We start from the raw sequence: 54,464 nt of genomic DNA, 5'->3' as shown, positions 1-54,464 counted from the left end.
TCGCATCTGCACGGCCGCTGGGCCGCCGAGTCCCGGCTGGTCCGGGCCCCGCTGACCTACGGCGAGAAGGTCATCGGCAGCCGGCGCGGCCACACCGGCCACCAGTACCTGCCCTGGGTCGCCCTGGACACCGACGCGACCGAGGAGCGCGGCGAGGTCTACGGCTGCGCCCTCGGCTGGTCCGGCTCCTGGCGCATCGCCGTCGCCCAACTCCCGGACGCGCGCGTGCAGATCACCGGCGGCGCCGGACACGACGACTCCGGTCTGCTGCGGCTGGCGGCGGGGGAGTCCTTCACCACGCCCCTGTTCGCCGGTCTGTGGAGCGACGCGGGCTTCGGCGGGGCCAGCCGTGCCTGGCACGCCTACCAGCGCGCCCATGTGATCCCGGACGCCGAGCGGGACCGGCCGGTGCTGTTCAACTCCTGGGAGGCCACCTTCTTCGACATCTCCGAGGAGCAGCAGGCCACCCTCGCCCGGCGGGCCGCGGCCATCGGTGTCGAGCTGTTCGTCGTCGACGACGGCTGGTTCGGCACCCGCACCGGCGACCACGCCGGTCTCGGCGACTGGTGGCCCAACCCGGACCGCTTCCCGAACGGCCTGAAGCCCCTCGCCGACTACGTGCACGCGCTCGACATGCAGTTCGGCATCTGGGTCGAGCCCGAGATGGTCAACCCGGACAGCGATCTGTACCGGGCGCACCCCGACTGGGTCCAGTTCCAACCAGGACGAAAGCGGACGGAGTTCCGCAATCAGCTCATGCTGAACCTGGCGCGCGAGGACGTCCAGGAGTACCTCTGGGAGCGGCTCGACGGCCTGCTGTCCAGCGCCCCCATCGACTACGTCAAGTGGGACTTCAACCGCTGCTTCACCGACGCGGGCTGGCCCGACGACCCCTATCCGCAGCGCCTGTGGGTGGACCACGTCCGCGCCCTCTACGCCCTGCTGGACCGGCTGCGGGCGGCCCACCCGGGGGTGGCCTTCGAGTCCTGCTCGGGCGGCGGCGGACGGATCGACCTCGGCATCCTCGCCCGTACCGACCAGGTGTGGACCTCCGACAACACCGACCCGCTCGACCGGCTCGACATCCAGCACGGCTTCAGCCAGATCCACCCCGCGCGCGTGATGGCCGCCTGGGTCACCGACAGCCCCAACACCCAGCTCAACGGCCGGATCAGCTCGCTGCGCTTCCGGTTCGTCAGTGCCATGGCCGGGGTGCTCGGCGTCGGCGGCGACCTCTCCGAGTGGACCGAGGAGGAGCTCGCCGAGGCCCGCCGCTGGGTCGGCCTCTACAAGGAGATCCGGCCCCTCGTCCAGCGCGGCGACCAGTACCGGCTGCGCCCTCCGGCGGGCGGGCTGAGCGCCGTCCAGTACGTCCGCGGCGACGAGACCGTCGTCCTCGCCTGGCTCCAGGCCCAGCGCTACGGCGAGCCGGTCCCGGCGCTGCGACTGCGCGGCCTCGACCCGACGGCGACGTACGAATGCCGCGAAACGGGCGAAGTCCACCGGGGTGCGGTGCTGTTGCATCACGGGCTGCGGACGGGGCTGCGCGGTGACCTCGATGCGACGGTTATCCGCCTGCGTCGCATCTGAGGGTTCTGTCCGAATTGAAGCCTTCGTTCCAACTCGCTCTGGAATAAGGGATCCTGGAGGGGTATCACGTGAGCAGGGTCATATTCGTGACCCTGCGTCGCCCGTCATGTTCACGTAATCAAAGTGCTTTTCAAGGGCGTTAGCCGGAATTCCCCGTGCGTGTTGCACGGAGCGTCACTGGGAATTCGCACAGCGGATCAAGAGAAAGGCGTTGACCGGGCAACCACTGCTTGTTCCTGTGCGTCTTGGTCGCTTACGTTCCAGACCAATCCGGACGGACGCCGAATCCTGCCGCCGCCCGGAATCCGCACACTCACCCGTGCACGGCAGGAGCGGGGGACCCACAGGCAGAACCGCCTGTTCCGGTCTCCGGAACAGGCTTGGGGTAAAGCCGCGACCCGTCGCGGCCGGGCATCTCCAGTCCGCACCCGACAGCTCACCTCGCAGGCGCCGGAGAGGAATTCGCCATGCCCGCGAAGGGTAAGCACCGCCGCCCGAAGACCCAGCGCTTCACCCGCTCCATCGCCGTCGCCGGAACCGGCGGAGCCGCACTCGCCCTCCCGCTCATGGGGGCCACCGGCGCCCACGCGGCCACCGCCGATTCGGTTTCCCGGTCGGCCGCTCAGGCCGTTTCGACCTCGGTCGCGGAAAGCGCCGTACGGGCCGCCCCGGTGTCGCGGAAGTCCGCCGCCTCCAGCACCCGGACCTACACCGTGCGGGCGGGCGACTGTCTCGCCAAGATCGCCGACGAGCAGCATGTCGGTGGCGGCTGGCAGAAGCTGTACGCGGACAACCGTGCGGCCGTGGGCGGCAATCCGTCGCTGATCCACCCCGGCCTGGAGCTGTCGATCGGCAAGAAGGCGGCGAGCACCGGATCGACGTCCGGTTCGTCCGGTTCTTCATCGTCGCAGTCGTCGCAGTCCCCGCAGTCGTCGCAGTCCTCGAAAACCTCGCAGTCCTCGTCGTCGTCCTCCTCGAACGCGGCCACCCGGTCCGCCGGGAGCGCCACCGCCACCTCCGGCGGCTACACCCTCCCGGTGTCCGGCGCGACCGTCGGAACCGGCTACCGGGTGGCCGGCAGCATGTGGTCCAGCGGCTACCACACCGGCGTCGACTTCGTCGTCCCGACCGGCACCTCCCTCAAGGCCATAGCCGCGGGCACCGTCGTCTCCGCCGGCTGGGGCGGCGCGTACGGCAACCAGGTCGTCATCAAGCTCGGCGACGGCTACTACGCCCAGTACGCCCACCTCTCGCAGCTCTCGGTCTCGGCCGGCCAGACCGTGACCGCGGGCCAGCAGATCGGCCTCTCCGGCGCCACCGGCAACGTGACCGGCCCGCACCTGCACTTCGAGATCCGCACCACGCCGAACTACGGATCCGACGTGGACCCGGTCGGCTACCTCCGCTCCCACGGCGTCGCCGTCGGCTGACCCCCGCCGACGACGACCGCCGAGCACGCCTGACACGCACGGCGAAGGCCGGACCCGATCCCCGGGTCCGGCCTTTGTTTTTGCGTGTTCATGATCACCGTATTGCGGTCTCGTGGCATCCCTTTTCGCCCCATCGACAGCCGGGTCAGGGTGGGGACACAGTGATCCCCATGAAGGGCAAGCGCTTTCTAAGAAGAACCGTCGCCGTCACCGCCGCCCAGCTGCTCGCCGGTCTTCTCTGTGCTCCCGCGGGACAGGCGGCCGACGACAGCACCCCGCGCCGGAGCGTCGAGGACCTCGACCGCGGTCTGGTCGCCGTACCGGCCGAGGACGGGCGGAGCACCTTCCTCAGCTGGCGCCTGCTGGGCACCGAGTACGCCCGCCACGGCGACGCGATCGCCTTCGACGTCTACAAGAACGGCCGGCGGCTGAACCGCGCGCCGCTCCGGAGGTCGACGACCTACCGGGACACCTCCCCGGGCACGGGGACGTACACCGTGCGCGCGGTCGTCGACGGCCGGGAGCGGCGGGCCTCGTCGCCCGCCCTGGTCCTCAACGGCGGCTACGCCGAGATCCCGCTCGCCGCCGCCGACGGCTACACCGTGCAGCACGCCTGGCCCGGCGACCTCGACGGCGACGGACGGTACGAACTCGTCGTCAGCCGTCTCGCGCAGACCCGCGACCGGTCCGATCTGCTGGAGGCGTACACCCTCACCGGTGAACGGCTGTGGCGGGTCGACCTCGGCCCCGGCTCCTACACCCAGGTCGGCGGGAACGGCGCCAACGACCCGGCGCCCGCCGCGATCAGCGGCTCCACGGCGATCGGCGGCTACCGCAACGACGACAACGTCACGGTCTACGACCTCGACGGCGACGGCCGGGCGGAGGTGCTGGTGCACACGGCGGACGGGACCACCTTCGCCGACGGCTCGCAGGTCACGGCCGCCTCGCCCGCGCACCAGTTCGTGTCGGTGATCGACGGCGCGACCGGCGCCGAGCGCACGCGGCAGCCCGTACCGGACGACTTCGCCGCCGACGGCCCCTCCGGCGGGCACTTCGGCATCGCCTACCTCGACGGCGCACACCCCAGCCTGGTCACCAAGTCGGTGACCCGCGTCGGTGCCAAGCGGGGCTCCTTCCGGGTGCTGTTCCAGACCTGGGACTACGACGGCACGGATCTGAGCCGTCGTTGGAAGTACGTCGTGGACCCGGCGAGCGGCGCGACGAGCTTCCACCAGATCCGCACGGTGGACGTCGACCAGGACGGCAGGGACGAGATCGCCGACGGCAACTACGTCGTCAACAGCGACGGCACCCTGCGCTACGTCGTCGACGGGGCCATCCACGGCGACCGCTTCGACATCGCCGACCTCGACCCCGACCGGCCCGGCCTGGAAGGCTTCGCCATCCAGCAGTCCGAACTGGGCGTCGTGTCCGACTTCCCCTGGTACTACTACGACGCCGACACCGGCGAGCGCCTGGCGACCGGTGTCCACCCGGCGAACCCCGCGAGCGACGCCGACCTCGACGTCGGCCGGGGCAACGCCGCCGACATCGACCCCGGCCACCGCGGCTACGAGTACTGGACGTCCACGGCCGACGTCACCCGGCCCGGCGCGGGAGTCTTCAACGTCCGCGACGGCAAGCTCTCCACGACCACGCCCAGCGTCAACTTCCGCATCTGGTGGGACGGTGACAAGGCGTCGGAACTGCTCGACTTCACCCGCGTGGAGAAATGGGACCCGGCGACCGGAACCAGCGCCGTCGTCTTCGGCCCGGCCGGGGTGGTCTCCGGCGCCCGCAACGCCACCCCCTTCTACGGCGACCTGATCGGCGACTGGCGCGAGGAGATCCTCGCCGAGACCTCCGACCACACCGCCCTGCGCCTCTACACCACGACCGAGCCGACCGACACGCGGATCTACACCCTCGCCCAGAACCCCGCGTACCGCCTCGGCTGGACCGTCCGCGGCTATCTCCAGTCGACGTACACCGACTACTACCTCGGCACCGAGACCCGCCGGATCCCCCGCCCCGCCCTCACCACGACCCAAGGAGCCGACCGACGTGACGACCACGCGTAGAGCATTCGGAGCACTGGCGGCGGGCGCCGCCCTGGCGGCCCTCGGTCCGACGGCGACCGCCGCTCCTGCCACCGGGGCCCGCCACCGCCGGCTGATCGCCCGCGACGACTTCCGCCACGGCCTCGGCCAGTGGGCCGTGGAACTGGAGCGGGGCGGGACCGTCACGGCCTCGCGCGGAGTCCTGGAGGTGGATGTGCCCGCCGGGGCGACCCTCTGGTTCAAGCGGCCGCTCGCAGGGCCGTACGTCCTCGAATACCTCGCCACGCCCGTCTCCGCGGGCGGCGTCAACGACCGTGTCTCCGACCTCAACAACTTCTGGAACGCCGTCGACGTCCGCTCCCCGGACGATCTCTTCGCCACCCCGCGCGGCGGCGCCCTCGCCGAGTACGACCACCTGAAGACGTACTACGTCGGCTACGGTGCCAACACCAACACCACCACCCGGCTGCGCCGTTACGTCGGCGAGGCGGGCGTACGGCCGCTGATCTACGACTACACCGAGCCGCTTCTGGTGGCGAACCAGCCGCACCACGTCCGGATCGTCTCCGACGGCTCCACCCAGCGCTGGTGGAACAACGGGCGGCTCGTCTTCGACTACACCGACCCGGAGCCGTACACCCGCGGACACTTCGCGTTCCGCACCACCTGGAGCCATTTCCGCATCGGCAACTTCCGGGCGTGGTCGCTTATTCCCTGATGGGCGACTTCTTTAGAAGTGGCTTATCTCACCGTCCGTCAACCCCTGCCTACGGTCGCGTAGGTCACATTCGAAGGGGAATCATGATCTGCCGTGGCAGACGATTCGAAGAATGACAGCAGATCAGTGATCGGGTCGTACGTGGCGGTGGGGGACAGCTTCACCGAGGGCGTCGGCGACCCCGGCCCCGACGGGGCGTTCGTCGGCTGGGCCGACCGGTTCGCGGTACTGCTCGCGGACCGGCGCCCCGAGGGCGACTTCGCGTACACCAACCTTGCGGTGCGCGGGAAACTGCTCGACCAGATCATGGAGGACCAGCTGCCGCGGGCCGTCGAGCTCGCGCCGGACCTGGTCTCCTTCTGTGCGGGCGGCAACGACATCATCCGTCCCGGCACCGACCCCGACGAGGTCGCCGAGCGCTTCGAGCGCGCGATCGCCTCGCTGACCGCCGTCGCCGGCACGGTCATGGTGACCACCGGCTTCGACACCCGGGGCGTGCCCGTGCTCAAGCACCTGCGCGGGAAGATCGCCACCTACAACGGACATGTGCGGGCCGTCGCCGACCGGTACGGGTGCCCGGTGCTCGACCTGTGGTCCCTGAAGTCCGTACAGGACCGGCGGGCCTGGGACGGCGACCGGCTGCACCTGTCCCCCGAGGGGCACACGCGCGTGGCGCTGCGGGCCGGGCAGGCGCTCGGACTTCAGGTGCCGGCCGACCCCGAGCAGGCGTGGCCGCCGCTGCCGCCGCGCGGGACGCTGGAGGTGCGGCGCGACGACGTGCACTGGGCGCGGGAGTACCTCGTGCCGTGGATCGGGCGGCGGCTGCGCGGGGAGTCGTCCGGGGACCATGTGACGGCGAAGGGCGCGTTGTCGCCGCAGGACATCCGGAACCGGATCGCTTCGGTGGCGTGACGCGCGGGGGCAGGGCGGGCAGGGTGCCGGGGGCGGCCCTCAGCGGGTGTCGTCCCCGGATGCCGGGCGGGTCGGCTCCACCGGTGTGCCCAGCTCCCGCGCCAGCGCCTCCTCCACCCACTCCTGCGCCCTCACCCGGGACACCGTGCCGCCGTACGACGTCAGCTGTACGGCCAGACCGTCCAGGAGGGCCGTCAGGCGCAGGGCCGTGGCGGCGGGGTCGGGGCAGCTGAACTCGCCCGCCGTCACCCCCTCGGCGATCACCTCGGCCAGCGCGGCCTTCCACGCGCGGTCGAGATCACGGGCGACCTCCCGCAGCGCGGGCTCGCGCAGGGACACCGCCCAGCCCTCGATCCACAGCCGCCAGCCCTTGGCCTGGCCGGTGGGCGCGTACCAGCGCACGGCGGCCCGCAGCCGGCGCAGTGCGGTCGTCCGGCGGCCGAGCAGCCCCCGCAGACGGTCCAGATCGTCCTCGGCGGCGTACGCGAAGGCGGCGGCGACCAGCTTCTCCTTGGACGAGAAGTGATAGAGGACCAGCGCGTTGCTCACACCGAGCGCCGCGGCCACGTCGGCGATCCTGACGGCCGCCACGCCCCGCGCCTCGATCTGCTCGATGGCGGCCCGCAGCAGCTCCTCGCGCCGCTCGGCCACACTCAACCGGACCCTCGCCACAGCGTCACCCTACACAGGGGCCCTGCGCGGCATCGATCCGCACAGCCCGCTCGACCTGCGCCGACGTCCTCAGCGGTGGCTGCCGAACCGCTCCGCGATCACCGGCAGCCGCTCCGCCGCGACCGCGTGCGCGGCGGCCCGCGGGGTCGTCCCGCCCGCCTCGGCCCGCGCCAGGACCAGCTCCACCAGCGCGCGCATCGACCGGCGGGTGTACGCGAACGCCTCGTCCGCGTCCGCGCCGACGTCCCCGAACAGCGTCCACCACCACCAGGCGTTCGTCCCGGAGTTGACCACCACGTCCGGCAGTACCGTCACCCCGCGCGCGTGGAGCAACGCCTCCGCCTCCGGCAGCACCGGCATGTTGGCCGCCTCGGCGATCCAGCGGGCCGTGATCCGCCCCTGCTCCGCGGCCCCGATCGCGTACGACACCGCCGCCGGCACCAGTACCTCCGCCTCGGCCGACAGCCAGGCGTCGCCCGGCAGTTCGCGGTCGCCGGGCCGCAGCACCGAGCGGTCCACCGTGCCGTGGGCGTCGCGTGCGAAGAGCAGCGCCTCCACGTCCAGCCCGTCCGGGTTGGCGATCGTGCCCTTGACGTCGGCGACGGCCACCACCGTGAGCCCCGCGCGCGCCAGGAAGCGCGCCGTGGCACCGCCCATGGTGCCGAGCCCCTGGAGCGCGACCCGCGTCCGCGCGTACGGCACCCCGGCCCGGTCCAGGGCGGTCAGCACCGACTCGGCGACCCCGCAGCCGCCGACCAGTTCGTCCAGACCGATGCCGTCCACCTCGACCGCGAAGGCGTCCGCGAGCCGCGCGCGGGCCGCCGTCTCGTCGTCGAGCAGCGGGTACACGGCCTGCACGGACGAGACCAGCCCCGCCTCGGCGGCCGCCCGGTCCACCAGGTCCTGGCTCAGCCCCAGGTCCTCGCCGGTGGTCCAGCAGCTCTCCACGTACGGCCGTACCGCCCGCAGATAGCGGACCAGCAGGCCGTACGCCTCCGGGTCCCGGGGATCGCAGTCGATACCGCCCTTGGCCCCGCCCAGCGGGACGTACCGGGCCTCGGGGTCGTAGTGCAGCGCCTCCTTCAGGCTCATCCCGCGCGCGAGGCCCGTCACCTCCTCCAGGGTGCAGCCCTCCCGCATCCGCAGACCGCCGCTGCACACCCCGCGCACCAGCCGGTCGACCACCAGATGGCCGCGGCGGCCGGTGACGTCGTCCGTCCAGGTGAGGGACAACAGGGGGGCGGCGGGCATGGGGACTCCTCGGACCGGATCGCTACTGAACAGTGGGTCAGTATCGAGAGGCTGGGCACGGGCTGTCAACGCGCTGTCGGAGCGGGCGACCATAATGGAATGCCTCAGCGACCCCACCTGGAGGTACCGTGTCCGGTTTCCGTTCCCTGAGCTCCGGGCTCCGCGCACTGCAGCCCGAGGGCTTCGGCACGGACCCGAGCGGTGAGCGCATGGCGCGCATCCGCAGATCCCCCCACTTCAAGGACGGGGTCTTCCAGAACCCCGGCGGCCCCGCGCGCACGCGTCCCTCGGGTTCGGCGCTCGACTTCGCCAAGGTGTTCTTCGACAAGGAGCAGCGGCCCCGCCGCGCCCCCTCCGGCACGGTCCCGGTGCACCCCACGACCCTCGCCGACCTCGCCAAGCCGCCCGCCACGGGCCTCAGGGTGACCTGGATGGGCCATTCCAGCGTCCTCGCGGAGATCGACGGGCACCGGGTGCTGTTCGACCCGGTCTGGGGCGAGCGCTGCTCCCCGTTCTCCTTCGCCGGCCCCAAGCGGCTGCACCCGGTGCCGCTGCCGCTGGCCGCGCTGGGCCCGGTCGACGTCGTCGTCATCTCCCACGACCACTACGACCATCTGGACCTGCCCACGATCAAGGCGCTGGCCGGCACGGACACCCTGTTCGCGGTGCCGCTCGGCGTCGGCGCCCATCTGGAGTACTGGGGCGTGTCGGCGGACCGGCTGCGCGAGCTGGACTGGCACGAGGCGACCAAGGTCGGCGGCCTCACCCTCACCGCCACCCCGGCCCGGCACTTCTGCGGCCGCGGCCTGCGCAACACCCAGCACACCCTGTGGGCCTCCTGGGTGGTCGCCGGTGAGGAGCACCGGATCTACCACAGCGGCGACACCGGCTACTTCGAGGGCTTCCAGGACATCGGCGCCGACCACGGCCCGTTCGACGCCACGATGATCCAGATCGGTGCGTACTCGGACTTCTGGCCCGACATCCACATGACGCCGGAGGAAGGCGTGCGCGCCCACCTCGACCTCCAGGGCGGCGAGCCGGGGGGTGTCCTGCTGCCGATCCACTGGGGCACCTTCAATCTCGCCACGCACGCGTGGGCGGAGCCCGGCCAGTGGACCAAGGACGCGGGCGAGGCGGCCGGCCAGCCCGTCGCGACCCCCCGGCCCGGCGAGCCCTTCGAGCCCGCGGGCGAGCTCCCCACGGACGCGTGGTGGGCGGCCGTCTCCCGCCCGATCGCCCGACCGTGGCGCACGGCCGCGCCGACCGAGTCCCCTGTCGACCCCGGTCCCCGGAAGGGGGCCGCCGAGGGCGGCGAGGCTCCCGAGACGGTTGCGGCGGGCTGACCGGGACAGCGACGGAGTGCGGCGCGAGGCCGGGGCCGGTGCGGTCGCGGACCGCGCGCCGGACCCCGGCCCTTCGTGGCGCCCGGGGCGTCAGAGGTGGGACAGGCCGGAGTGCGGCGGGTCGGGAAGGGCCCGGTTCTTGTAGGTGTTCAGCATGGTCCGGATCTGCTGGAGCGCGGTGTCGAGGCCGGACCGTTTGTTGAGGCCGTCGTCGCCGATCCGGTCGTCGCCGGTGACCCCGATGAGCATCTGCACATCGTCTCCCGGGACGCGGATGCAGAACGCCTGCTGGGTCGTGAAATGCACGGCCTCGGAGCCGTTCGCGGCCACCGGCACTCCGGTGGGGTCCGGTGTGCCGCTGCCCACCCGGGCGCGGATCCGGTCGCTCGACGTGCTGATCGAGACCACGTCCTGATAATGGAACTCCGTCGTCCTGTCGGTCACGGCCATGGCGGTGGCGATGTCCAGGACGGAGGAGTAGAAGCACAGGTGCCAGCCGGTGAGATACACCACCATGATCTCGTAGTGGGAGTAGCGGGCGACTCCCTTGCTGATGCGGAAACGCACGTCGAAGCGGGTCGGATCCGCCATCCCCTGGATGACCAGGGGCCGCGCCCCCTCTCCGTCGGGGCGCGTGCCCGCCAGGTCGTCGCGGGTGATGCCCAGCCGTGAGAACCCGGCCTCGACGATTTCGGCGGTGCCCTCCTGCAGCCAGACGTCGAGCTGCCGGTCCGTGAGCGTGGGGCGTTGGCGCAGCACTCGGCCCAGCCGATTGCCGGGGTTGTCGCGGTCGAACCGGAACCCGGCTGCCACCAGCGCCCAGATCCCGCCCATGACCAGGACCAGCGTCAGAATCCCCCGTGCCGAGAAACAGAAGGCGAAGACCAGCAGTCCGGCGCCCGACCCGGCCCTGACGAGGGCGCCCTGCCACACCCACGTCCTGCTGGCCGTGTCCGCCGGGGCGAAGTACTCGTCGACCTGTGACTGCCGGGTGGGGTGCTCCATGGTTGTCTCCTCGGACGGGGACCGGCGTGGACTTCAGCAGGGGCGCAGTTGTGCCAGGGTCGGAGACGAGCATCGGTGCAGTGCCGACCGGAGTTCGGCGAGCCGGGCCGCGTCCGGGCGGCTCGCCAGTTCCCGAAGGCGCCCGATCCCGGGCGACCCGGCGGACAGGCCCCGGCTGAGGTAGTGGTCCTCCTGAACCACCGCCCAGAGCGCGTACAGGTGCGGGCAGTCGGGGTCGGCGCCGCCGTTCCGTGCGCGGAACTCACCGGTCTTCCGGCGGAAGAACCGCTGGAGGTCCTCGACGACCTGTGCGGGGTACGCCCGGGGGCATCGGCCGCGCAGGGTCGCGAGCCCGATGTAGTACCAGAGATCCGCTCTGTCGCCCCAGGCCGGCATGGCCTCCTGGAACGCCGACAGCGCGGTGTCGTAGTCCTTGTCCTCGCGGAACAGCGCGTCGAGACCGGCCACGATCCGTGGATCGTGCCGGAACGTGTCGGCGCCGAACACCTTGGGAAGCCGTTCCCGCAGGACGGGCAGCACGCGGGCGAAGGCGGCGGCGGGCAGGACCCAGGCGGTGCCGGCGTTGTCGGCGGCCACGGTCATGGCCACCACGGTGTCCACCGCATACGGCGGACCGGGAAATGCCCTCAGCACCGGGCCGCCGCTGTACCCGTGGCGCACCAGCTGGACTCCGCGCCGGTCATGGTCGACCTGCACACAGCCCCCCGGCCCGTCGGCGCCGATCGCCGTGACGACCGCCCAGGCGCCCTGTTCGTCGACGTGTCCGAACGCCCGGAGCACATCACCCGGCCGTACCGGCGCCGACGCCACCGCGGCGGGCCGTACCGGGACCGGGTGGTCGAGCGTGACCAGCCCGAGATCGTGACCGTAGCGGCCCGGCGTCCAGCCCGGGGCGAGCTGCGTCGAGGCCCAGGCGCCCGGACTCCCGCCGACGGCGGGGAAGTCCACCCACACACGCTCCAAGGCCCGGTGCGGCTCGGGGGCGATCACGTGTGCGCACGTCAGCACGTGGACGGGAGACACCAGAAAGCCGCTGCCCAGCAGGTCGGCCCGGACGTCGGCGCGGTCATGGACGCGGGCTCGCCACCCTCCATGGTCGACGGGTGTCACCACTGCGCTATTCCGCGGTCGTCACGGACATGTCGTCCGGAGCGTCGCGGCTCCAGACCATCTCCACCGAGAAGTTGGCCTCGAGGGCGGTCTTCGCGATGACCGCACCGGCCTCTCCCGTCAGCGAGACACCGAACGAGACGGTGATCTCGTCGGGGCGCAGATCGCCCCGCAGACTCTCGAGCGTCCTCGCGACGGCCTCCCGGATCGGTCCGAGCCTGGCGGTGAACTCCTCGTCCACCTCCCGCACGCGCCTGAGCGGCCCCACCGGGACAGCCCCGCCCGCGGAGTCCACCTCTACGACCACCGGGTCCGCCCCGGCCACCGGGAACCGCACCAGCTCCGACATCTTCCGCCCCCAACGATCGTCATCGGACATGTGGTGGGAGGGGCCTCGACGGCCGACCGGCCCCTCTTCGAGCGGCCCCGACACTACGCAAGTGCCTTGCAGATCACCTGAGTTCATCGAATCGCCTGCCATGGCACGGCAACCGGCGGTATAAGACGCGCTGACGACGGCGACCAGTGCCATGCCCGCCACCCCCTTCCGGGCCGGCGGCGCCGATCACGACCACACCGGTGGAGCCTCGAAGGTTCTGTCCCCGCGAGGGACACGAACAGCGCCGTCGGCAAGGGCGTCCGGTCGGCCCGGGCGCCGCGCCGGCGCCGGACGAGGCCGCCGGGGGAGGACCCGCGATGAATCGTTGCGGCCGACCCGGAAATCAAGGCCAGAGTCGATACGGAGCGTGATGACTGACGAGGTGTCACCCGCGGCGGTGAGACCCGGAGGTGGACCCGGAGGCGGACCCGGAGGTGGGCCATGGGGGCCGGGGCGAAGTGTGAAGGCGCATGGCGGCGGGGGACGGGGGCCTGGGCTCCCAGGTCCTCACCTTCCGTTCGGGACCGGCTCTGAACAGGTCTGATCAGTTCTCTTCCGATCTGGGACGCATCTCATGGCGAGGTATCGGTCTGCTGTGCGAGGCCTCATACCAGAGTGGGACCCTCCCCGGGGGAGTTTGTCAACTGCCCGCCGCACATGATGCCTTGGCCACTACTGTGAGTGGCCGATGGCGTATGCCCGCTTGCGTACCCGCGCCAGAAAACAGGCCCACGGACCCAGTACGAGGACACCGATGTCTCACCTCCGCGCACCCGTCGCACGTGCAGACCGCCGTGAGGGCGGGCGGCACGGACGGCCGGTGGCCCGCACCGCACCCGTGCCGGCCGAGACGCACTTACGGCCCCAGTTGCTGCGGCTCGCCGTGCTGCCGCCGACCGCCGTCGCGCTCAGCGCCTGCGCGGTCGTCCTGTTCACCGTGCGCTCCACCGGCACCCGGCCCGGCCCCGTCCTGTGGGCCGTGCTGGCCGGCGCGGTGGCGGTGACCGGCGTCGGCATCCTCGTCGCGGCCGTCGCCGCCGACCGCGCCGCCCGCTCCGTCAGCGACCGTATCGCCGCCCTGCGCCGCAGCAGCGCGCGCGGCGAGGCCGACCTGCGCGCGCTCGTCGAGTCGCTGCGCCGCGGCGAGGCCCCTGAGCGGCGCAAGTCGCGCGGCGGGCCGCCCGGGGACGCCGACGACTTCGAGCTGCTCGCCGCCGACCTCGCCCGCGCGCACGCGGGCGCCGTCACGGCCGTCGTGCAGGCCTCCCAGCTGTCCAGCCAGGCCGGCAGCGAACAGAAACTGGAGGTCTTCGTCAACCTCGCGCGGCGGCTTCAGTCCCTCGTGCACCGCGAGATCTCGATCCTCGACGAGCTGGAGAACGAGATCGAGGACCCCGAGCTGCTCAAGGGCCTCTTCCACGTCGACCACCTCGCCACCCGCATCCGCCGCCACGCCGAGAATCTCGCCGTCCTCGGCGGGGCCGTCTCCCGGCGGCAGTGGAGCAACCCCGTCTCCATGACCGAAGTGCTGCGCTCCGCCATCGCCGAGGTCGAGCAGTACTCCCGGGTCAAGCTCGTCCCGCCGATCGACGGCGAGCTGCGCGGGCACGTCGTCGCCGACGTCATCCATCTCCTCGCCGAACTCGTCGAGAACGCCACGGTGTTCTCCGCCCCGCACACCCAGGTGCTGCTGCGCGCCAACCTCTGCACCTCCGGGCTCGCCGTGGAGGTCGAGGACCGCGGCCTCGGCATGCCCGCCGAGGAGCAGGCCCGGATGAACGCCCTGCTCGCCGACCCCGACCAGGTCAACGTCGGCCGCCTGCTGGCCGACGGCCGCATCGGCCTGTACGTCGTCTCCCAGCTCGCCCGCCGGCACGGCATCCGGGTCCGTCTCCAGTCCAACATCTACGGCGGTGTCCAGGCCGTTCTCGTCGTCCCGCAGGCCCTGCTGGGAGGCGCCGCCGGGGCTGTCGTACCGGCACGGGATCCTCTCGCCCCGGACACCACCCCCCGCGCCGCCGACCACCGAGCGGCCCCGGCGGGTTCCGGGGACCCCGCCGCCCCGCCCGGGACGGCCCCCGATGCCGCCCCCTCGCGGCAGCTGCCGCGCCAGGGCGCGGACACGCCACACCGCCCCGAGGGGCCGGGCGCCGGGCGCCGGCCTGCCCCGTCCGGCGGACAGGGCACGGCACCGCGCCGACCGGTTCCGCCGCAGGGGGAGGACACGGGTGGCTGGCAGCGACTCCCGGTTCCGCCACGGTCGCAGACCACGGGCGGTACCGAGCGACTTCCGGTTCCGCCGCAGGGGGAGGACACGGGTGGCTGGCAGCGACTCCCGGTTCCGCCACGGTCGCAGACCGCCGGCGGTACCGAGCGACTGCCGGTTCCGTCACAGCCGCAGAACACCGGCGCCGCCACGGGCCACCCGCTCACCCCACCGCACCCACGGAACACCTCCGACACCAAAGGCTCCCCTGTACCGAGCCGCCTCCACGGCGGCAGCGACGCGGCTGCCTCGGCGGCATCCCCGCACCCGGGGCCCGCGACCGGAGGACCCCGCCCGACCGCGTCCCAGATCCCCGGGCCTGGCGCCGGAGCGCTCGGCTCGGACGCCTCCCCGTACCCCGGGCCCGCCGCCGGAGCGACCCGCTCGGTCGGCCCCCCTCGCGCGGGGGACGACGCCGCGGCGGGCAGGCCGGCCGAGGCCGGGCGGCAGCCCGCCCCCACCGCCCAGGGCACGCCCCGCAGCACCGGCGTCGCCGGATCGGCTCCCACCCCCTTGTCCGGGGCCGCCTCCGATCACGGTCGGGATTCCGGCCCGCCGGACGGTTCCCTGCCGTTGCCCGTGCGTGGGGACCGGCACGACCGGCCCAACCCCGCCGAGGCCGTGCCCGGTATCCGGCGGGCCGACCGGCGTGTCGTGGAGGAGAACGCGGGCATCGCACCCGTCCCGCGCTCGGGTGCCGTGCGCGGCACCATGGCCAAGCCGCAACTGCCCCGGCGCCGCGCCCAGGAGCACATCGCGCCCCAGTTGCGCGGCGGCCCGGTGCCCCGTCCGGACGCCGAGCAGCCCGCCGGCCACGACCCCGGTCTGATGGCCGCCTTCCAGCGGGGCATCGGCCTCGCCGAGGCCCAGCAGAGCCTGGAGGCGGAGGTGCTGCGGTCGGCCGTACCGCTCCCCGAGTGGGAGGCACTGGAACGCAGCGCCTACCCGGCGCCCGGCCCCTTCGACCGGTCCCACCGGCCCGCCGCCGCACCTCCCACGACCGCCCCGGCACCGCCCCCCGCCGCCGCGCCCCGGATAGCCGAGGCGCCCTCCGCGCACGCCTCCGCCGCCCCCCGGGCGTACGGCGTGCGCGACGGACTGGCCGGGCCGGCGCAGGCCTCCGATCCCGGTTCCGACCACCCCGCCCCCCGGCACGACGGGAGCGCCCCCGCCGGATGAGCCGTACCCCCACCCCCAGCGCTCCCGCAGACCTTCGTACCCCAAGGAGTCGATCCACCATGGCGAGCGATGCGCCGACCGGCCAGGCAACCGATCTCGACTGGCTGATGAGCGGCCTCGTGCAGCGCGTACCGCACACCCACAGCGCCGTACTGCTGTCCTGCGACGGACTGGTGAAATCGGTCCACGGCCTCGACGCCGACAGCGCCGACCACATGGCCGCCCTGGCCTCCGGCCTGTACTCCCTCGGCCGCAGCGCGGGCGTCCGCTTCGGCGACGGCGGGGACGTACGCCAGGTCGTCGTCGAACTCGACTCGACGCTGCTGTTCGTCACCACCGCCGGCTCCGGGACCTGTCTCGCCGTGCTCGCCGGGCGGGAGGCCGACGCCGCCGTCCTCGGCTACGAGATGGCGATGCTCGTGAAGAGCGTGCGGCCGTATCTGACGACGGCGCCCCGGCAGCACGCCGTCGATGCGTCGGTGACGGGAACTTGAGCGTGGCGGCGGCCGGCGACGGGCCCTGGCTCGACGACGCGGCCGGACGGCTGGTGCGCCCGTTCACGGTCAGCAACGGGCGCACCGAGCCCACCGTCGCCCTCGACCTCATGTCCCAGGTGATGGCCACCGGGGCGAGACCCCTCGGCTATCTCGGCCCCGAGCACGCGCAGGCCCTCGACCTGTGCCGGGCCCCCGTCCCGGTCGCCGAGGTCGCCGCCCATCTGAAGCTGCCGGCGGCGGTCACCAAGGTCCTCCTGTCGGACCTCGTCGACTGCGGGGCCCTGACCACCAAGCCCCCCGAGTTCCACCGCAACCCCACCGACCGGGCCCTACTGGAGGCAGTGCTCGATGGACTACGACGACAGCTCTGAGAGCGACGAGTACGACGCGTACGACTCGCGCGAGGCCTGCGACGACGGCCGTCCCGACCCCTTTCCGACCGCGCTGAAGATCCTGGTCGCGGGCGGATTCGGGGTCGGCAAGACCACCTTCGTCGGCGCCGTGAGCGAGATCGCGCCGCTCAGCACCGAGGAGCTGCTCACCACGGTCGGTGCCGCGACCGACAACCTCGACGGCATCGAGAACAAGGTCGAGACGACCGTCGCCATGGACTTCGGCCGCATCAGCCTGGATCCGCAGCATGTGCTGTACCTGTTCGGCACGCCCGGTCAGGAGCGGTTCTGGTTCATGTGGGACGAGCTGTCCGAGGGCGCCCTCGGCGCGGTCGTCCTCGCCGACACCCGCCGCCTCGAGGAGTGCTTCGCGGCCGTCGACTTCTTCGAGGAGCGCGGTCTCGGCTTCATCGTCGCCGTCAACGAGTTCGACGGCGCCCACCGCTACGACCCCGAGGAGGTGCGCGCCGCCATCGACCTGGACCCGGACATCCCCATCGTGCGCTGCGACGCCCGGATCTCCGCCTCCGGCGTGCAGACCCTGCTCACCCTCGTCCGGCACCTCATCGCCCACGCACCGGGGGCACCCCAGCCGAGCCGCGGCGCCACCATGTGACCCCGCATCCCCTGTCATGGAGCCGCAGATGACGACCTACGCCCACCTCCCCGGCGACGCAGCCCGCCCGCTCGGAGCACGCCCATGAGCTACGACCCGCCCCGCCCGGCCGGTCGCCTGCTGCTCACCCCGGAGGACAGGGACGCCCCCGCCCGCACCCTGAGGCTGCGCCGACTCGGCCTCGGGGAGTGGCCGGAGCCCGCCCTGGACACCTTCGCCGAGCGTCTCGCCGAGCTGACCGGCGCCGCCTACGCCATGGTCAACTTCCTCCGTGCGGAAGGGCAGTTCTTCGCGGGGCTGCACACCCCGGCGGGGGGAGAGCCGGCCCGGGGCGGAAAGCCCGAGGTGGGCCGGCGCCTGCCGCGCGAGTACGGCTACTGCCCGCATGTCGTCGTCCGGCGCAGGGCGCTGGTCCTGGAGGACGTCGGCGACTACCCGCGCTTCGCGGGCAACCCGGTCGTCGACGAGTACGGCATCCGCTCCTACCTCGGCGCCCCGCTCATCGACACGACCGGCACGGTCCTCGGCACGGTGTGCGTCGCCGACCTCGCCCCCCGACGCTGGGGCACGCCCGGCCTTCAGACCATCAAGGCGACGGCCGCCGACCTCGTCGCCCGCCTGGAGGCCGGTACTCCGCCGGCGTAGGGCCTGCCCGGCGGGCTCCAAGATCAGGGCGTGAAGGAAAGCTGTTGCTCCGCTTAAGAAAAGCTCGATGGACCGGGGCGGCGGCATGCGGCAGATTGCTCCACGAACCCCCCTCCCCGGCAGCGGGGCGCCCCGGCCCGTCCGTGCGCCCCCCGGGCCTCATCACAGGAGCCGCAGCTTGAAGGCGCTGGTCAAGGAGAAGGCGGAGCCCGGGCTGTGGCTCATGGACGTCCCGGAGCCCGAGGTCGGCCCCGGTGACGTACTGATCAAGGTGCAGCGGGCCGGTATCTGCGGCACCGATCTGCACATCCGGGCCTGGGACGGCTGGGCGCGGCAGACCATCAGCACCCCGCTGGTCCTCGGCCACGAGTTCGTCGGCGAGGTCGTCGAGACCGGCCGGGACGTCACCGACATCGCGGTCGGCGACCGGGTGAGCGGCGAGGGGCACCTGGTGTGCGGCAAGTGCCGCAACTGCCTCGCCGGGCGCCGGCATCTGTGCCGGGCCACCGTCGGCCTCGGCGTCGGCCGGGACGGGGCCTTCGCGGAGTACGTCGTGCTGCCCGCGTCGAACGTCTGGGTGCACCGGGTGCCCGTGGACCTCGACGTGGCCGCGATCTTCGACCCGTTCGGCAACGCCGTGCACACCGCGCTGTCCTTCCCGCTGGTCGGCGAGGACGTGCTCATCACCGGCGCGGGCCCGATCGGCCTGATGGCCGCCGCCGTAGCCCGGCACGCCGGAGCCCGCAACGTGATGGTCACCGACGTGAGCGAGGAGCGCCTGGAGCTGGCCCGCAAGATCGGCGCGAGCCTCGCCCTCGACGTCTCCCGCTCGTCCATCGCGGACGGCCAGCGCGAGCTCGGGCTGCGCGAGGGCTTCGACATCGGCCTGGAGATGTCCGGCCGCCCCGAGGCCCTGCGCGACATGATCGCCAACATGACCCACGGCGGCCGGATCGCCATGCTCGGGCTGCCGGCGGAGGAGTTCCCGGTCGACTGGGCCCGGATCGTCACCTCGATGATCACCCTCAAGGGCATCTACGGCCGGGAGATGTTCGAGACCTGGTACGCGATGTCGGTCCTGCTGGAGGGCGGTCTGGACCTCGCCCCCGTGATCACCGGCCGGTACGGCTACCGCGACTTCGAGGCGGCGTTCGCCGACGCGGCGAGCGGCCGCGGCGGCAAGGTCATCCTGGACTGGACGACCGCGTAACTCCCTGACGGCGTAAGCACCTTAGGAGCATCCCGATGTTCGACTCCGTGCGCGACGACCTGCGCACCACCCTCGACGAGATCCGCGCCGCCGGACTGCACAAGCCCGAGCGGGTGATCGGCACCCCGCAGTCGGCGACCGTCGCCGTCACCGCGGGCGGCCGCCCCGGTGAGGTCCTGAACTTCTGCGCCAACAACTACCTCGGTCTCGCCGACCACCCCGAGGTCGTCGCCGCCGCCCACGCGGCGCTGGACCGCTGGGGCTACGGCATGGCGTCCGTGCGCTTCATCTGCGGTACGCAGGAGGTGCACAAGGAGCTGGAGGCCCGGCTGTCGGCGTTCCTCGGCCAGGAGGACACGATCCTGTACTCCTCCTGCTTCGACGCCAACGGCGGTGTCTTCGAGACGCTGCTCGGCCCCGAGGACGCGGTGATCTCCGACGCCCTCAACCACGCCTCGATCATCGACGGCATCCGGCTGTCCAAGGCCCGCCGCTTCCGGTACGCCAACCGTGATCTGGAGGACCTGGAGCGGCAGCTGAAGGAGGCGTCCGGCGCGCGCCGCCGCCTCGTCGTCACCGACGGCGTCTTCTCCATGGACGGTTATGTGGCGCCGCTGCGCGAGATCTGCGACCTCGCCGACCGCTACGACGCGATGGTCATGGTCGACGACTCCCACGCGGTCGGCTTCGTCGGCCCCGGCGGCCGGGGCACCCCCGAGCTGCACGGTGTGATGGACCGGGTCGACATCATCACCGGCACCCTGGGCAAGGCCCTCGGCGGGGCCTCCGGCGGCTATGTCGCCGCCCGCGCGGAGATCGTCGCCCTGCTGCGCCAGCGCTCCCGCCCGTACCTGTTCTCCAACACCCTCGCCCCGGTGATCGCGGCCGCCTCCCTGAAGGTCCTCGACCTGCTGGAATCGGCCGACGACCTGCGGGTCCGCCTCCGGGAGAACACCGCCCTGTTCCGCCGCCGGATGACCGAGGAGGGCTTCGACGTCCTCCCCGGCGACCACGCCATCGCCCCGGTGATGATCGGCGACGCCGCGAAGGCGGGCCGGATGGCCGAACTGCTCCTGGAGCGCGGGGTGTACGTGATCGGCTTCTCCTACCCGGTCGTCCCGCAGGACCAGGCCCGGATCCGGGTCCAGCTGTCGGCCGCGCACTCCACCGAGGACGTCGACCGCGCGGTGGACGCCTTCGTCGCGGCGCGCGCGGAACTGGAGGGCTGAGGAGCCCCGACATATTGCGATAATCGATCCCATGATCGAGGCGCGGCGGCTCCACATCCTCCGTGCGGTGGCCGACCACCGCACCGTGACGGCGGCTGCCGCCGCGCTGTACCTCACCCCCTCCGCCGTCTCCCAGCAGCTCGCCGCCCTGGAGCAGGAGACCGGCCACCGTCTGGTGGAGCGCGGCGCGAAGGGCGTACGGCTCACTCCGGCCGGCGAGATCCTGCTGACCCACACCCATGCCGTCCTCGCCCAGCTGGAGCGGGCCGAGGCGGAGCTGGCCGCGTACAGCTCCGGGGAGGCCGGCACGGTCACCGTCGCCGCCTTCGCGACCGGGATCGCCCTGGTCGTGGCGCCCGCGGTGGCCCGGCTGGCCCGCAGCGCGCCCGGGATAAGGATCCGCGTCCAGGACGCCGAGGGGGACGCCAGCCTGCCGATGGTCCTGGACCGGCAGGTCGACGTGGCCGTGGCCGTCGAGTACCGGGGCGCCCCGGCCGCCGACGACCCCCGGCTCGCGCACGTCCCGCTGTACGCCGAGCCCTTCGACGCGGTCGTCCCGGTCACCCACCGCCTCGCCGACGCCGAGGAGGTCCCCCTCGCGGAACTGGCCAAGGACCCCTGGATCGGCCCCTACCCGGGCAACCCGTGCCACGACGTGGTCGTCCTGGCCTGCGAGAGCGCCGGATTCCAGCCCCGGCTCGAACACTCCTCGGACGACTTCCGCGCGGTCGTCGCCCTCGCCTCGGCCGACGCGGGCGTGGCGCTCGTGCCGCGCTCGGCCCTGCGCGGCATGGACCTCACCGGGGTCGTCGTCCGTCCGATAGACGGCGCGGCCCCGACCCGCCGCGTCTTCGCCGCCGTACGACGCGGCGCGGAGGAGCACCCGCTGATCCTGCCGGTGCTGGACGCGCTGCGGGAGGCGGCGCGGGTGTGAGCCGCCCGTAACGCGCCTGTCTCATATCGGGGATACTTTCCCTGATATGAGACACGAGGACGTCCCGGATCCTGTAGACACCCGTCTCGCCGCCCGGCTCGCCGCACTGCGGGCCGAGCGCGGCTGGTCCCTCGCGGACCTGGCCGAGCGCAGCGGGATCAGCCGCTCCACCCTCTCCCGTGCCGAACGCGCCGAGATCAGCCCGACCGCCGCCCAGCTCAACCGCCTCTGCCATGTCCACGGCCGGACCATGTCCCGGCTGCTCGGCGAGGTGGAGGGGGAGCCCGCGCCGCTGCTGCGCGCCGCCGAGCAGCCCGTCTGGGAGGACCGGGCCTCGGGCTTCGTCCGCCGCTCGGTGTCCCCGCCGCACCCCGGCCTGCGCGGCGAACTCGTCGAGGGCCGGCTCGCCGCCGGAGCCGACATCGCCTACGACGGCCCGCCCGTGCCCGGTCTGGAACAGCACATCTGGGTCCTGTCCGGCGCCCTCGAGGTGACCGCCGACGACCTCACCCACCGCCTCGGCACCGGTGACTGTCTGCGGCTGCGCGTCTGGGGGCCGACCCGGTTCCGGTGCGCGGAAGACGCGGAGGCGCGGTACGTCCTGGCGGTGGTGCTGCCGTGACGACGGCCCGGACCGCTCCCGTGCGGCTCGACGCGCCGCGGCTCCTCGACCTCCTCGACCCCCTGGCCGGTCTGCTGGTCGACACGGTGGACGGCGGTGCCTCGATCGGCTTCCTCGCCCCGTTGGACCGGGCCGAGGCCGTCGCCTGGTGGCGGGGCAGGGCCGCCGGAGTAGCCGCGGGGCGCCTCGCGGTGTGGGCCGCGCACGACGGCGACCGGGTCGTCGGCACCGTCGGCCTGGATTTCCCCGACAAGCCCAACAGCCGCCATCGCGCCGAACTCGTCAAGCTCATGGTCCACCGCGACGCCCGCGGCAAGGGCCTGGGCCGCGCCCTCCTCACCACCGCCGAGCAGGCCGCCCTCGCGGCCGGCATCACCCTGCTCCACCTGGACACCGAGACCGACAGCCCCGCCGAGCACCTCTACGGCGCCGCGGGCTGGACCAGGGCGGGCGTGATCCCCGACTACGCCGCCGACCCGGCCGGTGTCCTGCGCCCCACCACCCTGTACTACAAGCGCCTCACCAGCGGCTGACTGTCAGTGGCAGCGGCTACGGTGCGAAGCATGCCCGACGCCGAAGACGTACGCCGTATCGCCCTCGCCCTGCCGGACACCACGGAGAAGGTCGCCTGGAACATGCCCACGTTCCGGGTCGCGGGGAAGATGTTCGCCACGCTGCCCGAGGACGAGACGTCCCTCGCCGTGCGCTGCCCCAAGGAGGAACGCGACGAGCTGGTCCTCGCCGAGCCCGCGAAGTTCTGGATCGCGGCCCACGAGGCACAGTTCGCCTGGGTGCGGGCCCGGCTCGCCGCCGTCGAGGACGAGGACGAGCTGCGCGACATCCTCGCCGACTCCTGGCGCCAGGCCGCCCCGCCCCGCCTCCTCGACGCCTACCCGGAGCTGGGCCTGCCCGGCGGCTGACCTGCCCCGCAGGGAAACGGGTGCGCGACCACCGACCCGAGTGCGGTATTGTTTCCCTGCACGTTCGGCCAGGGGAAACCCCAGGTCAGACGGGCAACGGGACGTGGCGCAGCTTGGTAGCGCACTTGACTGGGGGTCAAGGGGTCGCAGGTTCAAATCCTGTCGTCCCGACGGTGAAGTCGATCCGTCGGTCCTTTGCGAGGCTCTGTTCCCACTTCGGGAGCGGAGCCTCGTCGCATGGACGGGCACGCTCATGCGGGGACATCGGGCATACGGACACTGTGCACGATCTTGTCCTCGCCCGCGCTGACGAGGAACCGGCCGTCCGGCGAGAACGCCACGGCGTTCACCGAGCGGTTGTACTTGAGGGCGAGCAGCGACTGTCCCGTGTCGGCCCGCCACACGCAGACGGCCCCGTCCTCGCTCCCGGTGGCGATCACGCTGCTGTCGGGACTGAAGGCCACCGCCCGCAGACCGCCCTTGTGCTCCACGCGGAAGAGCGGGGTCCAGGTCCCCGTTTCGCTGACCTGGGCGGTGTGGTCCTGGCTGCAGGTGGCGACCGTCCGCCCGTCCGGCGAGAAGGCGACACCGAGGACGAAGTCCCCGTGCTCGATCCGCGCCTCCTGCCGACCCGTCTCCGTGTCCCAGACGTAGGCGTTCTTGTCCTCGGATCCCGTGAGCAGACGGCGCCCGTCCGGACTGAACGCCAGGGCCTTGACGGCCCGGGCATGGCGCAGGGACAGAACGCGGCTGCGCGAGCCGAGATCCCATACGCAGGCCGTGGCGTCCGCGCTCCCGGTGGCCAGGAGCCGCCCGCTCCCGTCGTAGGCCACCGTGTTGACGAAATGGCGGTGGGTGAACTTGACGGGGGTGGCCCCGGCCGTCATCTCCCAGACGCGGGCGAGACTGTCCGTGCTGCCGATCGCCAGGCTGTCACCGTGGGGACTGAAGGCGAGGGCGTTGACCATCGTGCTCCACCCGCCGAGCCGGCGCTCCCAGGTCGGCTGGCCGGTGATCACGTCCCAGACCCGCACGAGCTTGCGGGAGCCGGTGGCGAGCAGCCGCCCGGAAGGATGGACGGCCATGCTGACCACCCAGTGCCCGGTGTCGATCCCCGGCGTGGGCGTGAGATCGGGGGAGGTCGGCGTGAGATCCGGGGAGGGAGTCCTGGGGGAAGAGGAGACGTGCGCGGGCTCGGTGGGCCGGTCGGACCGCGGAACGGGTCGGTCGGTCTCCGGGGCGGGCCGGTCGGTCTGTGTGTCGTGCTCCTCCTCGTTGATCTGCTCGACCACGGTCCGTGGGGGTGTGGGTTTGCGCAGGGACGTGAAGTCGAAGAGGCGGGCGTCACCACTGCGCTGGTACAGCACGGGTGTGAAGCACTCGAGGCTGTCGTCCTTGTCGGCCCGCAGAGCGATACGGCCCGTGCGGACGGCCTCGTCGACCGGCCGGTTGGCCGCGAGGGCCTGGTAGAAGGCCCGGGAGAAGAGCACGGCCGCCTTGTCGGTCACCGCGAACTGCATGGCGACCACGGCCGGCACCGTGTACTCCAGCTTGGCCGCCGTGCTGGAGAACAGATCGCGCGCGTGGGAGGTTCCCGTCTCGCAGCTGTTGAGCACGACGAGGCGCGGGGAGGGGTCGGCGACGCTGATGAGCGAGCCGAGCGCCTCCGCGTGCAGCGGGGACTCCCGGCCCTGCTCGTCGGAGAAGACGAGCATCCCCTGGCGTCGTTGATCGTCGAACTTTCCATGGCCGATGAAGTGGAAGATGTGACAGCCGGCGAACAGGGCGTTGAAGAGATCCTGCTTGGTTCCGCCGGCCACCCAGTCGAGCCACACCCTTCCCTCGTCGATGAGCGGCTTGAGCGCGGTGGTCAGCCCTTCCCGTTCGGTCTCGGCCTCCAGCGGAGAGAGCGAACCGGGCAGGGACACCATTCCGAGGATGCGCAACGGTGGTTCCACCCGCAGGGGCGCCACCGGCTCCAACATCTCCACGTGGCGGATGACCGGGTGATGCAGGCACAGATAGCCGCCCAGCTTCTCGTCGTACAGAAGCTCCCAGGGGAGGGCCGCGAGTTCCGGTGAGCGGACCCGGAGGACCATGCGCAGCCGCCGGCCGTGCTCCTGCGCCTTCTGCCGGCTGGACAGGTAGAGCGCCTTGATCCCACTCTGGAAGATGGAGTCGAACAACGTACCGCCGACTTCCATGGCGGGCCGCTCCATTCCGGTCCCGACACTCCGCGAGCGGGCGGCGGACCCCAGGACGGCGGCTTCCAGTGAGGGCAGCCGGTCCAGCAGCTCTTGCGCGTCGATGGCGGCGACCAGGGTGTCCTCGCCGGACGGCGACGTCACGTCGATGCGGTAGCCGTCGGGCGCTTCGCTCATTTCCAGGACGAAGTCGAAATCGGCCGCCATGGCGCGCCTCTCTCCCCAGGCCGGGCAGGGTCATTGACCGTAGTCGGTATGCGAGGGAGTCGCGGGGGTGGCGCCATCGTCGCCCACCGGCAGTGAGGTGTTGACGATCCAGTTCATGAACTCGGAGAAATTCTGGGAATCCGTCTGGGACCAGACGACGATGTTGAAACGCCGGTCCGTGTACACGTCCACGACAGTGTTCCCGTCCATGAAGCAGGCTATGTCGCCGGTGGTGACGGACCGGTCTTCAGTGGAATACGAAAGACTGCTCCCCTGCTTGAAGTCGGCTATGGTGGTGCATTCGCCTCCCGGCTGGTGCGCAGGATCGGTCTGGTTCCACCACCAGTTCTGCATGGCGTCCACGTCGTCGAACATGTAGTACCAGACCTGATCGGGGACGCTGCCAGGCGTGCTGCAGTCCAGCTCCACCGCATCCTTGGGGGTCTCTGAGGCCTCCGTGCAGTCCAGCCGTGACTTGACGTCGGGTGGGAGGTGTTCCTTGAGCGCGGCGAGTGTGGGACCGTGATGCTTCTCCTCGGTCGTCACCCCCCACATCCCGCCGACCAACAGCAGAACACCCAGAATGGCGATCACGATACGCGGCGCCCGTTTCATCTTCGGGATCGTCATGAGGCGTCGGGAGATGCCGCTGCCGATCAGAGCGGCGGCCAGCAGGAGAACCCCGATGACGATGAGAACGATCTCGACGGCGAGAGGCATCGTTCAGCTCCTTCCAGAATTGGAAGAATCGTCAACTACCCAGCGGTATTCAGGATTTCGTGTTAATTCGTAGTTTATGGCGATTGTAGAGTTCCTGCTAGAGGACGGCAGCGCCGTCCGCGTCCGCGTTTCCGAGGAGCAGACACAAAGCTCCATGCTCACCCGGGGAGTGTCGCCGTCCACCGTGATCGAGAAAGCCGAGGACACGTTCGAGTCCGTCACGCAGGCCGTGCGGGCGGTCGCCCATGGGGTGGTCGCGCAGGTGAAGGACTTCCCGCAGCCGCCGGACGCCGTTGCCGTGCAATTCGGCGTCGAGTTGAACGCACAGGCCGGGGCGATCGTCACGGCGGTCGGCGCGTCGGCCCAGTTGACCGTCAGCCTCACCTGGAACAAGCCCTGAGCGGGCGGCTTCTGAGGCGCCGTCCTGTGAACCTCCCGTACAGGCTGTGGATTCGCCCAACCCCCGTCGTTCCGCGCGAGCGCGCTGCCAGGATGAGGCCTCATGATCCCGGGGTGCTGGTCGCGCGTGCTGAGGGCCGTCGTGTTCGCGGCCGTCTGCGTGCTGCTCGCCGCCCTGGGGCACGTGATGATGTCCGGGGCCGTCCTGTCCTGGTGGGCGCCGGGCGTCGGGTTCGCCGTCACGGGTGCCGCGGGCTGGTGTCTGGCCGGGCGTGAGCGGGGCGTGCCGGCGGTGACGGCGGTGGCGCTCGCCGCGCAGGCCGGGCTGCACCTCGCCTTCACCCTCGAGCCGGCCGCCACCGCCACCACCGGCACCATGGGCGGGATGGAGCACATGGGGCCGGCGGTGGCCGTCGGCGGGTCTTCTTCCTCCGGTATGGCCACCGCCCATGGGCTCGCCGCGCTGCTGTGCGGGCTCTGGCTGGCGTACGGGGAGCGGGCCGGGTTCCGGGTGCTGCGGGCGGTGGCCGGGTGGCTGACGGCCCCGCTGCGGTGGCCGGGCGGACGGCCCGTACCGCCGCCGCCCCCGCGCGCCGGGGTGCGCGGCCGTTCGGAGCGGGCGCCACGGCCCTTCCTTCTCGTCGACGCGCTCACTTCCCGGGGGCCGCCCGCACGGACCGCCGTCCGCTGAGGACGGCCGGAACCGCACGGCACTTTCCCCTCCACCCGAGAAGGACCCACGGCGATGCCCCCTGCTCCGACGACCCCGTACGACACGAAGACCGACAAGAAGACCGACAAGAAGACCGACAAGAAGACCGGCAAGAGCACCGGCATGAAGACCGGCGAACACGAGGGCTCCCGCGACCACACCAAGTCCGCCCGGCACAGCACCCGCCGCCGCGCCCACAAGGACACCCCCGCCGACGAGACCACCACCGCCCTCGCCCTGGCCGCCCGGCACGGGGACGCCGGGGCCGTGGAGCAGCTGGTGCGGGCCCTGCACCGGGACGTCCTGCGCTTCGTCGCCCATCTGTGCGCCGACCCGCAGGCGGTGGACGATCTGGCGCAGGACACCTTCCTGCGGGCGCTGGGCAGCCTGCACCGGTTCGAGGGGCGGTGCTCGGCGCGGGTGTGGCTGCTGTCGATCGCCCGCCGGGCCGTGATGGACAGCTACCGGTACGCCGCGACCCGCCCGCGCCTCGCGGACCTGCCGGACTGGCGGCCCGCCGTCGAGCTGGCCCAGCCGCGCGGGCTGCCCGGCTTCGACGACGGGATCGTCCTGCGCGAGCTGCTTCAGGCGCTGCCCGCCGACCGGCGGGAGGCGTTCGTGCTGACACAGCTGCTGGGGCTGCCGTACGAGGAGGCGGCCCGGGTGAGCGACTGTCCGGTGGGGACGGTCCGTTCGCGGGTGGCCCGCGCCCGCGCCGCCCTCGCCGAGCAGGTCGGCCACTGAGGGGTCAGCGCAGCCGGCCGAGCTGCCGCAGCTCCTCCACCTTCAGCAGCCGCGCCAGCACCGTATGGACCAGGCCGAGGGTGACGGTCCCCGCCGTGAGCGCCAGCGCGGTGGGGACCGTACCGCCGCCCAGCCACTCCCCGAACGCCCGGTCCGCCGCCCAGCCGCAGGCCGCCGCCAGGGCCGAGGCGAGCATCAGGCGGGTGTACGTCCGGCGCAGGGCTCCGTCGTCGAGCCGGCCGCCGACCCGCCGGCGCACCAGCCGTGCGGTGAGGGCCAGTCCGGCCAGATAGGACACGGTGTAGGCACCGGCCATGCCGGTCACCGCCCAGCGGACCGGCAGCAGCAGATGGCAGGCGGTGGCCAGGGCGATGTTCACCGCCGCGATCCACACCGCCATGAAGAACGGCGTCCGGGTGTCCCCGAAGGCGTGGAAGGCGCGCAGCAGCAGGTACTGCGCCGAGAACGGGATCAGGCCGAGGCCGAACGCCTGGAGCATGTGCCCGAGCGGCTGGGCGGAGGCCGCGTCGGCCGCCCCGTGCGCGAACAGCAGCGTCGCGATCCGCGGGCCGAGCGCCAGGAACAGGAAGGCCGCGGGCACGACGACGACCCCGCTCACCCGCAGCCCCCGGGACAGATCGCCGCGCAGGTCCGCGATCCGGCCCTCCGCCACCGCCCGGCTCATCCTCGGCAGCAGCGCGGTCACCAGCGACACCGTGACGACCGACTGCGGCAGCATCCAGATGGTCTGCGCGTAGGTGTACGCCGTGTAGCCCGCGCCGGCGTCCGGCAGCGCCTGGTCGGCCGCGTTCGCGTAGTTGGTGACGACGGTCAGGGCGACGAGGTTCGTCAGGACGAACAGCAGCGTCCACTTGGCAGCGTGCACACCGGAACCGAGCCCCGAGCCGCGCCAGTCGAAGCGCGGCCGGAACCGGAACCCGGCCGCCCGCGCGAACGGCACCAGCGCCAGCGCCTGCACGGCGATCCCCGCCGTCGTCCCGACACCGAGGAGGCGCACCTGCGTGTCGGTGATGTCCTCCACCCGCCCGGCCCCGGTCATCAGCCCGAGGTAGGCGCCGAACACCCCCAGCAGCACGACGTTGTTGAGGACCGGCGTCCACATCATCGCGCCGAACTTCTCGCGGGCGTTGAGGACTTGGCCGTACATGTTGAACAGCCCGTAGAAGAAGATCTGTGGGAGCAGGAACCGGGCGAAGACCACGGTGAGTTCGTACGCGTCGTGGTTGTCCGGGGTGTCGCGCAGGTACACGCTGACGATCTCCGGCGCCGCCCACACCGCCAGCGCGGTCCCGACGGCCAGCACCGACACCACCAGGGTCACCAGCCGCTGCTCGTACGCCCGGCCGCCGTCCGTGTGCGTGGAACGGGCCCGCACCAGCTGCGGCACCAGCACCGAGTTCAGCGCGCCGCCGATCAGCAGCGTGTACAGGCTGGTGGGCACGGTGTTCGCCGTGTTGTACGTCGTCGCCAGCAGGCCGGTGCCGAGCGCGGCGCCCTGGAGCACCTGCCGGATCAGCCCGGTCGCCCGGGACACCACGGTGCCCAGCGCCATCAGCGCCGACGACCGCGCCGCCCCGCCGGAACGTTTCGCTGCCCGTTCTTGTGTCGTCGCCCCCATCGGGCCAACGTACGCCATCAAGATCCGCGAGCCCAATCCGCGCCCGGGAAAGGGCAGTTGCTAGCGCCGGCTGCGTACCCGGGCGTCCCGCGGCGGCTCGATGAACTGCAGTTCCAGGGTGACCGGGGGTGCCGCGAGGCCGGGGCCGCCGTCCCGCGCCCACCGCAGCAGTTCGTCCGTGGAGTCGTCGTCCGAGGCGAACCCGACCCAGGTGGGCCGCCCGCCCGCCCGGCGTCCGGCGGCGGAGGGCTGGACGACGACCACGTTGGCCTGGTCGCAGGGGCCGAGGCAGTCCGTCGTACGGACCTCCAGGGCGCCGCCCGAACCGGCGGCGGCCGCCCGCAGCCGCTCCAGCTGTCCGGCGTGGTCGTGGCCGGGGTGTTTGCGGGCGTCGCCGCAGCAGCAGCCCCTGCACACCACGAGTGTGCAGGGGCGGCGCGGACCGGGCAGCGGGGCCACGGCGCTCAGGACGCCGAGAGACCGACGTGGGCCAGGGCCTGCCGCAGCAGGAACCCGTGCCCGCCCGGCATCTCGCTCTGCACCGCCGGGGAGGCCGCCTCCTGCGGGTCGAACCAGACCAGGTCCAGGGCGTCCTGGCGGGGCGAGCAGTCACCGGTCACCGGCACGATGTAGGCCAGCGACACCGCGTGCTGACGGGGGTCGTGGTACGGGGTGAGGCCCTGCGTCGGGAAGTACTCCGCGACGGTGAACGGCTGGAGGGAGGCGGGCAGCCGGGGCAGTGCCACCGGCCCGAGATCCTTCTCCAGGTGCCGCAACAGGGCGTCGCGGACCCGCTCGTGGTGCAGGACCCGGCCGGAGACCAGGGTCCGGCTGACGTTTCCGTCGGGTCCGATGCGCAGCAGCAGTCCGATGCTGACGACTTCGCCGCTGTCGTCGACGCGCACGGGCACCGCCTCGACATACAGGATCGGCATCCGGGCGCGGGCCATCTCGAGCTCGTCTGCGCTCAGCCAGCCGGGCGTGGTATCGGTCAAGTCTGACATTGCTTGATCATACTTTCAGTGTCCGTCGGGAAGCCGGTAGACCCGGCGGGCGTTGTCCGCTCCGGCCCAGCGCGCCACTCGCAGCGCGTCGGGCAGGCTCAGTTCGTCGGCGTCCACCCGGTCCTGGAGGAGATCTCCGAGGCCGCGGCGGAACGCCAGCGCTCCGAGGGCATAGAACTCCGACACACCGTAGGCGTCCGAGCTGTACAGCAGTTTGCGGAACGGTGTGATCTCCAACGCTTCCTCCAGCACCGTCCGTGCCCGCACCGGGCCGACGTGGTGCAGGGTGAGCCCCACGTCGAGGTACACCTGCTCGAACACGGCCGCCAGGTAGGCGGCCTGCCGCTGGTAGGGCCAGCAGTGCAGGAGCAGCACGGGAATCGTTCCCGCGATCAGGTGCAGCCAGTCCGTGAGATGCGCCGGATCCGCCCGGTGCAGCCGGATGTCGTGGTCGCCGAAGCCCGTGTGCAGTTGCAGCGGGAGGCCGAGGTCGACGGCGGTCCACAGCAGGTGCCGTATCAGGACCGGTTGGTCGAGCCGCCCGCCGCGTGCCAGCCACTGCCGGGCCGCCCGGGTGACGTCGGCGTCCGAGGGGCGGGCCGGGTCCAGGTCGAAGCCGGTGCGGTAGGCGGCCACCGACTTCACCCCGACCACCCCCGGCCGGCGCACCGCGTCCAGTGCCGCCGCCCGGAACGCGTCGGCGTACCCGCCCGCGTCGACGCCCCGCTCGGCCACGGACTCCGCCACCGACTCCAGCCGTACGATCTCCAGCGCGGTGCCGCCGCCCGCCCGGGCCAGAGCGGCGGGCGGGGTGAGCGGCAGCGGGGCGAAACCGGTGTCGACGCAGAACACCCCGGTGCGGGCGGCCGTCAGGAAGCGGCGGTTCACCTCCTCGGGGCCGAGGGCGGCGCGCCGGGCCAGATAGGTGTCGGCGGGGGCGTGCCGGTCGAGGTCGAGCAGGGGTGCGCAGTGGCGGCGCACGGCGACCCCGGCGGGGGTGTCGAAGGAGGAGACGCCGGGCCAGGACTCGCCGTCGGTGAGCAGCGACTCGAAGCCCGGCCGGTCCAGGGGGCCGGTGGTCACGCCATGGCAGTGGTGGTCCACCAGCTCCAGCGCGGCCAGCTCCTCGTGGACCGGTCCGGTGCCCATCTCAGTACACCCACCGGTAGGCGGCGGCCACCTGTGCGTCGTCCAGCCCGTACGTCGCGTCGATCTCGCCCTGCCGTACGGCGGTCACCGCGTCGGCGAGGACCGGCCCCAGTGCGGCCCGCAGCACCGCGTCCGCACGGAACTCCTCGACGGCCCGGGCGAGCGAGGTGGGCAGCCGCCGTACGCCCTTCGCCGCGGCCTCCTCGGCGGCGAGGCGGGCCGGGTCGCCGGTGATCTCCTCCGGGAGCGCGGCCCGCGCGGCGAGCCCGTCCAGTCCGGCGGCGATCAGACAGCCCAGCAGCAGATACGGGTTGGCGGCCAGGTCGACGGGTTTGACCTCCAGGTTCGCCTGCTCCCCCCGCCGGCCCGTCGTGCCCCGCACGAGCCGGAGGGCCGACTCGCGGGTCTCCAGGCCCCAGGCGGTGAACACCCCCGCCCACTGGGAGGGCCGGAGCCGCAGATAGCTGGCCGGGCTGGGCGCGGTCACCGCGGTCAGGGCGGGCAGCCGGGCGAGGACACCCGCGGCGAAGGACTCCGCCTCGGCGGTCAGACCGTGCCGCCGCTCGCCGCCGGAGTGGAGGTTGCGGCCGTCGCGCCAGGCGGACAGATGGACGTGCCCGCCGTTGCCGACGCCCTCCGCGGCGACGGCGGGGGAGAAGGAGACCCGCAGCCCGTGGCGGCGGGCCACCGCGCGGATCGTCTGCCGCACGAGGACGCTGCGGTCGGCCGCCGCCACCGGGTCCAGCGCCCCCACCGAGATCTCGAACTGGCCCGGCGCGTACTCCGGATGGATCTGGTCGACGGTCACGCCCTGCGCCTCGCACGCCGCCAGCAGATCGGCGGTGTACTCGCTCAGCTCGACCATCCGGGTCGCGCCGTACGCCGGTCCCGTGGTCGCCGGGACGAACTCCCCGGCGGGCGCGGAGTCCAGCCCGACCGTCCACTCGATCTCGATGGCGGCCCGGAAGGCCAGATCGTGGTCGCGGGCGGCGTCGGCGACGATCCGGCGCAGGAAGGTGCGCGAGCAGCCCGGATGCCGCTCGCCGTCCTGGGTGAGGCGGTCGACCGGCGCCCACGCCCACCCCGGCTGCCCGGCCAGCGCCACCAGCCGGTCCAGGTCCGGGTACAGCCGCAGATCGCCGTCGGGGGAGCCGAGGACGTCCGTGGTGACGATGTGGTCGTTCGCCAGGAAGGTGTCGAACACCGGGGACATCCCGACGCCCCAGGCCACCGCCGACGCCAGCCCCGTCGCCGGGACCGTCTTCACCCGGCCGACGCCCGCGGTGTCGACGTACGACAGGACGATCCCGTGCACGCCCGCGCCGGACAGTTCCCCGCTCAGCGCCGAAGCCCGCTCGAGGTCTCCGGGACGCCCGCCGGGGACGGGGTCGGCAAGGGTGGTCATACGTCCTCCACGGGCTCGTCCGTCAGGGAGTTCAGGGTTTCACGGCCACCGCGCCGTACTGCGGCACCGTCGCCGCCGAGTCGTCGTCGGCCCGCCAGCGCGCGCACGACACCAGGCCCGGCTCCACCAGCTCCAGACCCTCGAAGAACGCGGTTATCTCCGCGCCGGAGCGGGCGGTGATCGGCGGGGTGGCGTTCTCGTTCCAGAACTTCATCGCCGGGATCTGGCCCTCGCCGCCCACCTCCGCGTCGTGCGTGGGGTGGGTCAGCACCAGGTAGCTGCCCGCGGGGACCTGGGCCATGACCTTGCGGACGATGTCCCGGGCCGCCTCGTAGTCCAGCACGAAGTTCAGGATGCCCAGCATCATCACCGCGACCGGCCGGTCGAAGTCGAGGGTGCCGGAGGCCCGTTGGAGGATCGCGGACGGGTCGTGGACATCGGCGTCGATGTAGTCCGTGCGGCCCTCGGAGGTGCCCGTCAGCAGGGTGCGGGCGTGCGCCAGCACGATCGGGTCGTTGTCCACGTACACGATCTTGGAGTCCGGCGCGATCCGCTGCGCTATGTCGTGCGTGTTGTCGGCCGTCGGCAGCCCGGTGCCGATGTCCAGGAACTGCCGCACCCCGCGCTCCTCGGCGAGGAACCGCACCGCCCGGCCCAGGAACCAGCGGTCCGCGCGGGCGATGTCCCGGATCAGCGGGAACATGCCGGCGACGTGCGCGCCGACCCGCTGGTCGACCTCGTAGTTGTCCTTGCCGCCGATCCAGTAGTTCCACACCCGCGCGTTGTGCGCCACGCTGGTGTCCAGCCGTGCACCGCCCACGTCACCGCTCCTTCATGCGACCGACCGTCCGGCTGTCCATTGTGCCGCCCCATGATCATCGCTGTCCCGGGATTCGCGGGGTCCCCCGGTAGGGTGACAATCCGGTCACCCCCGTCGCGGCACCCGCGCCCGCAGCACAGGAAGCAGGACATGCCCTACTCGCACGCTCCCCGGCCGACCGCCCCCGAGCTCCCGGACGGTCCCGTCGACATCCGGCTCGTCGTCACCGACATGGACGGCACCCTGCTCGACGACGACAAGCGGATCCCGGAGGGGCTGTGGGACACCCTGGCGCGGCTGCGTGAGCGCGGGGTGCTGTTCAGCCCGGCGAGCGGACGCCAGTACGCCACCCTGGCGGCGGAGTTCGCCGAGGTCGCCGACGGGATGGTGTTCATAGCCGAGAACGGCACCTATGTGGTGCGCGACGGGCGGGAGCTCAGCTCCGATCCGCTGGAACCGGCCGTGACCGCGAAGATCGTGCACACGGTACGGGGACTCGCGGCCGACGGGGTCGACCTGGGCGCCGTCGTCTGCGGGAAGCGGTCCGCGTACGTCGAGCGGGCCGACGAGGCCTTCCTGGCCGAGGTGCGCCGGTACTACGTGCGCTGCGAGCTCGTCGAGGACCTCACCGCCGTCGACGACGACGTCATCAAGGTCGCCCTGTTCGACTTCGGCGCCGTCGAGGAGACCACCGCCCCCGGGCTCGCCCCGTTCGCGGACACCCACCAGGTCGTCGTCTCCGGCGAGCACTGGGTCGACGTCATGAACCGCACCGCCAGCAAGGGCGCCGCCCTGCGCCGGCTCCAGCGCGAGCTGGGCATCACCCCCGCGCAGACCATGGTGTTCGGCGACTACCTCAACGACCTGGAGATGCTGGACGCCGCCGACTGGTCCTTCGCCATGGCCAACGCCCACCCCCGGGTCGTCGAGCGCGCCCGCCACCTCGCGCCCTCCAACAACGACAACGGGGTCCTGCGCACGATCGCACGCCTCCTGCACCTCTGAGGCGCCGCGCGGCTCAGGAGCGCGGCCGGGCGGGGCGTGCGCGGTGCCCAGGCCGGTGAGGGCGGTGGCGGCCGTGTCGAGCGCGCGGTCGCCGCCGGCGACATGCACGATCAGGCGGCTCCAGCCTCGCCGTCCGGGGACGCCCCGTGCCTCGGCCGAACGGCCGGTGTCCCAGGGACGGTTCCTCGACCGTTCGGCCGGCCACCCCGTACCCTCCGTCCATGACCGATCCGGCCGTCGTCGCCCGTCTCACCCGGGACATCACCGCGGGTCTGCAGCAGGGGGACCTGGAGGACTTCTACCGGGACCTGCACCGTCACCCCGAACTCGCCTTCACCGAGCACCGCACCGCGGCGCGGCTCGCCGCCCGGCTGCGGGCCGCCGGGTACGAGGTGACCGAGGGCGTCGCCCGCACCGGGGTGGTCGGGGTACTGGCCCAGGGCGAGGGGCCGGTGGTGTGGCTGCGAGGCGACATGGACGCGCTGCCGGTGCGGGAGGCGACCGGGCTGCCGTACGCCTCGACCGCCGACGGGGTGATGCACGCCTGCGGCCACGACCTCCACATCACCTGGCTGGCCGCCGCCGCCGAGGCCCTCGCCGCCGCCCGGGACCTCTGGTCCGGCACGCTCGTCGTGGTCGGGCAGCCCGCCGAGGAGGCGGAGGGCGGGGCGGCCGCGATGGTCGCGGACGGCGTCCACGAGCGGTTCCCGCGCCCCGACGTGCTGTTCGGGCAGCACGCGGCGCCCGGCCTGGCCGGCTTCTACCCGCACACCCCCGGACTGACCCTGTCGGCCTCGGACGACCTCGACGTCGTGGTGCACGGAGTGGGCGGACACGGTTCACGGCCCGAGTCGACGGTCGACCCGGTGGTCACGGCCGCGCACGTCGTCACCCGGTTGCAGACGGTCGTCTCCCGGGAGATCGCGGCGGGCGAGTCGGCGGTGCTGACGGTGGGCTCCTTCCACGCCGGGACGAAACCCAACATCATCCCGGCCGAGGCGCGGCTCTCGCTGAACGTACGGACCCGGGACGACCGGGTGCGCGAGCGCGTCCTCACCGCGATCCGCCGGATCGTCGAGGGGGAGTGCGCCGCCGCGGGCTGCCCGGTGCCGCCCGAGCTCACCGTCCTGCCCGGCTATCCGAACACCGTCAACGACCCCGCCCTGGACGGCGAGATCGCCGCCGTCCACCGCCGGCTCTTCGGCGAGCACACGGTGTTCGACTTCGGCGGGACGATGGGCAGCGAGGACTTCTCGCTCCTCGCGCCCCAGGGCGTGCCGTACGACTACTGGTACGTCACCTCGACCCCGGCCGCCGTCTGGGAGGCGGCACCGGGCGAGGAGTTGAGGGAGAAGTTCGCCAACGTGCCGGGGAATCACAGCCCGTTGTTCGCCCCCGATCCGTCGGTGCTGGTGCCGGGGGTGCGGACGCTGGTGTCGGCGGCGCTGTCCCGGCTGGCGGTGGCCGGGGGCTGAACGCGGGCTTCAGCGGGTGGGCTCTGTCTGCCGTGGCCGGTCAGGGACCCCGTCGAGGACCCCGTCCAGGAAGCCGGTCAGGTCGGCGAAGACCTCCGTCCGGTTCGTCTCGTGGAACACCTCGTGGCGGGCGCCCGGGTAGATCCGCTCGGTCAGAGCGCCCCCGGCGAGGCGCTCGACGCCGGTGCGGCTGCCGGGCAGCGGGACCAGCCGGTCGGCGTCGCCGTGCAGCCACAGCAGCGGGAGCGCGCCGACCGGTCCGTCCCCGGCGACGGTCTCCAGGGTCCGTACGAAGGCCTCCAGCGTCGGCCGTTTCATCGGCCCGTGCCAGACCAGGGGATCCGCCGCGTACGCCGTCCCGACCGCCGGGTCGCGGGAGAGGGCGGCGGGGCTGACGGGGACGTCGGGGATCTCCGTGTGCGCCAGCAGCCGACCGGGCAGCTCCCAGTCGCCGATGACCGGCCCGGACAGGACGAGCGCGGTGAGACCGGTGCCGTGGCGCTGGGCGTAGCGGGCGGCGACGAGGCCGCCCATGGAGTGCCCGATCAGGACCAGCGGCAGGTCCGGGTGGGTGGCCCGGGCGAGTTCCGCGACGGCCCGCGCATCGGTGACCACGTCCTCGAAGTCCTCGATCCGCACCCGTTCGCCGTCCGACCTGCCGTGCCCCATGTGGTCGGGCGCGAACACGGCGGCGCCGTGCGCGGTCAGGACGCCGGCGAGTTCCTCGTAGCGGCCGGCGTGCTCGCCGTAGCCGTGCACGACCAGGGCGAGGTAGCGGGCCGCCGGGTTCGGCCAGCGGTGCACCGTGATCGTGCCGCGTGTGCCCGCGAGGACGTGCTCGGCCATGGCTCCTCCAACTGGGTCGGGTGACGCCTCGGAGGGATCCTCTCAGGGCCGCGCCCGGTGGCCTGGCCATCTGGCGAGACGGTTCTTACGCCGCCGAATGCGTGCGCATAGCATCGGTCTCCGCATGAACACGATGAATCTGTGGCACATCACCGGCTGGGAGTTCGCCGCCCTCGCCCTCGCGGCGCTGCTGGTCGGCTTCTCCAAGACGGCGGTCAGCGGCGCCAACACGGTCAGCCTGGCGATCTTCGCGGCGGTCCTGCCGGCCCGTGCGTCGACCGGTGTCCTGCTGCCGCTGCTGATCGCGGGGGACGTCCTGGCCGTCCTCACCTACCGGCGGCACGCGCACTGGCCCACCCTGTGGCGGCTGTTCCCGGCGGTCGCGGCCGGGGTGGTCCTCGGCACGGTCTTCCTGATGTGGGCCGACGACGGAGCGGTGCGCACCTCGATCGGCGCCATCCTGCTGCTGATGGCGGCCGTCACCGTGTGGCGCCGCCGTACGGCCGAGGCGCCCGTCGCCCCGGACGCGGTGGTCACCCGCGCGGGCCGCGTCAAGGCCCGCTCCTACGGCGTCCTCGGCGGCTTCACCACGATGGTCGCCAACGCGGGCGGCCCGGTGATGTCGATGTACCTGCTCTCGGCGGGCTTCCGCAAACTCGGCTTCCTCGGCACCTCCGCCTTCTTCTTCCTCATCGTCAACCTCTCGAAGGTGCCCTTCAGCGCCGGCCTCGGCCTGATCGACGGCTCCTCGCTGCTGCTGGACGCGGCGCTCGCCGTGTTCGTCGTCCCCGGCGCCCTGCTCGGCAAATGGGCCGTCCACCGCATCAACCAGCGGCTGTTCGAGCAGCTCGTCATCGCGGCGACCGTCGTGGGCGGCCTGCAACTGCTTCTGCGCTAGGTCTGCGCCAGGTCCTCGCAGCTCTACGAGTCGTGGTTCGGCATGATCGACCCGCCGCGCGACCACAGCGTCCACGACATGTCATGGGTGGGCCCGGCGGCCTCCCTTCATCAGCCCGTCGTCGCCGGCCCAGATGCAACGCGCCGTCCCGGTCGTCTCCCCAAACGGCAGATGGCCGTCGCGCTGAACCTCCGGAGGTGGAACAGGCTCGATCCCGCCGGCAGGCCGCGGCCCCATCCCATCGACGACGCGCTGGTGACTCTGTACGGCGTGGCGATGTACGGCTGACCGAGACGGTGGGCGAGGGGTTGGTGGCACCGTTCAGCGGCCCGGCCCGAGGATCATGCACGTGGTGGTCGCGTGGGCGATCAGCCGCCCCTGGTCGTCGACGACCCTGCCCTCGGCGGTGGCGGTACGGCGGCCCGCGTGGATGACGGTGCCCTCGGCGGTCAGCGTCTGGCCGTCCGTGCGGGCGGGCCGTATGTAGTTCACCTTGAGCTCCAGCGTGGTGTAGCCGGTGCCGGCGGGCAGGGTGGTGTGGACCGCGCAGGCCAGGGCCGAGTCCAGCATGGTCGCGGCGATGCCGCCGTGCACGGTGCCGAGCGGGTTGGCGAAGTCGGGGCGGGTGTCGAGCGAGAGCACGATCCGCCCGTGCTCCACCTCGTCGAAGCGCATCCCGAGCAGCCGCCCGATGGACGGTGTGTCGCCGAGCCGTCCGTCCCGTACGAGACGCAGGAGTTCGAGGCCGGACAGGGCGGAGAGGTCGGTGGTGCTCACGCGGGATCCTTTCGAGGGGCTTGCTGGTGTCGCCGTACCGGAGGTGCTCAGTCGCCGAGCGGGTTCTCCCGCTCGCCGAGGGGCGTCAGCACCTGCGCTTGCAGACGGGACGTGATGGTGCGCAGGGTGTCGCCCGCCTTCCCGGCCCGGGTGGCGGCGAGTTCGGCGGCCGTGGTCCGTACGGCGTTCTCGTCGACCGCGTGGTCCACGATATCGGCGCTCAGCGCCTCACCGGCCGCCGTGGCGGCCGGTGGTGACCATGGCCTCGTGCGCGGTCGCGGGGTGAGCCGGGCCCGGGCGGGGGCGGACATGCCCGGCGCGAAGGGGATGCCGAGGCCGGCCTCGGGCAGACAGCACGAGCCGCGGTCGGCGCGCATCAGGGCGCGACGACCGCGGCTTCCGGTTCCGCGCGGCGTCGGAGCGCCTCGTCGCCGAGGTCCTCGGCCAGCAGCCGCTTGGAGATGGCGTCCACGGCGGCGCGCAGATCGCTCGGCGCGGGGTGACCGATGTCCCGAGCCACCCGTTCCTCCAGCCACCCGGCCCACGCCGCGGTGATCGCCCCGGCCTCGCGCACGCCCGCTTCCGTCAGGGAGAGCAACGAGCCGTCGCGGGTCACATGCCCCTCGTCGACCATGGGTCGAACACCGGCAGCAGCACCTCCGGCGGCATCCGGCGACCAGCCCCAGGCTGCTGCGGCCCACCATCCGGTCGTGCGGTTCCACCTGCGTCACCGCCCAGGCACCGGCCACGTCCAGCCGGGTGCCGGAGTCCTCGAAGATCCGGCGCGCGCGGAGGAGGGGGCGCTGTCCTCGGCGACGGTCACGAGGTCACGGTCACATCGGCGGGCCGCCCCCGCATGCCGGACGGGCCGCCCGGGCTACCGCTCCGTCGGGTTGCGGCGCAGCAGATACGTGTCCATGATCCAGCCCTTGCGCTCGCGCGCCTCGGCCCGCAGCCGCTCGATCCGGGGGCCGGCCTCGGCGAGCGGACCGGAGACCAGGATCTCGTCCGGGGTGCCTATGTAGGCGCCCCAGTAGATGTCGATGTCCTCCTCGGCGTACCGCCGGAACGTCTGGTGGGCGTCCAGCATCACCACCACGTCGTCCACCCCCTCCGGGAACCCCTCGGCGAGCCGCCGCCCGGTGGTGATCTGCACCGGGCGCGCCACCCGGTTCAGGCCGGTGCGGTGCCGGGCGACCAGCGCCGAGACGCTGCTGATGCCGGGCACGACGTCATGGTCGAAGGCCACCGTGCCCCGCGCCAGCACCTCCTCCAGGACGCCCAGCGTGCTGTCGTAGAGCGCGGGGTCGCCCCACACCAGGAACGCGCCGCTCTGGTCCTCGCCGAGCTCCTGCGAGATCAGCCGCTCGTAGATGTCCGCGCGGGCGCCGCGCCAGTCACCGACCGCGGGGGAGTAGGCGGCCCCACCGGCCCTGCGGTCCCGCTCCGGATCCCGCGCCTCGACCACCCGGTACCCGCCCTCCGGCAGATGGGCCTCGAGGAGGTCCCGGCGGAGCCGCGTCAGGTCGCTCTTCACCTCGCCCTTGTCCAGGACGAAGAACACGTCCGTGTCCCGCAGGGCCCGCACGGCCTGGAGGGTGAGCTGGTCGGGGTCGCCCGCGCCGATACCGATGACATGAATCTTTCGCACGCCACCGAGTCTGCCGTACGCCACTGACAGTGACCGGACCGGGAGTCACCGCAACCGCGGCGCGTGCCGCCCCGCGTCCACCGCCGCCCCCGTCCGCTCCACCTCGTCCGCCAGTGCCCGCCCCCACCGGACGACCCCCGGGAGATCCATCCCGTGCACCTGTTCCGCCCCCGAACCCGCCGCCCACTCCGCCACGGCCCCGGCGCCGCGCCGCAGCAGCCGGGGACCGCCGGTGAGGTTGCCCCGGGCCGCGTGGGTCAGGCCCACCGCGAGCTGGGCGAGCCCGCGCCACAGGCCGCGTTCCGCCTCGGGGCCGGTCTTCCAGGCGTCCTCGAAGACCTCGTGCGCGTGGAACGGCCTCCCCGCGTCCAGCAGCGCCTGCGCCTCGGCGACGGTCTCCCGCGGGCTCCGTACGACCCCCTCGGGCTGCCGGGCCACCCCCGCCGCCCCGTACGGCAGCGGCCGCCCCAGCCCGTCCCGGGGCCGCGCACTGCGCGCCCGCCCCGCACCGTCCCGGTCCCTGGCGCCGCCCCGAGTGCTCCCCATGCCGTCCACGCGCTCCCTGCGGTCCGTACGGTTCATACGCCCGATTGTCCCGCGCCCCGGTCCCCTTCGGCGCGCCGCCCGTCGTGGGGTAAAGTGCTGTTCGCGCGATCACGCGGAACTCCGCGACGACGGCGCACCGGGACGTGGCGCAGCTTGGTAGCGCACTTGACTGGGGGTCAAGGGGTCGCAGGTTCAAATCCTGTCGTCCCGACTTGCTGGAACAGCAGGTCACAGGCCGTATCGGAGGCTCCGGTACGGCCTTTTCGCCGTCGCCTGTCACCAGTCCGGCGCGGTGGACGGGAGGCGCTGTCCACGGTGGGGGCGCTCCGTCGGATCCAGGTCGGCCGGATTCGTCACATGCCGTGCGCTGAAGCGCACTTCAAGCTGAAGACTCCCCTCGCACCACCCGGGCACCCCGGCCCGGCTCGCCGTGCTGCGCGAGGTCGCGCGCGAGAGCGGTGCCACCGTGAACCAGGTCGTCCTGGCCCGGCAGTCGGGCGGCGAGCCGCCGATCGTTCCGCTGGCCGGCGCGTCCTCCCTGGCGCAACTGGAGGAGAACCTCGCCGCCATGGACCTGGAACTGACCGAGGACCAGCGGGACCGGCTGGACACCGTGCACTGATGACCGGGCGGTAACAAAGGGGGCTAACCTGGGATCATGCCGTCCACCCGCCGTACCGCCCGACAGGCCGACCTGCTGGAACGACTCGTCGCGCTGCTCACGGCGGAGGGGTTCTCCGCCCTCACCCTCGACGACCTCGCCGAGCGGCTGCGCTGCTCGAAGACCACGCTCTACCAGCTCGCCCGCAGCAAGCAGGGCCTGGTCGTCGAGGCGGTCAAGCACTACTTCCGCGGTGCGACGGAGGCCGTGGAGAAGCGGGTGGCGCAGACCGTGGACCCCTCGGACCGGGTCCGGGTGTACCTCACCACCGTGGCCGAACAGCTGCGTCCGCTCTCGCGCCGCTTCCTCGACGACGTGGCGGACTTCCCGCCCGCCCGCGAGGTGTACGAGGCCAACACCCGGATGGCCGCGGAGCGGGTGCGGCAGCTGATCGCCGAGGGCGTCTCCGGCGGCGCCTTCCGGGACGTGCACACCGCGTTCGTCGGCGAGGTCGCCGCGGCGACCATGCGCCAGATCCAGCAGGGCGAGCTGAAGGCGCGCACCGGGCTGACCGACGCGGAGGCCTACGAGCAGCTCGCCTCGCTGATCGTGCACGCCGTCTCGTCCTGACCCCGACACCGGATCGACATCTGTAGCGGGTGCTGCGGCATGCCCGGGTGCCGTACTGTGAATGATACGTTCGTACGCACTCCAGTATCATTTCCAGTACTACACCGGGGAGGTCACCATGCCTGCCACTCGCGCCCTGCCGACCGAGGAGGCCGTGGAGCTCGTCCAGCTCACGCGCACCCTCGCCGCCAAGGAACTCGCTCCCCGGGTCGCCGACGCGGAAGCGGACGGGGCGTTCCCCCGGGACGCGTTCCGCACCCTCGGCCGCAGCGGCCTGCTCGGTCTGCCGTTCGCCGAGGAGGACGGCGGGGCGGGACAGCCGTACGAGGTCTACCTCCAGGTGCTGGAGGAGGTCGCCGCGGTCTGGTCGAGCGTCGCCGTGGGCATCTCCGTGCACGCCCTGTCCTGCTTCCCGCTCGCCCGCTTCGGCACCGCGGAGCAGCGGAGCAGATGGCTGCCGGACATGCTCGGCGGTGAACTGCTCGGCGCGTACTGCCTGTCCGAGCCGCACGCCGGCTCCGACCCGGCGGCCATGCTGACCCGCGCCGTGCGCGACGGCGACGCGTATGTGCTGAACGGCGCCAAGGCATGGACCACGCACGGCGGACACGCCGACTTCTACACGGTCATGGCCCGTACCTCCGAGGACCGCAGCCACGGCATCTCCTGCTTCCTCGTCCCGGCGGACGCCCCGGGGCTCAGCGCCGACCCGCCGGAGCGCAAGATGGGGCTGACCGGTTCGGCCACCGCCACCATGCGGCTGGACGACGTCCGGGTGCCGGCCGGCCGGCTCATCGGGGAGGAGGGGCAGGGGCTGAAGATCGCGCTCGCCTCCCTCGACCACGGCCGGCTCGGCATCGCCGCCGTGGCCTGCGGACTCGCCCAGGGCGCCCTCGACCACGCGGTGCGCTACGCCCGGGAGCGGGAGACCTTCGGCAAGCCGATCATCGAGCACCAGGGGCTGGCGTTCGTGCTGGCCGACATGGGCGCCGCGATCGAGTCGGCGCGGGCCACCACCCTGTCCGCCGCGCGGCTGAAGGACCTCGGTCTGCCCTTCACACGCGAGGCGTCGATCGCCAAACTCGTGGCCACGGACAACGCCATGAAGGTGACCACGGACGCCGTGCAGGTCCTCGGGGGGTACGGGTACACCCGTGACTTCCCGGTCGAGCGCTATATGCGCGAGGCCAAGGTCATGCAGATCTTCGAAGGAACCAACCAGATCCAGCGCATGATCATCTCCCGTGCGCTGGACCGTAACGACGGCGGTGTGCTCACCGCCCTCGGCAAGGAGTGATGATGCAGCTCGCCCACACCGCCGCCCTCGTCACCGGCGGTGCCTCCGGCCTCGGCGCGGCCACCGCGAAGGCCCTCGCCGAGCGCGGCGCGCAGGTGTTCGCCCTCGACCTCAAGGACGGCGTCGACCGGGCCCCCGAGGTCGACGGTGTCACCTACGTCCCGACCGACGTCACCGACCCCGAGCAGGTCCGTGCCGCCGTCGCCGCCGCGGCGGACGCCGGGGTCCCGCTGCGTACGGTCGTCAACTGCGCCGGTATCGGCCCGTCCGCGCGGATCCTCGGCAGGAAGGGCGTCCACGACCTCGCCCTGTACGCCAAGGTGATCCAGGTCAATCTGATCGGCACCTTCAACGTCCTCGCGCTCGCCTCCGAGGCCATCGCCGCCACCGAGGCCGACGAGCACGGCCAGCGCGGCGTGATCGTCAACACCGCGTCGATCGCCGCGTACGACGGCCAGATCGGCCAGGCCGCCTACTCCTCGTCCAAGGGAGGCGTCGTCGGCCTGACCCTGCCCGCCGCCCGTGACCTGGCGCAGTACGGCATCCGGGTGTGCACCATCGCCCCGGGCATCGTGGAGACGCCGATGCTGGCCACCGTCTCCGAGGAGTTCCGGGCGGGTCTCGCGGCCGGGGTGCCCTTCCCGCAGCGGCTCGCGCGGCCCGAGGAGTACGCCCAGCTCGCCCTGTCGATCATCGACCACGACTACCTCAACGGCGAGACCATCCGCATGGACGGAGCCCTGCGGATGGCCCCGAGGTAGGCCGCGGCCGCTCCCTCAGCCCCGGACCAGCAACTGGAAGTCGAACGCGTACCGGGACGCGCGATAGATGTGCGTCCCGTACTCGACCGGCCGGCCGGTGTCGTCGTACGCCGTGCGCTGCATGGTCAGCAGGGCCGCGCCCTCCTCCTCGCCGAGCCGTCCGGCCTCCTCGGCGGTGGCCGCGCGGGCGCCGACGGTCTGCCGGGCGCTGTGCAGGGTGATGCCCGTCGCACGCATCAGGTGGTACAGACCGGTCGCCTCCAGCCGCTCCGTGTCCAGGTCGAACAGGGCCGGCGGCAGGTAGTTGCACAGGGACGCCACCGGCTCGCCGTGCGCCGAGCGCAACCGCTCCAGCCGGGTGACCTCGGCGCCCTCCGCGATCCCGAGGGCGGCCGCCACATCGGGGCCCGCGGGGACGCGTTCGTTGCGCAGGACGTGCGTGGTGGGTCCCTGTCCGGCCGCCTCCAGGTCGTCGTAGAGGCTGCTGAGCTCCAGCGGCCGCTTGACCTGGCTGTGCACGACCTGCGTGCCGACCCCCCGACGGCGCACCAGCAGCCCCTTGTCGACCAGGGACTGGATCGCCTGGCGGACCGTGGGGCGGGACAGGCCGAGCCGGGTCGACAGGTCGATCTCGTTGCCCAGGAGGTTGCCCGGGGCGAGCGCGCCGTGCTCGATCGCCGACTCCAGTTGCTGGGCCAGCTGGTAGTAGAGCGGCACCGGGCTGGACCGGTCGAGCGCGAAGGGCAGCCCGTCCAGGGCCGAACCGCTCACCGCGCGGGTACGTTCACCGGTCTTCGCCATCAAGGGCACCTCCTGTGTCGGCCGCGCGGCGGATCGTCCGTGCCGGCGCCCGTACCGGCGGGACCCGCGGCGAAGATCGGGCCCGGGGGTGAGGCCTGATCGGCCATACGGGACACTCCTCAGGGTGGTCGGGGCCTGGCGTCTCCCAGGTGTAGGTCCCGGTGACCCCTGCTGTCAATGGTTTGTTCTTACATTCGGACCTGATCCTGAGATGATGTCTTAACAAAGTATTGACAGCGGGCCTGACAGGGGATTGGATCCCGTCCCAGCAGTGCACGGGCCGAGTCCATACACCGAACGGAAATCGAACAGTCGCGGACCCGGCTCCATGGCCCCACCCTGAGCAGTAGCGGGCCCTGATCCCAGAGATCCCTCTCCCTTTCCCGGTCGTTCTCCCGTCGCACAGTGAGGTGCAGGAAAGATGGACAGCTCTTCGCCCCGTCCCCGCAGAATCGCCCCGGTCGTGGCCATGGCCGCGGCAGTGGCCCTGACCCTGGCTGGCTGCTCCAGCAGCTCCGGTGGCAAGAAGGCCGAGGAGAGCGCGGACGGCGCCTCGGCGGGCAAGGCGAGCACTCCGCAGATGACGGTGGCGCTGGTGACGCACCAGTCGCCCGGCGACACCTTCTGGGACATCGTCCGCAAGGGCGCCGAGGCCGCGGCGGCCAAGGACAACGTCAAGCTGATCTACTCCGCGGACCCGAACGCGGGCAACCAGTCCAACCTGGTCCAGAACGCCATCGACCAGAAGGTCGACGGCATCGCCATCACCCTCGCCAAGCCCGACGCTCTCAAGGACGTCGTCGCCAAGGCGAAGGCCGCGAACATACCCGTCGTCGGTCTCAACTCCGGTGTGAGCGAGTGGCAGAAGCTCGGTCTGATGGAGTTCTTCGGCCAGGACGAGACCGTGGCCGGTGAGGCGCTCGGCAAGCGGCTCAACGAGGAAGGCGCCAAGAAGGCCGTCTGTGTCATCCAGGAGCAGGGCAACATCGGCCTGACCCAGCGGTGCGACGGTGTGAAGAAGACCTTCTCGGGCACCACCGAGGTCCTGAACGTCAACGGCACCGACATGCCGTCCGTGAAGTCCACGATCACCGCCAAGCTCACCCAGGACAAGTCCATCGACTACGTCGTCACGCTCGGCGCCCCGTTCGCCCTGACCGCCGTCCAGTCCGCGTCCGACGCCGGCTCCAAGGCGAAGATCGCCACCTTCGACCTGAACAAGGACCTGACCGGAGCCATCAGCAAGGGCACCATCCAGTTCGCCGTCGACCAGCAGCCCTACCTCCAGGGCTACCTGGCGATCGACTCGCTGTGGCTCTACAAGAACAACGGCAACTACATGGGCGGCGGCGAGGCTCCGGTGCTGACCGGTCCGGCCTTCGTCGACAAGACCAACGTCGACAAGGTCGCCGCGTTCGCCGCGAAGGGCACTCGGTGATGAGCATGACCCAGAAGGCTGAGCCGGCGGTGACCACACCGCCGGCCTCCGGCCCGAAGGAGACCGACGGCCGGACCGCTCAACGCCCGCTGGCCATCCGCCTGCTGGCCCGGCCCGAGGTCGGTGTCTTCCTCGGCGCGGTCGCGGTGTACGTGTTCTTCCTCATCACGGCCCCGCCGGTGCGCGAGGCCGGCTCGATGGCCAACATCCTCTACCAGTCGTCCACCATCGGGATCATGGCACTGCCCGTGGCCCTGCTGATGATCGGCGGCGAGTTCGACCTGTCCGCCGGTGTCGCCGTGATCACCTCGGCGCTCACCGCGAGCATGCTCGCCTACCAGCTGAGCATGAACGTGTGGGTCGGTGTGGTCGTCGCGCTCGCGGTCTCCCTCGCCATCGGCTTCTTCAACGGCTGGATGGTGATGAAGACCGGCCTGCCCAGCTTCCTCATCACCCTGGGCACCTTCCTGATCCTCCAGGGCGTCAACCTCGCGGTGACCAAGCTGGTCACCACCAACGTGGCCACCGACGACATCAGCGACATGGACGGCTTCGACCAGGCGAAGAAGATCTTCGCCTCGTCCTTCGACATCGGCGGTGTCGAAGTGAAGATCACCATCTTCTACTGGCTGGCCTTCGCCGCCCTCGCCACCTGGGTCCTGCTGCGCACCCGGTACGGCAACTGGATCTTCGCGGTCGGCGGCAACAAGGAGTCCGCACGGGCGGTCGGCGTGCCCGTGAACTTCACCAAGATCTCCCTGTTCATGCTGGTCGGCTTCGGTGCCTGGTTCATCGGCATGCACCAGCTGTTCACCTTCAACACCGTGCAGTCCGGCGAGGGCGTGGGCCAGGAGCTGATCTACATCTCCGCGGCCGTCATCGGCGGCTGTCTGCTCACCGGCGGCGCCGGCTCCGCGATCGGGCCGGTCTTCGGCGCCTTCATGTTCGGCATGGTGCAGCAGGGCATCGTCTACGCCGGCTGGAACCCCGACTGGTTCAAGGCATTCCTCGGCGTGATGCTCCTCGGCGCCGTCCTGATCAATCTGTGGGTCAGCCGCACGGCGACCCGGAGGTGACCCCCATGACTTCCACCAACGGAACCGGCACCCACGGAGCCGTCATCGCGGACACGGCCGCCGACCAGGCGGACGGCGCGATCGTCGAACTGCGCAATGCCGGCAAGTCCTACGGCAACATCCGCGCGCTGCACGGCGTCGACCTCGCGGTGTACCCCGGCAAGGTGACCTGTGTCCTCGGCGACAACGGCGCCGGCAAGTCCACCCTCATCAAGATCGTCTCCGGGCTGCACCAGCACACCGAGGGCGAGTTCCTCGTCGACGGGCAGCCGGTGCGGTTCTCCACCCCGCGCGAGGCGCTGGACAAGGGCATCGCCACCGTCTACCAGGACCTGGCGACCGTTCCCCTGATGCCGGTCTGGCGCAACTTCTTCCTCGGCTCCGAGATGACCAGGGGCAGCGGGCCCCTGCGCCGCCTCGACATCGAGAAGATGAAGAAGACCGCCGACGAGGAACTGCGCAACATGGGCATCGTCCTCGACGACCTGGAACAGCCCATCGGCACCCTGTCCGGCGGCCAGCGCCAGTGCGTGGCGATCGCCCGCGCCGTCTACTTCGGCGCCCGCGTGCTGATCCTGGACGAGCCCACCGCCGCCCTCGGCGTCAAGCAGTCCGGCGTGGTGCTGAAGTACATCGCCGCCGCCCGCGACCGCGGTCTCGGCGTCATCTTCATCACCCACAACCCGCACCACGCCTACATGGTCGGCGACCACTTCAGCGTCCTGCGCCTGGGCACCCTGGAACTCTCCGCCGACCGCAGCGAGGTCAGCCTCGAGGAGCTGACCAACCACATGGCCGGCGGAGCCGAACTCGCGGCCCTCAAGCACGAGTTGTCCCAGGTCCGCGGTGTCGACGTGGAGGAACTGCCCGAAGAGGCGGACCTCACCGCCCCCGTGGCGGGCGGCGGCGAGGGGAAGTCCTGAGATGGCCGCGACCCTGGACCGCATCCGCGTCGGCTCCGCCCCCGACTCCTGGGGCGTGTGGTTCCCCGACGACCCTCAGCAGGTGCCGTGGGAACGGTTCCTGGACGAGGTCGCCGAGGCGGGCTACTCCTGGATCGAACTCGGCCCGTACGGCTATCTGCCCACCGACCCGGCCCGGCTCACCGACGAGGTGGCCCGGCGGAACCTGAAGGTCTCGGCCGGCACGGTCTTCACCGGGCTGCACCGTGGCCCGTCCGTCTGGGAGTCCACCTGGGAGCACGTCAGCCAGGTGGCCGCGCTCACCCAGGCCATGGGTGCCGGGCATCTGGTCGTCATCCCGTCCTTCTGGCGCGACGACAAGACCGCGGAGATCCTGGAGCCGCCGGAGCTGACGGCCGGGCAGTGGGCCCACCTCACCAAGGGCATGGAACGGCTGGGCCACGAGGTCAAGGAGACGTACGGTCTCGACATCGTCGTCCATCCGCACGCCGACACCCACATCGACACCGAGGACCACGTCGAGCGCTTCCTGGACTCCACCGACGGCGAGCTGGTCAACCTCTGCCTGGACACCGGTCACTACGCCTACTGCGGCGGCGACAGCGTCAGGCTGATCGAGACCTACGGCGAGCGCATCGGCTATCTGCACCTCAAGCAGGTCGACCCGGAGATCCTGGCCGCGGTGGTCCGCGACGAGGTGCCGTTCGGCCCGGCGGTGCAGCGCGGAGTGATGTGCGAACCGCCCGGCGGAGTGCCGGAGTTGGAGCCGGTGCTGGTCGCGGCCCAGAAGCTCGGTGTCGAGCTGTTCGCGATCGTCGAGCAGGACATGTACCCCTGCGAGCCGGACAGACCCCTGCCGATCGCGGTCCGCACCCGGCAGTTCCTGCGCTCCTGCGGGGCGTGAGGGAACGGAAGGGACGTATGCGTCGGATGCCCCGGTGAGCACTCACCGGGGCTTCGTCGTGCTCGGCGTCGACGGCCCGCCGGCGGAACCGGCGGCGCGCCCGGGACGTCGGAGAGGACGGAAGGTGTGTGGAGCCTTGGACGGGGAGGGTGAGATGCAGGAGGAACGGCAGGAAGGCACCGAGGAGGACCGGCGCAGGGTCCGGTTCGGGGCGCTGCCCGAGCGGGTGCGCCCCGAGGACACGGTGGAGGAGCGCCCGGCCGCCCCGCGGGACCCGGCGCGCGACGCCTACGACCCGGACGAATGGATGGTCCGCTACTGCCTGTGAGGGCGGCCCCGGTCGGGGCCGCCCTCACAGGGTGAGCCGGGTCAGGAGGCCCGTACCTCCGCGATCGTCACGGGGCGGTGCTCGTGCAGCGAGAGCGTGCAGGCCTCGGCGATCCAGCCCGCCTCCAGGGCGTCCTCGATCGTGCAGGGCGAGGGCCGGGTGCCGGCCACGACCTCGGTGAACGCGGTCAGCTCGGCGCGGTAGGCGGCCGTGAAGCGGTCCATGAAGAAGTCGTGCGGGGTGCCGGCCGGGAAGGTGACCCCGGGTTCCACCGAGCGCAGCGGCAGCTTGTCCTCCAGGCCCACGGCGATGGAGTCGGTGAAGCCGTGGATCTCCATGCGGACGTCGTAACCACGGGCGTTGTGGCGGGAGTTGGAGATCACGGCGATCGTGCCGTCGTCGAGGGTGAGCAGGGCGCCGGTGGTGTCGGCGTCACCCGCCTCCTTGATGTAGTCGGCGCCCCGGTTGCCGCCCACCGCGTACACCTCGGTCACCTCACGGCCCGTCACCCAGCGGATGATGTCGAAGTCGTGGACCGAACAGTCGCGGAAGATGCCCCCGGAGGCGGCGACGTACGCGGCCGGCGGCGGCGCCGGGTCCAGGGTGGTGGAGCGGACGGTGTGCAGCTTGCCCAGCTCACCCGAGTGCACGGCGGCCCGCGCGGCGACGAACCCGGCGTCGAAGCGCCGGTTGTAGCCGATCTGGATCGGTACGTCCTTGCCCTGGACGGCCCTGAGGACCTCGACGCCCTCGCTCATGGTCTTCGCGACGGGCTTCTCGCAGAAGACCGGGATGCCCGCCTCGACGCCGGCGAGGATCAGCGCGGGGTGGGCGTCGGTCGCGGCGGCGACGACGATGCCGTCCACACCGGCGGCCAGCAGGGCCTCCGGCGAGTCCACGACCTCGGCCCCGAACCGCTCCGCGGCGGCCTTGGCCGCCTCCGCGAACGGGTCGGTCACGACGAGCGACTCGACGGCGTCGAGTCCGGAGAGAGTCTCGGCGTGGAAGGCGCCGATGCGGCCGAGGCCGAGGATTCCGATGCGCATGGGGGTGCAGCTCCTTGAGAGTCTTACGGGGAGGGGGACGGAGGGGAGAAGGGGCTGAAGGGGATCAGGTCTAGTCGAGGCCGCCGAGCACGTTCTGGTCCCAGTCGATCACCGAACCGGTGACCACGCCGGACCGCTCGGACAGCAGGAACACCGCGAAGTCGGCGATCTCGTCCGGCTGGCCGAGCTTGCCCATCGGCAGCCGTGCGGCGGCCTCCTCGCGCCAGTCGTCCCCGGCGCCGTGGAACGCCTTCTGCGTCGCGTCCTCGCCCTCGGTCGCCGTCCAGCCGATGTTCAGGCCGTTGATCCGGACGCGGTCGAAGCGGTGGGCGTGCGCGGCGTTGCGGGTCAGACCGACCAGGCCGGCCTTGGCGGCGACGTACGGCGCGAGGAAGGGCTGTCCGCCGTGCGCCGAGGAGGTGATGATGTTGACGACCGTGCCGGGCGCCTTCCGGGCCACCATGTCCGCGACCGCCGCCTGCATGGCGAAGAACGGCGCCTTCAGGTTGATCGCGATGTGCTGGTCGAACAGCTCGGGCGTGGTGTCGAGGAGCGTGCCCCGGGAGGTCAGCCCGGCCGAGTTGACCAGGCAGTCGACCCGGCCGTACGCGGCCACGGTCCGGGCCACCGAGGCCTTCGCCTGTGCGGCGTCCGCCAGGTCGGCCTGCACGAAGAGCGCCGTGCCGCCCGCCCCGGTCAGCTCGGCGACCAGGGCCTCGCCCGGCTCCGGCCGCCGCCCGGTGACGGCGACCAGGGCGCCCTCGCGGGCCGCCGCCCGCGCGATGGCCGCGCCCACCCCCTGGCTGCCGCCGTTGACCAGGACGACCTTGTCGTCGAGAAGTCCCATGTACCCCATGTCCTTTCAGCCGATGCGCCGCCCGGCGCCCACCCGCGACTCGTCCCCAAGGGCCCGCGGGGTGCAGCCCTCGCACAGCGCCCGCAGGCGTGCGGGTGGTCGGCGGGGTCGGTCGTGCGCGTCGTCCCTTCGATGACAATGGCGGCTCAGTACTGCCATTCTTGTCATGACAAACCCGTCGAACAACCAGCAGGCAGCCATCAAAAACCCCTCAAGCCGACCACCGAGGAGCCTTCCGTGGGCCATCCCTTCCCCCTCCGCGAGATCGCACGTCAGGCGGGCCTGAGCGAGGCCACCGTCGACCGGGTCCTCAACGGCAGGGGAGGGGTGCGCGAGTCCACCGCCCAGGAGGTGCGGCGGGCCATCGCCGAACTGCACCGGCAGCGCACCCAGGTCCGGCTCGTCGGCCGGACCTTCATGGTGGACATCGTCATGCAGGCGCCCGAACGGTTCACCAACGCCGTACGGGCCGCCCTGGAGGCCGAACTGCCCTCGCTGCATCCCGCGGTGCTGCGCTCCCGCTTCCACTTCCGGGAGACCGGACCGGTCGCGGAGCAGATCGCCGTCCTCGACCGGATAGCCCGGCGCGGCTCGCAGGGCGTGATCCTCAAGGCGCCGGACGTCCCCGAGATCACGGCCGCCGTGGGCCGGCTGGTCGCCGTCGGCATTCCGGTCGTCACGCTCGTGACCGACCTGCCCGCGAGCGCCCGGCTCGCCTATGTCGGCATCGACAACCGGGCCGCCGGCGCCACCGCCGCGTACCTCATGGGGCAGTGGCTCGGCGACCGCCCCGGCAATGTCCTCACCAGCCTGTCCAGCGGGTTCTTCCGCAACGAGGAGGAGCGCGAGATGGGCTTCCGCGGCGTGATGCGGACCCGGCACCCGGGCCGCACCCTGGTGGAGATCACCGAGGGACAGGGCCTGGACGCCACCCAGTACGACCTCGTCCGGGCCGCCCTGGCCCGCGACCCGGGAATCCGGGCGGTGTACTCGATCGGCGGCGGGAACTTCGCCACCCTGAAGGCCTTCGCCGACGCGCGCCGCGAGTGCGCCGTGTTCGTCGCGCACGACCTCGACCACGACAACACCCGGCTGCTGCGCGACCACCGGCTGTCCGCCGTCCTCCACCACGACCTGCGCCAGGACATGCGCGAGGCCTGCCACACCGTGATGCGCGCCCACGGGGCCCTGCCGCCCGCCGGACCGACCCTGCCGTCCGCGATCCAGGTGGTGACCCCGTACAACATGCCCCAGGCGGCGGGCGGCTGACCCGGAGGTGCTCAGAGGGTGATCGCGTACGCCTTGCGCAGGGTCTCGTGGACCGTCCACGTCGTCCGGTCGCCCGCGCGCAGGACCGCCAGGTCGCCCGGACCGACGGTCAGGGTGGGGCCGCCCTCGATCTCGATGGTCGCCGAGCCGCTGATCACGACGAACAGTTCGTCGGCCTCGGTGTCGGTGACCACGCCCGGCGTGATCTGCCAGACGCCCCGGATCTGCCGGCCGTCCGCCGACTCCCAGACGACCTTGCCGGTCACCTCGGGTGTGCCGGAGACGATCTGCGCCGGGTCGAGCGGCTCGGGTTCGAGGGCGGCGTCGGGGATGTGCAGGGCGAAGCTGTGGGTCATGCGGCGACCCTAGCGGCGGTGCCGCCCCGCCCGGTGTGGACACGGTGTGCGGTATCCGCCCGGCCGGAGGGACGGTTCGTCGCGACTGGCAGGCGGGGCGGGGCCGGGTGATCGTTGAGCGCATGGCGGACGACACGGCGGACGCGGTCCGGCCCCACCGGCACGACGCCCACGAGACGATCCTCTTCGGCGGGGTCTACGGCGCCGTCCTCGCGAGTGCGATGGTGGCCGCGCTCACCCAGTACGGGTACGCCTCCCCGGCCAGGCGCCGCGACGACGCCCTGTGGCTGCTGGTCACCGCCGGGGCGTCCGCCCTCGCGCACGGCTACGCCCACTACATCGCCGAGCGCACCCCGCACCGCCGCTGGGACGCGCTGCGTGCCCTGCGCGACGAATGGTCCCTGGTCGCGGCGGTCGTGCCGACGGTGGTGGTGCTGGCGGGCGCGGGCTGGGGCTGGTGGCCGGCGAACGGGGTGGAGTACCCGGCGTTCGCCCTCAACATCGCCCTGCTGTTCGCCCTCGGTCTGATCACGGCCCGCCGTGCGCACCGCTCCTGGGGGGCCGCCGCGCTGGTCGGGGTGATGGACGCGCTGCTCGGGACGGTCGTGGTCGTGGCCAACGCCGTCATCAAGTGACCAGCAGGTACGGCGGACAAAATTGTTGACAATCTTGTTTGGCTAGATTTAGGTTCGACAGGCACTCACTCAGGGAGGGCGCAATGCCGAACGAAGCCCGTCCGAGCACCGGGGAGCAGGCCAAGCAGCATGCGCTCGCGCAGGTGCGGCAGGCGATCCTGCACGGCGACATGGCACCGGCGCAGCGGTTGGTGGAGAACGAGCTCGCCGAGCAGTTCGGTGTGACCCGGGCGAGCATCCGCGCGGCACTCATCGATCTGGAGTCCCAGGGACTCGTCGAGCGGATCCGCAACCGCGGCTCGCGGGTGCGGGTGGTGACCGTGGACGAGGCGGTC

At 72.2% G+C, this 54,464-nt stretch carries 55 protein-coding genes, 2 tRNA genes, 4 pseudogenes and 1 riboswitch (2 of these 62 cut by a window edge); of the genes and pseudogenes, 38 read left to right on the top strand and 23 right to left on the bottom strand.

The window, feature by feature from the left end; translation table 11 throughout:
• The 5 genes from AQJ64_RS25215 to AQJ64_RS25195 form a co-directional block, all read left to right on the top strand.
• On the top strand, positions 1-1,590 hold the 3' portion of the coding sequence (locus tag AQJ64_RS25215; protein ID WP_055636107.1) for an alpha-galactosidase. Its footprint begins 528 nt before the window's first position; the window shows 1,590 of its 2,118 coding nt (coding positions 529-2,118); the start codon falls outside the window, past its left edge; its stop codon occupies positions 1,588-1,590.
• 304 nt (positions 1,591-1,894) lie between these two features.
• Positions 1,895-2,053: riboswitch (cyclic di-AMP (ydaO/yuaA leader) on the top strand.
• A gap of 4 nt (positions 2,054-2,057) precedes the next feature.
• On the top strand, positions 2,058-3,020 hold the full coding sequence (locus AQJ64_RS25210; RefSeq protein ID WP_055636106.1) for a M23 family metallopeptidase: 963 nt from the start codon (positions 2,058-2,060) through the stop codon (positions 3,018-3,020).
• Positions 3,021-3,190: 170 nt separating this feature from the next.
• Positions 3,191-5,104 carry a rhamnogalacturonan lyase family protein gene (locus AQJ64_RS25205; protein WP_055636105.1) on the top strand — a complete coding sequence of 638 codons (1,914 nt, stop codon included), beginning with the start codon at positions 3,191-3,193 and terminating at the stop codon, positions 5,102-5,104.
• Entirely contained in the window at positions 5,088-5,801 is a 714-nt protein-coding gene (locus AQJ64_RS25200) for a DUF6250 domain-containing protein (protein WP_055636104.1), read from the top strand. The genes AQJ64_RS25205 and AQJ64_RS25200 overlap by 17 nt, the downstream gene beginning before the upstream one ends.
• Before the next feature lie 126 nt (positions 5,802-5,927).
• Positions 5,928-6,713, top strand: coding sequence for an SGNH/GDSL hydrolase family protein (locus AQJ64_RS25195; RefSeq protein ID WP_055636103.1), 786 nt, complete (start codon positions 5,928-5,930; stop codon positions 6,711-6,713).
• A 39-nt stretch (positions 6,714-6,752) separates the two neighbouring features.
• Here AQJ64_RS25195 and AQJ64_RS25190 read toward each other — a convergent pair whose 3' ends face one another.
• Both AQJ64_RS25190 and AQJ64_RS25185 read right to left on the bottom strand, forming a co-directional pair.
• Positions 6,753-7,385 (bottom strand): TetR/AcrR family transcriptional regulator, encoded by a 633-nt coding sequence (locus AQJ64_RS25190; RefSeq protein WP_055638304.1) that lies wholly within the window; start codon positions 7,383-7,385, stop codon positions 6,753-6,755.
• A gap of 69 nt (positions 7,386-7,454) precedes the next feature.
• Positions 7,455-8,636 carry a Glu/Leu/Phe/Val dehydrogenase dimerization domain-containing protein gene (locus AQJ64_RS25185; RefSeq protein ID WP_055638303.1) on the bottom strand — a complete coding sequence of 394 codons (1,182 nt, stop codon included), beginning with the start codon at positions 8,634-8,636 and terminating at the stop codon, positions 7,455-7,457.
• 128 nt (positions 8,637-8,764) lie between these two features.
• Here AQJ64_RS25185 and AQJ64_RS25180 point away from each other — a divergent pair, with 128 nt between their 5' ends.
• Positions 8,765-9,982 carry an MBL fold metallo-hydrolase gene (locus tag AQJ64_RS25180; RefSeq protein WP_055638302.1) on the top strand — a complete coding sequence of 406 codons (1,218 nt, stop codon included), beginning with the start codon at positions 8,765-8,767 and terminating at the stop codon, positions 9,980-9,982.
• Positions 9,983-10,072: 90 nt separating this feature from the next.
• Here AQJ64_RS25180 and AQJ64_RS25175 read toward each other — a convergent pair whose 3' ends face one another.
• Genes AQJ64_RS25175 through AQJ64_RS25165 form a run of 3 tightly spaced genes read right to left on the bottom strand, consistent with a single transcriptional unit; the run spans position 10,073 to position 12,467 of the window.
• Positions 10,073-10,987, bottom strand: coding sequence for a hypothetical protein (locus AQJ64_RS25175; RefSeq protein WP_055638301.1), 915 nt, complete (start codon positions 10,985-10,987; stop codon positions 10,073-10,075).
• Positions 10,988-11,020: 33 nt separating this feature from the next.
• Positions 11,021-12,121: a trypsin-like serine peptidase gene (locus tag AQJ64_RS25170; protein ID WP_055638300.1), complete on the bottom strand. Its 1,101-nt coding sequence runs from the start codon at positions 12,119-12,121 to the stop codon at positions 11,021-11,023.
• Positions 12,122-12,125: 4 nt separating this feature from the next.
• Complete coding sequence (locus tag AQJ64_RS25165) at positions 12,126-12,467, bottom strand: CU044_2847 family protein (protein WP_055638299.1); 342 nt, start codon at positions 12,465-12,467, stop codon at positions 12,126-12,128.
• Positions 12,468-13,251: 784 nt separating this feature from the next.
• On the opposite strand from AQJ64_RS25165, the pseudogene AQJ64_RS52450 reads away from it, so the two are divergent.
• From AQJ64_RS52450 to AQJ64_RS25105, 12 genes and pseudogenes are all read left to right on the top strand, one after another.
• A pseudogene (locus AQJ64_RS52450) lies at positions 13,252-14,667 on the top strand (sensor histidine kinase); the annotation flags it as partial.
• A gap of 1,334 nt (positions 14,668-16,001) precedes the next feature.
• On the top strand, positions 16,002-16,436 hold the full coding sequence (locus AQJ64_RS25155) for a roadblock/LC7 domain-containing protein (protein ID WP_055632627.1): 435 nt from the start codon (positions 16,002-16,004) through the stop codon (positions 16,434-16,436).
• Between the two features lie 2 nt (positions 16,437-16,438).
• Positions 16,439-16,810 carry a DUF742 domain-containing protein gene (locus AQJ64_RS25150; protein WP_055632626.1) on the top strand — a complete coding sequence of 124 codons (372 nt, stop codon included), beginning with the start codon at positions 16,439-16,441 and terminating at the stop codon, positions 16,808-16,810.
• The gene (locus tag AQJ64_RS25145) at positions 16,788-17,447 is read left to right on the top strand and encodes a GTP-binding protein (protein ID WP_055632625.1); all 660 of its coding nucleotides are present in this window, start codon (positions 16,788-16,790) and stop codon (positions 17,445-17,447) included. Before AQJ64_RS25150 ends, AQJ64_RS25145 begins: the two co-directional genes overlap by 23 nt.
• Positions 17,448-17,531: 84 nt before the next feature.
• Positions 17,532-18,092 carry a GAF domain-containing protein gene (locus AQJ64_RS25140; RefSeq protein WP_055632624.1) on the top strand — a complete coding sequence of 187 codons (561 nt, stop codon included), beginning with the start codon at positions 17,532-17,534 and terminating at the stop codon, positions 18,090-18,092.
• Between the two features lie 178 nt (positions 18,093-18,270).
• Complete coding sequence (gene tdh / locus AQJ64_RS25135; protein ID WP_055632623.1) at positions 18,271-19,302, top strand: L-threonine 3-dehydrogenase; 1,032 nt, start codon at positions 18,271-18,273, stop codon at positions 19,300-19,302.
• Between the two features lie 35 nt (positions 19,303-19,337).
• Complete coding sequence (locus AQJ64_RS25130) at positions 19,338-20,531, top strand: glycine C-acetyltransferase (RefSeq protein WP_055632622.1); 1,194 nt, start codon at positions 19,338-19,340, stop codon at positions 20,529-20,531.
• Positions 20,532-20,562: 31 nt separating this feature from the next.
• Positions 20,563-21,465: a LysR family transcriptional regulator gene (locus AQJ64_RS25125; RefSeq protein ID WP_055632621.1), complete on the top strand. Its 903-nt coding sequence runs from the start codon at positions 20,563-20,565 to the stop codon at positions 21,463-21,465.
• A gap of 46 nt (positions 21,466-21,511) precedes the next feature.
• Positions 21,512-22,087 carry a helix-turn-helix domain-containing protein gene (locus AQJ64_RS25120; protein ID WP_055632620.1) on the top strand — a complete coding sequence of 192 codons (576 nt, stop codon included), beginning with the start codon at positions 21,512-21,514 and terminating at the stop codon, positions 22,085-22,087.
• On the top strand, positions 22,084-22,620 hold the full coding sequence (locus tag AQJ64_RS25115) for a GNAT family N-acetyltransferase (RefSeq protein ID WP_055632619.1): 537 nt from the start codon (positions 22,084-22,086) through the stop codon (positions 22,618-22,620). The genes AQJ64_RS25120 and AQJ64_RS25115 overlap by 4 nt, the downstream gene beginning before the upstream one ends.
• A 30-nt stretch (positions 22,621-22,650) precedes the next feature.
• Positions 22,651-23,007, top strand: coding sequence for an MmcQ/YjbR family DNA-binding protein (locus tag AQJ64_RS25110; RefSeq protein ID WP_055632618.1), 357 nt, complete (start codon positions 22,651-22,653; stop codon positions 23,005-23,007).
• A 97-nt stretch (positions 23,008-23,104) separates the two neighbouring features.
• A tRNA-Pro gene (locus AQJ64_RS25105) sits at positions 23,105-23,178 on the top strand.
• Between the two features lie 80 nt (positions 23,179-23,258).
• Here AQJ64_RS25105 and AQJ64_RS25100 read toward each other — a convergent pair.
• Both AQJ64_RS25100 and AQJ64_RS25095 read right to left on the bottom strand, forming a co-directional pair.
• Complete coding sequence (locus AQJ64_RS25100; RefSeq protein ID WP_055632617.1) at positions 23,259-25,418, bottom strand: CHAT domain-containing WD40 repeat protein; 2,160 nt, start codon at positions 25,416-25,418, stop codon at positions 23,259-23,261.
• 30 nt (positions 25,419-25,448) lie between these two features.
• Positions 25,449-26,138, bottom strand: coding sequence for a tetraspanin family protein (locus AQJ64_RS25095; RefSeq protein ID WP_055632616.1), 690 nt, complete (start codon positions 26,136-26,138; stop codon positions 25,449-25,451).
• A 76-nt stretch (positions 26,139-26,214) separates the two neighbouring features.
• Here AQJ64_RS25095 and AQJ64_RS25090 point away from each other — a divergent pair, with 76 nt between their 5' ends.
• From AQJ64_RS25090 to AQJ64_RS25080, 3 genes are all read left to right on the top strand, one after another.
• Positions 26,215-26,538, top strand: coding sequence for a CU044_2847 family protein (locus AQJ64_RS25090; RefSeq protein ID WP_055632615.1), 324 nt, complete (start codon positions 26,215-26,217; stop codon positions 26,536-26,538).
• 102 nt (positions 26,539-26,640) lie between these two features.
• A complete protein-coding gene (locus AQJ64_RS25085) occupies positions 26,641-27,228 on the top strand; it encodes a hypothetical protein (protein ID WP_055632614.1) in 588 nt (195 codons plus the stop codon).
• Between the two features lie 54 nt (positions 27,229-27,282).
• Positions 27,283-27,993, top strand: a complete 711-nt coding sequence (locus AQJ64_RS25080) for a sigma-70 family RNA polymerase sigma factor (protein WP_240512521.1) — start codon at positions 27,283-27,285, stop codon at positions 27,991-27,993.
• 4 nt (positions 27,994-27,997) lie between these two features.
• Here AQJ64_RS25080 and murJ read toward each other — a convergent pair whose 3' ends face one another.
• The 6 genes from murJ to AQJ64_RS25050 are packed head-to-tail and all read right to left on the bottom strand — an operon-like array spanning position 27,998 to position 34,010.
• A complete protein-coding gene (gene murJ, locus AQJ64_RS25075; protein ID WP_420876525.1) occupies positions 27,998-29,632 on the bottom strand; it encodes a murein biosynthesis integral membrane protein MurJ in 1,635 nt (544 codons plus the stop codon).
• 60 nt (positions 29,633-29,692) lie between these two features.
• A complete protein-coding gene (locus AQJ64_RS25070; RefSeq protein ID WP_397805682.1) occupies positions 29,693-30,091 on the bottom strand; it encodes a (2Fe-2S) ferredoxin domain-containing protein in 399 nt (132 codons plus the stop codon).
• A 5-nt stretch (positions 30,092-30,096) separates the two neighbouring features.
• The gene (locus tag AQJ64_RS25065; protein WP_099053898.1) at positions 30,097-30,636 is read right to left on the bottom strand and encodes an NUDIX hydrolase family protein; all 540 of its coding nucleotides are present in this window, start codon (positions 30,634-30,636) and stop codon (positions 30,097-30,099) included.
• Between the two features lie 15 nt (positions 30,637-30,651).
• Complete coding sequence (locus AQJ64_RS25060; protein WP_055632610.1) at positions 30,652-31,785, bottom strand: amidohydrolase family protein; 1,134 nt, start codon at positions 31,783-31,785, stop codon at positions 30,652-30,654.
• A gap of 1 nt (position 31,786) precedes the next feature.
• Entirely contained in the window at positions 31,787-33,190 is a 1,404-nt protein-coding gene (locus AQJ64_RS25055) for a type I glutamate--ammonia ligase (RefSeq protein WP_055632609.1), read from the bottom strand.
• A gap of 31 nt (positions 33,191-33,221) precedes the next feature.
• On the bottom strand, positions 33,222-34,010 hold the full coding sequence (locus AQJ64_RS25050; protein ID WP_055632608.1) for an SAM-dependent methyltransferase: 789 nt from the start codon (positions 34,008-34,010) through the stop codon (positions 33,222-33,224).
• 150 nt (positions 34,011-34,160) lie between these two features.
• On the opposite strand from AQJ64_RS25050, the gene AQJ64_RS25045 reads away from it, so the two are divergent.
• Entirely contained in the window at positions 34,161-35,015 is an 855-nt protein-coding gene (locus AQJ64_RS25045; protein WP_055632607.1) for a Cof-type HAD-IIB family hydrolase, read from the top strand.
• A gap of 221 nt (positions 35,016-35,236) precedes the next feature.
• Positions 35,237-36,490 carry an amidohydrolase gene (locus tag AQJ64_RS25040; RefSeq protein ID WP_055632606.1) on the top strand — a complete coding sequence of 418 codons (1,254 nt, stop codon included), beginning with the start codon at positions 35,237-35,239 and terminating at the stop codon, positions 36,488-36,490.
• Positions 36,491-36,499: 9 nt separating this feature from the next.
• On the opposite strand, the gene AQJ64_RS25035 is transcribed toward AQJ64_RS25040, so the two are convergent.
• A complete protein-coding gene (locus AQJ64_RS25035) occupies positions 36,500-37,336 on the bottom strand; it encodes an alpha/beta hydrolase (protein WP_055632605.1) in 837 nt (278 codons plus the stop codon).
• 124 nt (positions 37,337-37,460) lie between these two features.
• Here AQJ64_RS25035 and AQJ64_RS25030 point away from each other — a divergent pair, with 124 nt between their 5' ends.
• Positions 37,461-38,234, top strand: a complete 774-nt coding sequence (locus AQJ64_RS25030; protein WP_055632604.1) for a sulfite exporter TauE/SafE family protein — start codon at positions 37,461-37,463, stop codon at positions 38,232-38,234.
• Between the two features lie 15 nt (positions 38,235-38,249).
• A pseudogene (locus tag AQJ64_RS51110) lies at positions 38,250-38,522 on the top strand (hydrolase); the annotation flags it as partial.
• Positions 38,523-38,555: 33 nt separating this feature from the next.
• Here AQJ64_RS51110 and AQJ64_RS25025 read toward each other — a convergent pair.
• The 5 genes and pseudogenes from AQJ64_RS25025 to AQJ64_RS25005 form a co-directional block, all read right to left on the bottom strand.
• Complete coding sequence (locus AQJ64_RS25025) at positions 38,556-39,011, bottom strand: PaaI family thioesterase (protein ID WP_055632603.1); 456 nt, start codon at positions 39,009-39,011, stop codon at positions 38,556-38,558.
• A gap of 47 nt (positions 39,012-39,058) precedes the next feature.
• Positions 39,059-39,388: a Clp protease/crotonase-like domain-containing protein gene (locus AQJ64_RS25020; protein ID WP_055632602.1), complete on the bottom strand. Its 330-nt coding sequence runs from the start codon at positions 39,386-39,388 to the stop codon at positions 39,059-39,061.
• A pseudogene (locus AQJ64_RS46405) lies at positions 39,388-39,808 on the bottom strand (MFS transporter); the annotation flags it as partial. The gene AQJ64_RS25020 and the pseudogene AQJ64_RS46405, both read right to left, overlap by 1 nt.
• An 80-nt stretch (positions 39,809-39,888) precedes the next feature.
• Complete coding sequence (cobF, locus tag AQJ64_RS25010) at positions 39,889-40,662, bottom strand: precorrin-6A synthase (deacetylating) (protein WP_055632628.1); 774 nt, start codon at positions 40,660-40,662, stop codon at positions 39,889-39,891.
• A gap of 45 nt (positions 40,663-40,707) precedes the next feature.
• Complete coding sequence (locus AQJ64_RS25005; protein ID WP_244902687.1) at positions 40,708-41,244, bottom strand: DUF309 domain-containing protein; 537 nt, start codon at positions 41,242-41,244, stop codon at positions 40,708-40,710.
• A gap of 101 nt (positions 41,245-41,345) precedes the next feature.
• Between AQJ64_RS25005 and AQJ64_RS25000 the strand changes: the two genes are divergently transcribed.
• The 5 genes and pseudogenes from AQJ64_RS25000 to AQJ64_RS24980 all read left to right on the top strand — a co-directional run bounded on the left by AQJ64_RS25000 (position 41,346) and on the right by AQJ64_RS24980 (position 44,497).
• Positions 41,346-41,419 (top strand) — tRNA-Pro (locus tag AQJ64_RS25000).
• Between the two features lie 192 nt (positions 41,420-41,611).
• Positions 41,612-41,830, top strand: a pseudogene (locus tag AQJ64_RS24995) (aldo/keto reductase); the annotation flags it as partial.
• A 36-nt stretch (positions 41,831-41,866) separates the two neighbouring features.
• On the top strand, positions 41,867-42,439 hold the full coding sequence (locus AQJ64_RS24990; RefSeq protein ID WP_059203001.1) for a TetR/AcrR family transcriptional regulator: 573 nt from the start codon (positions 41,867-41,869) through the stop codon (positions 42,437-42,439).
• Between the two features lie 118 nt (positions 42,440-42,557).
• Entirely contained in the window at positions 42,558-43,736 is a 1,179-nt protein-coding gene (locus AQJ64_RS24985; protein ID WP_059203021.1) for an acyl-CoA dehydrogenase family protein, read from the top strand.
• A gap of 2 nt (positions 43,737-43,738) precedes the next feature.
• The gene (locus AQJ64_RS24980; RefSeq protein WP_059203000.1) at positions 43,739-44,497 is read left to right on the top strand and encodes an SDR family NAD(P)-dependent oxidoreductase; all 759 of its coding nucleotides are present in this window, start codon (positions 43,739-43,741) and stop codon (positions 44,495-44,497) included.
• A gap of 15 nt (positions 44,498-44,512) precedes the next feature.
• On the opposite strand, the gene AQJ64_RS24975 is transcribed toward AQJ64_RS24980, so the two are convergent.
• Positions 44,513-45,298, bottom strand: a complete 786-nt coding sequence (locus tag AQJ64_RS24975; RefSeq protein WP_059202999.1) for a GntR family transcriptional regulator — start codon at positions 45,296-45,298, stop codon at positions 44,513-44,515.
• 421 nt (positions 45,299-45,719) lie between these two features.
• Here AQJ64_RS24975 and AQJ64_RS24970 point away from each other — a divergent pair, with 421 nt between their 5' ends.
• The 5 genes from AQJ64_RS24970 to AQJ64_RS49755 all read left to right on the top strand — a co-directional run bounded on the left by AQJ64_RS24970 (position 45,720) and on the right by AQJ64_RS49755 (position 49,967).
• Positions 45,720-46,736, top strand: a complete 1,017-nt coding sequence (locus AQJ64_RS24970; RefSeq protein ID WP_059202998.1) for a sugar ABC transporter substrate-binding protein — start codon at positions 45,720-45,722, stop codon at positions 46,734-46,736.
• On the top strand, positions 46,736-47,812 hold the full coding sequence (locus tag AQJ64_RS24965; RefSeq protein WP_059202997.1) for an ABC transporter permease: 1,077 nt from the start codon (positions 46,736-46,738) through the stop codon (positions 47,810-47,812). Before AQJ64_RS24970 ends, AQJ64_RS24965 begins: the two co-directional genes overlap by 1 nt.
• A gap of 5 nt (positions 47,813-47,817) precedes the next feature.
• A complete protein-coding gene (locus AQJ64_RS24960) occupies positions 47,818-48,735 on the top strand; it encodes an ATP-binding cassette domain-containing protein (protein ID WP_059203020.1) in 918 nt (305 codons plus the stop codon).
• Between the two features lies 1 nt (position 48,736).
• On the top strand, positions 48,737-49,639 hold the full coding sequence (locus AQJ64_RS24955) for a sugar phosphate isomerase/epimerase family protein (RefSeq protein WP_059202996.1): 903 nt from the start codon (positions 48,737-48,739) through the stop codon (positions 49,637-49,639).
• A 154-nt stretch (positions 49,640-49,793) separates the two neighbouring features.
• Entirely contained in the window at positions 49,794-49,967 is a 174-nt protein-coding gene (locus tag AQJ64_RS49755; RefSeq protein ID WP_169809751.1) for a hypothetical protein, read from the top strand.
• Between the two features lie 41 nt (positions 49,968-50,008).
• Here the strand turns inward: AQJ64_RS49755 and AQJ64_RS24945 are convergent, their stop codons facing one another.
• Positions 50,009-51,013: a Gfo/Idh/MocA family protein gene (locus AQJ64_RS24945; protein WP_059202994.1), complete on the bottom strand. Its 1,005-nt coding sequence runs from the start codon at positions 51,011-51,013 to the stop codon at positions 50,009-50,011.
• A gap of 70 nt (positions 51,014-51,083) precedes the next feature.
• Positions 51,084-51,860, bottom strand: a complete 777-nt coding sequence (locus AQJ64_RS24940) for an SDR family oxidoreductase (RefSeq protein WP_059202993.1) — start codon at positions 51,858-51,860, stop codon at positions 51,084-51,086.
• Between the two features lie 246 nt (positions 51,861-52,106).
• Here AQJ64_RS24940 and AQJ64_RS24935 point away from each other — a divergent pair, with 246 nt between their 5' ends.
• A complete protein-coding gene (locus AQJ64_RS24935; RefSeq protein ID WP_055637348.1) occupies positions 52,107-53,138 on the top strand; it encodes a LacI family DNA-binding transcriptional regulator in 1,032 nt (343 codons plus the stop codon).
• Between the two features lie 11 nt (positions 53,139-53,149).
• Here AQJ64_RS24935 and AQJ64_RS24930 read toward each other — a convergent pair whose 3' ends face one another.
• Entirely contained in the window at positions 53,150-53,494 is a 345-nt protein-coding gene (locus AQJ64_RS24930; RefSeq protein ID WP_055637349.1) for a cupin domain-containing protein, read from the bottom strand.
• Positions 53,495-53,616: 122 nt separating this feature from the next.
• Between AQJ64_RS24930 and AQJ64_RS24925 the strand changes: the two genes are divergently transcribed.
• Both AQJ64_RS24925 and AQJ64_RS24920 read left to right on the top strand, forming a co-directional pair.
• Complete coding sequence (locus AQJ64_RS24925; RefSeq protein WP_055637350.1) at positions 53,617-54,129, top strand: hypothetical protein; 513 nt, start codon at positions 53,617-53,619, stop codon at positions 54,127-54,129.
• Positions 54,130-54,212: 83 nt separating this feature from the next.
• A protein-coding gene (locus AQJ64_RS24920; RefSeq protein WP_055637351.1) for a GntR family transcriptional regulator crosses the window boundary here: on the top strand, positions 54,213-54,464 show its start. It continues 399 nt past the right edge of the window; 252 of the gene's 651 nt are visible here — the first part of the coding sequence; its start codon is at positions 54,213-54,215; its stop codon lies off the right edge, out of view.

It is taken from the genome of Streptomyces griseoruber (assembly GCF_001514205.1).
In the GTDB taxonomy this organism is placed as follows: Bacteria; Actinomycetota; Actinomycetes; order Streptomycetales; family Streptomycetaceae; genus Streptomyces; species Streptomyces griseoruber.
Note: the sequence above shows the minus strand (reverse complement) of the source record. Positions and strands in the feature narration are given on the sequence as shown.

What these genes read in the sequence shown, in the direction of transcription:
- AQJ64_RS25060 (WP_055632610.1), bottom strand. Translation starts at nt 31,785, where the DNA reads ATGGGCACCGGACCGGTCCACGAGGAGCTGGCCGCGCTGGAGCTGGTG.
- AQJ64_RS25165 (WP_055638299.1), bottom strand. Translation starts at nt 12,467, where the DNA reads ATGTCGGAGCTGGTGCGGTTCCCGGTGGCCGGGGCGGACCCGGTGGTC.
- AQJ64_RS25085 (WP_055632614.1), top strand. Translation starts at nt 26,641, where the DNA reads ATGATCCCGGGGTGCTGGTCGCGCGTGCTGAGGGCCGTCGTGTTCGCG.
- AQJ64_RS25145 (WP_055632625.1), top strand. Translation starts at nt 16,788, where the DNA reads ATGGACTACGACGACAGCTCTGAGAGCGACGAGTACGACGCGTACGAC.
- AQJ64_RS25005 (WP_244902687.1), bottom strand. Translation starts at nt 41,244, where the DNA reads ATGAACCGTACGGACCGCAGGGAGCGCGTGGACGGCATGGGGAGCACT.
- AQJ64_RS24970 (WP_059202998.1), top strand. Translation starts at nt 45,720, where the DNA reads ATGGACAGCTCTTCGCCCCGTCCCCGCAGAATCGCCCCGGTCGTGGCC.
- AQJ64_RS24985 (WP_059203021.1), top strand. Translation starts at nt 42,558, where the DNA reads ATGCCTGCCACTCGCGCCCTGCCGACCGAGGAGGCCGTGGAGCTCGTC.
- AQJ64_RS24955 (WP_059202996.1), top strand. Translation starts at nt 48,737, where the DNA reads ATGGCCGCGACCCTGGACCGCATCCGCGTCGGCTCCGCCCCCGACTCC.
- AQJ64_RS25110 (WP_055632618.1), top strand. Translation starts at nt 22,651, where the DNA reads ATGCCCGACGCCGAAGACGTACGCCGTATCGCCCTCGCCCTGCCGGAC.
- murJ (WP_420876525.1), bottom strand. Translation starts at nt 29,632, where the DNA reads ATGGGGGCGACGACACAAGAACGGGCAGCGAAACGTTCCGGCGGGGCG.
- AQJ64_RS24940 (WP_059202993.1), bottom strand. Translation starts at nt 51,860, where the DNA reads ATGGGACTTCTCGACGACAAGGTCGTCCTGGTCAACGGCGGCAGCCAG.
- AQJ64_RS25185 (WP_055638303.1), bottom strand. Translation starts at nt 8,636, where the DNA reads ATGCCCGCCGCCCCCCTGTTGTCCCTCACCTGGACGGACGACGTCACC.
- AQJ64_RS25205 (WP_055636105.1), top strand. Translation starts at nt 3,191, where the DNA reads ATGAAGGGCAAGCGCTTTCTAAGAAGAACCGTCGCCGTCACCGCCGCC.
- AQJ64_RS24930 (WP_055637349.1), bottom strand. Translation starts at nt 53,494, where the DNA reads ATGACCCACAGCTTCGCCCTGCACATCCCCGACGCCGCCCTCGAACCC.
- AQJ64_RS25100 (WP_055632617.1), bottom strand. Translation starts at nt 25,418, where the DNA reads ATGGCGGCCGATTTCGACTTCGTCCTGGAAATGAGCGAAGCGCCCGAC.
- AQJ64_RS49755 (WP_169809751.1), top strand. Translation starts at nt 49,794, where the DNA reads ATGCAGGAGGAACGGCAGGAAGGCACCGAGGAGGACCGGCGCAGGGTC.
- AQJ64_RS24965 (WP_059202997.1), top strand. Translation starts at nt 46,736, where the DNA reads ATGAGCATGACCCAGAAGGCTGAGCCGGCGGTGACCACACCGCCGGCC.
- AQJ64_RS25095 (WP_055632616.1), bottom strand. Translation starts at nt 26,138, where the DNA reads ATGCCTCTCGCCGTCGAGATCGTTCTCATCGTCATCGGGGTTCTCCTG.
- AQJ64_RS25020 (WP_055632602.1), bottom strand. Translation starts at nt 39,388, where the DNA reads ATGCGCGCCGACCGCGGCTCGTGCTGTCTGCCCGAGGCCGGCCTCGGC.
- AQJ64_RS25175 (WP_055638301.1), bottom strand. Translation starts at nt 10,987, where the DNA reads ATGGAGCACCCCACCCGGCAGTCACAGGTCGACGAGTACTTCGCCCCG.
- AQJ64_RS25210 (WP_055636106.1), top strand. Translation starts at nt 2,058, where the DNA reads ATGCCCGCGAAGGGTAAGCACCGCCGCCCGAAGACCCAGCGCTTCACC.
- AQJ64_RS25120 (WP_055632620.1), top strand. Translation starts at nt 21,512, where the DNA reads ATGAGACACGAGGACGTCCCGGATCCTGTAGACACCCGTCTCGCCGCC.
- AQJ64_RS25065 (WP_099053898.1), bottom strand. Translation starts at nt 30,636, where the DNA reads ATGTCAGACTTGACCGATACCACGCCCGGCTGGCTGAGCGCAGACGAG.
- AQJ64_RS25140 (WP_055632624.1), top strand. Translation starts at nt 17,532, where the DNA reads ATGAGCTACGACCCGCCCCGCCCGGCCGGTCGCCTGCTGCTCACCCCG.
- AQJ64_RS25125 (WP_055632621.1), top strand. Translation starts at nt 20,563, where the DNA reads ATGATCGAGGCGCGGCGGCTCCACATCCTCCGTGCGGTGGCCGACCAC.
- AQJ64_RS25030 (WP_055632604.1), top strand. Translation starts at nt 37,461, where the DNA reads ATGAACACGATGAATCTGTGGCACATCACCGGCTGGGAGTTCGCCGCC.
- AQJ64_RS25080 (WP_240512521.1), top strand. Translation starts at nt 27,283, where the DNA reads ATGCCCCCTGCTCCGACGACCCCGTACGACACGAAGACCGACAAGAAG.
- AQJ64_RS25045 (WP_055632607.1), top strand. Translation starts at nt 34,161, where the DNA reads ATGCCCTACTCGCACGCTCCCCGGCCGACCGCCCCCGAGCTCCCGGAC.
- AQJ64_RS24980 (WP_059203000.1), top strand. Translation starts at nt 43,739, where the DNA reads ATGCAGCTCGCCCACACCGCCGCCCTCGTCACCGGCGGTGCCTCCGGC.
- AQJ64_RS24975 (WP_059202999.1), bottom strand. Translation starts at nt 45,298, where the DNA reads ATGGCGAAGACCGGTGAACGTACCCGCGCGGTGAGCGGTTCGGCCCTG.
- AQJ64_RS25155 (WP_055632627.1), top strand. Translation starts at nt 16,002, where the DNA reads ATGGCGAGCGATGCGCCGACCGGCCAGGCAACCGATCTCGACTGGCTG.
- AQJ64_RS25055 (WP_055632609.1), bottom strand. Translation starts at nt 33,190, where the DNA reads ATGACCACCCTTGCCGACCCCGTCCCCGGCGGGCGTCCCGGAGACCTC.
- AQJ64_RS24945 (WP_059202994.1), bottom strand. Translation starts at nt 51,013, where the DNA reads ATGCGCATCGGAATCCTCGGCCTCGGCCGCATCGGCGCCTTCCACGCC.
- AQJ64_RS24925 (WP_055637350.1), top strand. Translation starts at nt 53,617, where the DNA reads ATGGCGGACGACACGGCGGACGCGGTCCGGCCCCACCGGCACGACGCC.
- AQJ64_RS25040 (WP_055632606.1), top strand. Translation starts at nt 35,237, where the DNA reads ATGACCGATCCGGCCGTCGTCGCCCGTCTCACCCGGGACATCACCGCG.
- AQJ64_RS25035 (WP_055632605.1), bottom strand. Translation starts at nt 37,336, where the DNA reads ATGGCCGAGCACGTCCTCGCGGGCACACGCGGCACGATCACGGTGCAC.
- AQJ64_RS24990 (WP_059203001.1), top strand. Translation starts at nt 41,867, where the DNA reads ATGCCGTCCACCCGCCGTACCGCCCGACAGGCCGACCTGCTGGAACGA.
- AQJ64_RS25130 (WP_055632622.1), top strand. Translation starts at nt 19,338, where the DNA reads ATGTTCGACTCCGTGCGCGACGACCTGCGCACCACCCTCGACGAGATC.
- AQJ64_RS24960 (WP_059203020.1), top strand. Translation starts at nt 47,818, where the DNA reads ATGACTTCCACCAACGGAACCGGCACCCACGGAGCCGTCATCGCGGAC.
- AQJ64_RS25090 (WP_055632615.1), top strand. Translation starts at nt 26,215, where the DNA reads ATGGCGATTGTAGAGTTCCTGCTAGAGGACGGCAGCGCCGTCCGCGTC.